Genomic DNA, 57,671 nt, shown 5'->3' with positions numbered 1-57,671 from the left:
TAAGCATAAAGTTAAGAACTTTACCTGTGTTAAAAAGCATTCTTTTTGATATAGTACTTTCGTTATAAACAATTTTATCAGATATTTTTTCTAATTTCATGATATAGCCTCCTAAAATTTATTATATTTAATACATCTAAAATATATTTTTATAGCATTTACTTATTGATTAGAAGATGAGACTCGCACCTAAGTGGGTGAGGGGGTAACTTTTATAAATTACACTTTGATGAGAGTCAATTCACTTCTACTAGTTGATGAACAAAATAGAATTGTTCATTATTTATCTGGTTTTATTAGTAAGTTTTGAACCGCTGGGGGGAGGTTCTTATCTTTAATCTTATTATGAGCTATTTTCTATATAAAATATGTGATTGAAATCAAAAAGTAATAAGTCTTTATACAAATTAGGAATATTGTGGATTAATTAAACTTATATTGTTAATAATCATAAAGAATTATGTGGACAAAATTTAATTTTAACTTAGGCATTCTAAATAAAGTAAAAACACAAATAGACTAGCATAATAACTAGTTAGTTTTCTCAAGATGCCTAAGATATGTTTTTATTTAATTTAATGATTTATGATTATTTTTTAGAAATGGTGGTGACATTAATGTCTCATATTGTTGGAAAATCAGCATATAAGAATTTAGAAGATAGAATAAATAGATTCCCCCAGGGAGCCCCTCCTTCAAAAACCCTATATAAAATATTAGGGTTATTATTTAGCGAAAAGGAAGCGGCGTTGGTAGCACAACTACCTATAAAGCCTTTCACGGTGAAGACCGCTAGTAAGATTTGGAATATGGATGAAGTTGAAACTCATAATATTTTAAATGAATTAGCAAGCAGAGCAATTCTTTTAGATATGGATCATGATGGATTACAAAAATATATACTTCCACCGCCTATGGCAGGATTTTTTGAGTTTTCTATGATGAGAACAAGGCATGATATAGATCAAAAACTTTTAGGAGAGCTTTATTATCAATACCTTAATATAGAAGAAGATTTCATAAAGGAACTGTTTTTTGGTACAGAAACAAAGCTCGGTAGAGTGTATGTACAAGAAGAAGTACTTTCTAAGGATAATGAAGTTCAGATACTGGACTTTGAAAGAGCTAGTCACATTATAAAAACTTCTTCCCACATGGGGATAAGTACCTGCTATTGTCGTCATAAAATGCATCATGTAGGTAAAGCATGCGATGCACCAATGGATATTTGTATGACCTTTGGAAATACTGCAGCTTCTTTAATTAAGCATAATTTTGCAAGAAGAGTAGAGGTATCAGAGGGGGTAGAGCTTTTACATAAAGCCTATGAACGCAACTTAGTTCAATGTGGTGAAAATGTAAGAGAAGATGTAACCTTTATATGTAATTGCTGCGGCTGCTGCTGCGAAGCTATGGTGGCGGCAAGAAAGTTCGGTAATCTACATCCTGTTCAAACTACAGCCTTTATTCCAAAAATAAATGAGGCGAGTTGTGTTCATTGTGGAAGATGCGAAAAAGCATGTCCAATAGGTGCAATTGAAACTATTACAGTGGAAGATGCTTGGAGTAACAAGGAAAAGAAGATGAGAATAAATGAAGAGGTGTGCCTTGGATGTGGGGTTTGTGTAAGATCATGTAAGAAGAACAGCATACTTTTAGAAAGACGTAAAGAAAAGATCATAACTCCTGTTAATTCAGTGCACAGATTGGTTTTGATGGCTATTGAAAAGGGTACACTACAAAATTTAATCTTTGATAATGAAGCCTTCGGCAGCCATAGAGCTATGGCTGCAGTTTTATCTGCCATACTTAAACTTTCACCACTAAAACAAGCTATGGCAAGCAAACAAATGAAATCTGTGTATCTTGATAAACTAATTACTAAGTTTAAGGTATAGGCTCAATATTTGAAAAACATAATAATCAAATATTAAATTGTGGTAAAATACAAGTAAAAAATATTATTTAAAAGAGCGTGGAAAAACACGCTCTTATTTTATAAAAAAAATTTTTTCACTTAATAAAAATGTACAAGCACATGCACAATTTTTACATGTTGCTAATATTATATTAGTAGGACAAGTAATCATAACAAAAATAATTATTTTGGATGGTGGTGAAGATATGAAGAACTTGCCCCGCCCAGATGAAGATTGCAAAGAAAGCTTAACTCCACTTAAGGAGCTAGCTGAACTTCAAGGCGTGAAAAATTTATCAGAACTAAAAGAAATTTTATCTCCGTTAAAGGATCTTAAGGAAATTAAAGGATTTGCCGAACTCCCTGAGTACAAAGATCTGTTCACACCTATTAAAGATTGTGAACTTTTTGAACCAGTAATTGGAAAGCCTCATAAAGATAAAGACGATAAAGATTGCAAAGACGACAACAAAGATAAAAAAGATAAAGATAATAAAGATTGCAAAGACGACAACAAAGATGAAAAAGATAAAGATAATAAAGATTGCAAAGACGACAACAAAGATAAAAAAGATAAAGATAATAAAGATTGCAAAGATGACAACAAGGATAAAAAAGATAAAGATTGCAAAGATGGCAATAAGGTTAAAAAAGATAGAAATTGCAAAGATGATAGAAATGATAAAGATTACGAAAAATGTGATGATGGTGAACCTTGTAAAAAGGACAAGCAGTACAACTATCCTAAATACTTTAGACGCGGTTATTAGTTTTAATTAAAATCCCAATAAATCTACAATAATAAAATTATAATAGGATTATAATAATTTGGAGGATGTTCTTATGTGTGAATTTATTAGAGATAATTACAAAGGTGCGACAATCACTTTAGCTATAACAGGACTACCTATTCTTATAACTGGTGAAGTTCTCAGTACTAGAGAGGATAGAGTAATAGGCCTTAGGCTTAAAGATGGTACAAAAATCTATATAAATGCCGAATTAATAGCATTTATATTCTAATTTTGAAAATATCGGCATGGGGAAGTCCTCATGCCGTTTTGTGAATGTATAAAAAATTTGTAAAGGTAGGTATTGAATTTGTACAATTTTAATTATAAATCAAAAGAACAAGAAAGTTATGATAATCTCTTGAATTGCGAAATTCCCCCAAAAGAATCTCCCTATGTAGGTTTGTTTCTTTTAATCAAACTTCTTATGTCTGCAGTAAAATCTAAAAAGAGGGAAGGGAAAGATAATTTTCAAAAAGATTTTAATAGAGATAGTATAAATAATGACAATATAAATTTTGTAAGTTTAATTAATAATGTAGATTTAAATGATATTTTATCATTTAATCCCAATATTAGTGAACCAGTGGAAACTAAAGAATATAATAAGGAGGAAGAAGTTATAATTCCTGTAAAAACTGAGGAGGATCCATTACCAATGTCTGATTTAGGACAAGTTGATTGTGATAGTCCTGATGGTGAGGTAGAAAATAATGATTATAATAGCACTAACACTCAGGTAGAAAATTATAATAATGATAGTACTGATACTGAAATAGAGTTTGAAAATAATTCTTGTGAAGAAGCACCACTATCAACACTTCTTAGAGAGGATTACACTGGTGTCAAGGTTTGTGCAATTCTTCCAACAGGTGTTGTAGTTTCAGGTGAAGTATTAAGCAAACACTATAATGTTATTTCATTAAAGCATGATAACACTACTATTTTTGTGAATGAAAAAGATATCTTATATTTTTACTAATTTATTAACTGTTTGAATCATAAAAAAATAAAATAGAAAATATAAAACAAAAAACCTTCGAGATATATTTTCGAAGGTTTTATTTTGATTTGAATTAATTTTACATTTAGCTTTAAAAGAGATGAGGATGTTTGTGAAACTATTTGAAATTTAAAGTTGTTATAATAAGCCATACTTAAATAAATGTTATTGCAACATACATCTTCTTCTCCAAAATTATAAAATATGCTTGTCCATTATTATGGTATTTAGTTTTACTGGAAATATAGATAAACAATTAGAAACATAGCGCTCAAAATAAGAATTACTAGCGAAAAAGGAATTGAGAATGCTAAATAGTATTTAAGATTAAAAACTCTAGAAATATTCTTATTATCGTTTTCGCTTACATTTCTTTCACTTAAAAATCTACTTACTTCACTGAGCATCATAGGTCCTCCAGTTGCTGACCAGGGAAGCATACTACTTCCAGCTAAAATTCCTAAGGCTAGTGCTGCATAAACTAATCTATCACCAACCAGTGGGGATAGTTGCAGACATATTGGAAGCAGGGTAGCAGCAGCCGGTCCCGCAGAGAGGAAGGTAGCTATGACAAAAGCACAAAGCAGAATAGCCATCTCTATTAAATATTTATCTCCATTAGTAAATGCAAGGATATAGTTTACTGCTTCAGTTAATACTCCACTGTATTCTAAAACACCTGCAATTAAAAATAAAGCTGAAATAAACATCAGTGAATCTAAGATAGAAAGTGAATTTAGGATTTCTTCTGGCTTAATTTTAGTAAAGAACAACAGCAAACCCATAAATATAAGGGATACATAAGCTATAGATATATTTAAAAAAGGAGCTATACAAATAAAGAATATTAATAGAATAAATAAAATTATTGGTATTGCAATTGGTTGACGAGTAGCTTCTTCGATAATATTTTCAGGTTTTTCTTTATTTTTTATTTTGTTTTTAAGCATAGAGGGTATTTTAGAAGTAGATTTATTTCCCCAGTAGAGAAACCTACATCCATCTAAAAAGTGATGGAAAGGTTTCTTTCCACCAACATGAGGTGGAATTTCTAAAAAGTCTTTATTTTTGTGATGATGAGGTGGTGGTGGAGGTTTTGGGAAATCATTTTGAGATAATTTTTGTAACTTTTGCGGTACAGAATCCTCAAGATAACTTTCTCTTGCTTCTTCACGTTTAAACCACCACTTGGTATATTGTACCAATAGACCAATATAAATACCACAGGGTACAAAAAGTCTGGTTAAAAAGTCAACTAAATTAAAATCAGAATACAGTGTTAAAACTACAGCAGGTGTATCTGCCCAGGGAAGTGGTGCTCCCCCTATATTAGATGCAATTATTGCCGATACCAGTAAGGGGGCAACAGGTAATTTAAGCTTTACAGCGAGTTCTAGACAAATAAAGGTACACAGCAAAATTGCACTTAAATTATTCATAAATAAAGAGATTCCATATATTATTAATGGTGCAATTATTGAAATTAATATCTTTCTACCTTTTGTTGCTTCTGAAAGCATATTACCTACATATTCAAAGAATCCCATATTTTCGAATACTTTTGTAAAAAGGCTCAGTACCACAATTAGTATAAAGATTTCAGTAGGAAATTTTTGAAAGGCCAGGGTAGCAGGAAAACTATCAGTTAGAGTACCATATAAAAGCAAAACTCCTGACCCTAATATAGCAAATGCAGTCCTATATTTAGTGAAAAATACCATACCTGCATAAACAATCAAAGCAATTATCAGTGTTATAATCAACGGCGACGCCTCCATTTTTTATTAACTTTTGATCATTCAATAAAAGATAAAGTAATAGTTATTAATAATCTTGTAGATTTTATTTTCTATATTTTTTAAGTGTTAGCAATGAGAAAATACTGAGTCTATTATATATTATGAAGTAGAAGGAAACTTGTACACATTTTAACAGTGCTTGTCCTGAAAATTTACTTACTTTAAGTAAATTTATAAGATACTTAAAGTTAAGCAAAATTAAATAATTATGAATAAATTTATCAAAGATTGTCTAAAATAATAGATTTTTGTAAAAAGTTCCTCTTGATTATTTATTCTTATGTTGCTATAATAACTTTAAATTAATAGCCATCCATATAGGTCTGACAATAGGGGTCAGGCGTTTCTACAAAGAAGCCGTAAACTTCTTAACTATGGGTGAATCCAAGTTTTATATTTGGTGTTCTTTCTTGAAGTTAGAACTACCATTGGATTTACTCATAATCCGGTGGTAGTTTTTTGTTATTTCAAAGGAGGAGATTGTATGCAAATTACAAATAAAATGCAAAATACAAACACGAAAAATAGAAATGGATTATTAGAAAGAGTTTTTAAGCTAGCTAAGTATGGAACAAATGTAAAGACTGAGGTACTTGCTGGATTAACAACTTTTGTAACTTTAGGCTATGCTCTTTTAGTTATACCTAATGTTTTAAAGGCTTCAGGAATGAACTCACAAGGGTTACTTGGTGATGCTGCAAATGGATTATCAGTTTTAAATGATCCTGTAGTAGGATCTATATTCACAGCTACTTGTGTGATATTCTTATTAGCTACACTATTTATGGGTTTATATGCAAACCTGCCTTATGCTTTAGGACCAGGAATGGGATTAGTAGCCTTCTTTACTTATGGTGTTTGCCTTACTATGGGCTTCACATGGCAAGAAGCTTCAGCCGCAGTGTTTATTTCAGGAATTGTATTTATAATATGTACAGTAACTTCCCTTAGACAATTAATAGTGGATGCACTTCCACAAAATATAAAGGTTGCAATTACTTCGGGAATTGGACTCTTCATAGCTCTTATAGGATTAAAAAGTGGTGGACTAGTTGTTTCTAATCCAGGAACCCTAGTATCGTTTGGGAATTTCACAAATCCAAGTGTTTTATTAACAATAATAGGTATTTTAATAACAGGTATTCTTATGGCAAGAAGAACAAAAGGTGCAATGCTTATAGGAATTGTTGCTACAACACTAATTGGAATTCCAATGGGAATAACAAATGTTCAAGATGTTCAGATATTTTCAATGCCACCTTCTATGATGCCAACCTTTGGTAAAATGGATTTTATGGGTCTTTTAACTCATAATGGGACAGGCATCATTGCTGCGATTACTTCTGTAATAATGGTTATATTAACTTTCTCCTTAGTAGATATGTTTGATACTATAGGAACTTTAGTGGGAACAGCTCAAAAGGCAAACTTATATGATGATGAAGGAAAACCAAGAAGCTTAAATAAAGCATTGTTAGTGGACTCTATTGCTACTACAGTAGGTGCCATGTTTGGACTTCCAACCATTTCTACTTATCTTGAATCTGCATCAGGGATTTCAGAAGGTGGAAAAACCGGTTTAACAGCAGTGGTAACAGCAATACTTTGTGGGTTAACACTATTCTTTGCAGGTCTTGTTGGTATGGTTCCATCACAAGCTACAGCACCAGCCCTTATAATTATCGGTGCATTAATGTTAGAGACTATAAAAGAAGTTGATTTCTCAAGCTTTGATGAGGCACTTCCAGCATTCTTTACTATAGCAATAATGCCTTTCAGCTACTCTATAGCAAATGGAATAGCATTTGGAATAATTACTTATCCAATAATGAAAGTTGCTGTAGGCAAAGGAAAGAAAGTTCATCCATTAATGTATATATTAGCAGCATTATTTATTCTAAGATATATATTAATACCACAATAGAGGTTTAAATAAGTATTTATATGAATGAATTATTTATAGTTAACTTAACTTAATTTGAAAATTAGTTAATCGTAAATTATATAGATAAAACACCTGTAAATTTCTAAGAAATTCACAGGTGTTTTTAGCATTTTCATAAGAAATCTAATTTCATGCTAATAATAAGTTTGCATAAAATTAGATTAATATTCCAAGATTATAGGGCTAAAGCATATAGTAAGATAAAAACTTTAGATATTAATCTTCATATATAAAGTAGTAATCATCACCCCAATATTGAACTATAAACTCGTCTCTTCCAGAGATAGAGCGATCTTTCTTATATTCCACAGGATCTTTCTTATAAAAGTCTTGATGATATTCCTCTGCATCATAAAAAGTGGAAGCAGGTAATATTCTTGTTATAACTGGTTCAGGGAATCTACCTGAATCGTTTAACTCTTTTTTAGATTTTTCTGCTACCTCTTTTTGTTCTTCATTAGTGAAAAATATTGCGCCTCTGTAGGAAGGTCCTCTATCTTGGAACTGACCTTCATCGTCCATTGGATTGATTTGTCTCCAAAAGGCTTGCAGTAATTTTTCGTAAGTTATTACCTCAGGGTCATAAGTAATCTTAACCACTTCGTAATGACCAGAAGTTTGGGATTTTACATCCTTATATGTAGGATTTTCAAGGTGTCCACCCATATAACCAGATTTAACTTCAATAATTCCATCAAGAATATCAAAAGGGGAAACCATGCACCAAAAGCAACCGCCAGCAAAGTATGCTAAGCTGTAGGATTTACTTGTATTTTCTGAACTCATTTTAAACACTCCTTTGCACTAATTAAAACTTATAAATTAAAAATTCATTGAGAATAAGTATATTTATAGGGTAAGAAATTTAATAAGTTTATTATATAATACTTTACATTTAATATACAGTTTTTGTTATTTATCCATAGGTAAAAGTATTGCATCCTTATTTTACCTATGCTATAATTATGCCGTAGAGTGAAGAAAAAGTCACTCTGATGGAGATTTAACTTGATTAACAACATTCCCATTTTTCGGAATATATGTCAATCAGTTTTTAAATCTTAATACAAAGAAAAGGGGAATGTTTAAATGGCAGATAAAACTTTAACATGTAAAGACTGTGGAAAAGAATTCATATTCACTGAGGGAGAGCAAGCTTTCTACAAAGAAAAAGGATTCGAAAATGAGCCACAAAGATGTGCTGATTGCAGAAGAGCAAGAAAGCAACAAAACAACGGATTCAGAAGATAATATTATTTGAATTAATAACTCTATGAGAAGAAATTCTTGTAGAGTTTTTTTATTTTCTTCGTCAAATCTCCGTCCAAAGCCGCTTATCAAAATAAAACTGTCCATTATTTAATGATATAAGGAAGGAAGATATTTGGTTAGCTTAAGTGAGCGGATTTTATCCCTGAAAAGTTTATCTGAAATTCTAAATTTATTGCTATGATACTTATGAAAAAGAATTTGTTAATGATTTAGAGATAAAAATCAAGACAATAATGATATAATAAGTTGGACAATAATTTTGAGGTGAAGTCAATGATTAATAAAGCATTAGAAGTATTAAATAAATATTATGGCTATGCTTCCTTTCGAAAAGGACAGGAAAAAATAATAACAGAAATTTTGAATGGAAATGATACTGTAGCAATAATGCCCACAGGTGGAGGAAAGTCTATCTGCTACCAAGTACCAGCACTACTGTTAGAGGGGATAACTATAGTAATATCACCTCTTATTTCTTTAATGAAGGATCAAGTGGATAGTATCAAAGAATTAGGAATAGAAGCAGCATACATAAATAGTTCATTGAGTAATAATGAAATATTAAACATATTAGAAAGATTAAAAAATGGTAACTTAAAGATAATATATATAGCACCAGAGAGACTGGAGTCTAATGGCTTCCTTTCACTTATGAGAGATATAAATATTTCACAGGTAGCTGTAGATGAGGCGCACTGTGTTTCCCAATGGGGCCATGATTTTAGGACTAGTTACAGGCATATTAAAGGATTTATAAAGTCTTTAAATAAGAGACCAATTGTCACTGCCTTTACAGCTACAGCTACGGAAGAAGTAAGGGAAGATATTGTTACCTTACTTAATTTATCGAAGCCTAAGGTTTTTATTCATGGCTTTGATAGGGAAAATCTAAAGATTGATGTGTTAAAAGGAGTAAATAAAAAGGATTTCTTACTTAATTATATAAAAGAAAACAGTGAAGTAGCGGGAATTATTTACACTGCTACAAGGAACGAAACAGATAATGTATGTGAGGCTTTGGCTTCTCGAGGTTATTCTGTAGGTAGATATCACGCTGGATTAGCAGAAAGTGAGAGAACTGAAAATCAGGAAGCTTTCGTTTATGACAGAGTAAATATTATGGTAGCAACAAATGCTTTTGGTATGGGAATAGATAAACCTAATATAAGATATGTAATTCATTATAATATGCCTAAAAACATAGAAAGCTATTATCAGGAAATCGGTAGAGCAGGAAGGGACGGAGAGGATAGCGAATGTATACTTTTATTCTCTCCTTCAGATGTGCATACTCAAAAATTTATTATAGACGTAGGAACAAATAATCCAGAGAGAAAACTAAATGAATATAAGAAGTTAAAGCAGATGATGGATTTTGTTCATTGTAATTCTTGTCTCAGAAATTACATATTAACTTACTTTGGAGAAGAAGCAATTAAAGATTGTGATAATTGTAGTAGCTGTAACCTTGAGGGAGACCTTATTGATAAGACTATAGACGCTCAAAAAGTTCTATCCTGCGTGTATAGAATGAATAGGCCTTATGGAGCTAACATGATAATTGATGTACTTAGAGGGTCACAGAATAAAAAACTAATGGACTTAAGACTAAATGAATTATCCACCTATGGAATAATGAAAGATTACTCCAAGGAAGCATTGAAGGAATTTATAAATACATTAATCGCCCACTCCTTTTTAGATTCTGTGGAAGGAGAATATCCAGTTATTAAACTGAATCAAATGTCTGTTGATGTACTCAAGAGTAAAGAAAAGGTTGTGTTCAAAGAACCTAAGAAAGTGGAAAAGATATTTGTAAATAATAGTTTATTCGAAAACTTAAGAATTCTAAGAAGAGAGCTTGCAACAAATGAAGGGGTTCCTCCTTATGTGATCTTTGGAGATAGTGCCCTAAAGGAAATGAGCACTAGATACCCTCAAAGTATAGAGCAGTTCTTAGATATCAGCGGAGTTGGAGAAGTAAAGGCCAAGAAATATGCAGAAGTTTTTATTACTGAAATTACAAAATATGTTGAAGAAAATAAAGTTGAAGTTTCTTGGAGTTTTAATAAGGAAGAGAAAGTAGCTAGGGGAAGTGTTGGAAAGAACTTGAAAGTTAAAGAAAATAATAATGTTGATGAGAAAAGTGAAATCCTTGTAGCTAGTTTTGATGATAACGATGCAAACACTGGAGCAGAGAAAAAAACTAGAGCAAAGGTTTCAAATATTAATAAAGAAAAATCTTTCGAAGTTACAATGAAAATGATTAAAGATAGTAAACCACTAGCTCAAGTTGCAATAGAAAGAGAAATAGCCCTAACCACAGTTTTTACTCATGTGACAGAGTTTCTAAATGAAGGAAATAGTATAGATTTTCACATGGATTTTACAGGAGTTTTTAATTATGAAATAGAAAGTTTAGTGATGAAGGTAGTAAAAGAAGTTGGAGCTGATAAGCTAAGACCAATTAAGGAAAAGTTGCCAGCACATATCACTTATGATGAAATAAAGGGTGTAATATTAAAAAACTTTCATAATATGCAATAAAACAAGTTTATTTTGCTAATATCCATTTTAATATACCATAAATAGTACCTAGATTTTTAATCCTAAGTTATTCAAATAAATATTCTGACAGAAAGTCAAAAGTAAACTAAACAAAATATAAAACTACATACATAAAGAATATACTTAGTGAACCATATTTTATGAGGCAACATATAATGTACTAGGAATATTATATTCTTAATGTATAGGAGGAATAGATATGGATATCGGTAAATTTATAATGGAACAAGCACTTATTCTAGTTCCTGTGTTATATGTTATAGGTATGTTTCTTAAAAATACGCCAGTTGTAAAGGATTGGACAATACCATATATAATATTAGGATGTGGAATTTTAGGAGCCGTAGCTATTATGGGATTAAGTGCAGCAGCTGTAATCCAAGGAATTTTAGTAGCAGGAACAACTGTATTTACTAATCAATTAATAAAACAGACAACAAGTAAAGAGTAAATCAAGGTAGCCTTAGTAAAAAGGCTACCTTTTTTCATTTCTTACTAAATTGTAAGATAGCTCTTTTACTTGTAAGATAACTGAAATGGTGTAAGAAAATTTAAGAGGATATAATAAGAATATAGTTAATGAGAATTATATAAATAAAGTATAAGAATTTCATTAAAGAATAAAAAGTTAAAATATTTAATATTGAAAATGCATTAGTATGGAATATTTAGTATAACTGTTAGAAACCTATTAAATTTTAATACTAAATATTAGAATAAAGGTTCTAAGTAAGTTAGTGTGTGAAATTAACAAAATGGAAATTAAAAACAAATAAAGGGAGGAAGGAATAAATATGGAAATTTTAAGGGTAGAAAATTTAAGTAAGATATATGGCAAGGGAAATAATAAAGTGGAGGCACTTAAAAATATTAATTTATCAATAAACAAGGGAGAATTCGTAGCTGTAGTAGGGGCTTCAGGTTCAGGGAAAAGCACACTTTTACATCTGTTAGGAGGATTGGATAATCCAACTAGTGGCAAAATTGTAATTGATGGAGAAAGTATTTATGATTACAAGGAAGAAAAGCTTGCTGTGTTTAGAAGAAGAAAAATTGGATTTGTATTTCAATTTTTCAACTTAATACCTGTATTAGATGTAGAGGAAAACATATCACTTCCAGCACTTCTTGATAATGACAAAGTAGATAAAGCCTACTTAAAGGAATTGATTCAATTATTAGGACTAGAAGATAGGAAAAGTCACCTTCCTTCAGAACTATCAGGGGGACAACAGCAAAGGGTGTCCATCGGTAGAGCACTTCTAAATAAACCTGCAATTATCTTAGCTGATGAACCCACAGGTAATCTTGATAGTAAAAACTCTAAAGAAGTTATTGAGCTGTTAAAGATAACTGCTAGAAAATATAACCAAACTTTGATATTGATTACTCATGATGTAAATATAGCAACTATGGCGGATAGGGTTATCACTATTGAAGATGGGGAAATAACTTCAGATAAATATTTGAGAAATTCAGCAGTATAGGAATTAAAACAGTTAGGAGGCAAGGATATGATTACAGAGTTTAATCAACTTTCAAATAGATATTTAAAAGCTAACAAGAAAAGAACTATTTTAACCATAATTGGGATAGTCTTATCTGTAGCATTAATATGTTCAATAGGACTTTTCCTTAAAAGTTTGCAGCATACTGAAATAGAAGAAGCGAAAGGAAAATATGGTTCCTTTCATGTAGCTTATACAAACATTAATGACGAATTATTAGTAAAGATAACAAAAAATCCTAAGGTGGGGAAAAGTGGATTATATAGTGTGGGGGAAGAAATACAAATTTCAGATAAATTAACAATTCGTGAAGTGCTGGCAAGCGATAAGGCCTTAGAGATTTCACCCTTTAAAGCAGCAGAGGGAAGGCTTCCACAGAAAGAAAATGAAATAGCGATTGAAAAATGGGCAGTTAAATATATTAATGAAAATGCCAAAGTTGGAGAAATTATAAAAATTAAGAATAAAGAATACGAGCTGGTAGGGTTATTACATAATAGCATAGAAAATCAATCAAATAACTTATCAACAGTTCTATTTAATGATAATAATATTAAACTAGAAAATGCAACTCTAATAGTTGAAATAAATTCAAAAACAAACCTTAAAAAAGCAGTATCGGAACTTGTGGCCATTGGGGAAAAGGGCAATGTAATAAAGAATGATACTCTTTTAGGATTACAAGGAGCTGGAGAAAGTGGATCAGACTTTCAAGGTCTTTACTTTACAGTTGGAATAATAGTTTTAATAGTGGTGATTTGTACTATAGCTGTTATATATAATTCCTTTCAGATAAGTGTAGTTGAGAGAGTTAAACAATTTGGACTTTTAAGGGCAGTAGGAGCAACCCCTAAACAAATTAGAAAGTTAGTGTTTAAGGAAGCAACCATTGTGGCACTTATTTCCATACCCATAGGGTTACTATTTGGTATTGTAGCAATATTAGGTATAAAGCTAATGTTTAACATTATAGGTGCAGACTCAGTTATAGATCTTAAAATTTATATTTCTTATGTTATTTTAGGTATAGGCGCAGTAGTGGGTGTAATTTTTATTTACATTTCGGCACTGCTTCCAGCAAGATTTGCAGGTAAAATTTCACCGCTGGTGGCTATTAGTAGTAGGGCAACAATAACAAAAGAGAAAATTAAAAAAAGAAAATCAGGAATTGCTGGAAATATATTTGGTTTTGAAGGTGCACTAGCATCAAAAAACATGAAAAGAAACAGAAGAAGATATAGAATTACTGTATTTTCAATAGTGATAAGCGTAGTTTTATTTATAACCTTCAAATCTTTTATGGATATGTCCATGAACGTCACAGATGATCTTAGTGAATCACAAGATATTCATTTTTCTATAATAAGGGATTATGGATCAGTTGAAGAAGCATCTATAGATGATAAATTAATTGAAGAAATAGAATCATTAAGTGTTGTAGATAAAGTTTATGAGGAGTTTGATACTAATTACTTTAATTCAGCTATTAGTAAAGAAAAAGAGATTAAAGAGATCCAAGATATAGGTGATATATATAAGCCTACAAACTTAGGAAATGAGAAAACAGGATTAGACAGTTCTATGGTTATTTACGATGATGATGCCTTAGAAGCTGCTAAAAAATACTTACAAAGTGGAACTATAGATATAGAGAATATGAATAAGGAAAATGGTGTTTTGCTAATAAAAGAAAATAGAATTTTAAATGGTAAAACTAAAAATATTTACTATGGTCCTTCAGCAGATTTAAGGGTTGGAGACGAAGTAGAAGTGCAGTATTATGACCCAGCTGAAATAGAGGATGATGCAATAAGCACTATTAACTTTGATAATAATAACTTAAAAAAAGTGAAAATTATAGGAATATTAGAAAGCGAACCTTTTAATTTTATGGGAAGGCAGGATGCCTTAAAGTTTATTTCTACTAAGGAAGTTATTGAGGGATTAGTGGGTAAAGGAGAACATAAAACTACTAGTTTAAACATTAAGATTAAAGATATAAACCAAGAACTACAAGCAAAGGTACAAATAGAAGAAAAGATAAAGGGTAACCCTGAATTAACTATAATAAATAACATAGATGAAAATAGAAAATCAAAATCAATTATCTTAATGATACAAATCTTACTCTATGGTTTTGTTGTAGTAGTATCCTTAATTGGAAGTGTAAATATCGTAAACACCTTGACTACTAATATAATCCTAAGAAAAAAAGAGTTCTCTACTTTAAAATCCATAGGATTAACACAAAGGGGTTTAAAGAAAATCATAGTGCTAGAGGGACTTCTATATGGAATAGTGGGCACAATATATGGCTCAATAATTGGAACTGTGTTATCCTTCTTAATGAGCACCGGTATTAATGAAGTAAGAGAATTTAGCTGGAATATACCTTGGGATTCTATAGGAATTGCAGGAGTTGCAGCTTTAGTTATTGGATATCTTTCAGTATTGGCACCACTTAAGAGAATTGGTAAAGAGAATTTAATCGAGAGTATAAGGGAAGATTTTTAAAAGATAAACAATATTGATTTATATTAAAGCTAATGCAAATAGAATAGAGAACTTAAAGAGCCTGAAAGGGCTCTTTTTTATTTTTAAGGAATTTTTAATAAATAAACCTCATATATTTTATAAGCAATATGGATGTTTAAGCATAGTATGAAAATGTAAGAAAAGACGAAAGGTCTTTATATAATGGGGAGATTTCTTAGTAAAGGTAAGTTTCATGTGATAATGTAGGGGGGCTAGTTATTATGGATGAACAAAAAGGCAATATGGGAGATCAAATCAATAAATTAACAGAACAAAACAGTAATCTAAAGGAAGAAATTAGCAGCATTGAAGAACAAAATATTAATGCAACGGGCGAAGAAAATAATATTGAAGATCCAAATAGTAATATGATAGAAGAAAATAACATGAAAGAAAATGTTAAAAGAAGAAAATTAATAAAATGGGGTATAATTTCTCTTAGTAGTTTGCTTATTATATATTTAAGCATTTCAGTTTATTTTATGAGCCATTTCTATTTTGGGTCTGCAATTAATTCAATTAGTGTTGCTGGTAAAACTGTAGAGGAAGTTAATGAGGAAATGGCAGCTGAGGTGGAGAACTATACTCTTGTATTAGAAGAGAGAGGCGGGCAAAAAGAAGAGATTTCAAGTGCTGATATTGGCTTAATGTATAATTCACATGATAAGGTTCAGGAATTTAAAAATAATCAGCATCCACTTGGATGGATTTCTGGGTTATTTAGCAAAACTGAATTTGAAATGTCTGAATTAGTTTTATATAATGATGAATTATTGAGAGAAAGTCTTAATAAACTTTCTTGTTTTAATAGTAATAACATAATTGAACCTAAAAATGCCAGCATAAAATATACAAATAAGGGTTATGAAATTGTAGAAGAAGTTGAAGGGAATAAAATTAATAAGGATATTTTATACGATCATGTTGTAAAAGCAGTTCTTAATGAAGAGACAACTATAAATTTAGACTCAATTAATTGCTATGAAAGACCACAATATACCTCGGATTCAAATGAAATCATTAATGCTAAAAATCTACTTAATAAATATGTGTCTGCAACAATTACCTATACCTTTAGTCAAGGTGAAGAAGTTCTAGACCGCTCAGCAATTAATACTTGGCTTAAAGTAGATGAAAAGTTCCAAGTTACATTTAATGAAGAAAAAGTAAGAAATTATATAAATTCTTTAGCGCGTAATTATGATACCTTGGGGAGTTCGATAAATTTTGTTACCTCCTTAGGAAAAACAGTAAAAGTTAGTGGAGGGGACTATGGCTTATCAATAAATAAATCAAAAGAAGTACAAGATTTAATTAGAGTTATAAAAGAAGGAAAAGCCACAACAAAAAAACCAATATATACACAAACTGCACCACCTACTGGAATTAATGACATTGGGAGTACTTATGTAGAAATTGATTTAACCAATCAATATATATGGTTTTATAAAAATGGAACTCTTATTGTAGAGGGAAATGTAGTGACAGGAAATGTAAGTAGTAATCATACAACACCTGCTGGTGCTTATAAGTTAGCTTATAAACAAAAAAACGCTATCTTAAGAGGACCTGGCTATGCTGCGCCTGTAAGTTATTGGATGCCTTTTAATGGGGATATTGGAATTCATGATGCAACTTGGAGATCAGCCTTCGGAGGAAATATATACAAAACTGATGGATCCCATGGCTGTATAAATACTCCATACAAAGTGGCAGAGGCAATCTTTAATAATATTGAAGCGGGAATGCCAGTTATTTGTTATAACTAATTAACACTAGGAAGGAAGAGTATCCTATGTTCTTTAGTTTTGAGTCCTAGCTATGGAGCAATATTTTATACAGTTAACTATTTCTCCAAAGTTATTGAATGGTCTTCCAGGATGTTAGTGTCGAATTCCAAAAGGAAGTTTCTGTTTTCATAATTAAAAGTATTTACACTCATATTGAATAATATGAGTGTAAATACTTTTAATAATACACTCTTGTTTAAAGAAATAACTAATTGTAGTTATAATTCAGCATTTGCAATTGTCAATAAAAACCATAGAGTAAGGGGACAAAATTTAATTGGAATGATATGATTATAAATGAAAGGGTAAAATATTATGAAATAGATTAGCATGCTGAAATCCTACAGACATGTAGTTGATTTTAGGGGGAAATTTATATGAGGTGAAACTATGAATAAATTATTATTAGTTGAAGATGATGAAGCTCTAGCTTTAGGTATAGAATTTACTCTTAAGGATGAGGGGTATGACGTGTTAAGGGTAGATACCTTATCTCAAGGAAGAGATTTGTTTCAGAAAGAAAAGTTTGATTTAATCTTATTAGATATCAACCTGCCTGATGGAAATGGTTATGATTTGTGCAAATATATAAGGACTAAAAGTCAAGTTCCCATAATATTTCTAACTGCTTTGGATGATGAAGTTAATGTTGTGTTAGGTCTTGAGATAGGGGGAGACGACTACATCACAAAACCTTTTAGAGTGAGAGAACTTTTATCAAGAATAAAGGCATTAATTAGAAGAAGTGTCAGCGCCACAATTAGTGGGGAGAAATTTAAAAGTGGAGATATTTCGGTAAATACCTTAAGTACTAATGTAAAGAAAGTAGAAGAGGATATAATTTTAACAGCCCAAGAATATAAACTTCTACTTATCTTTATGAATAATCCTCAAGTATTGATGAAAAGAGATGACATTTTAGGGAAGCTAATTGAAGGAGATGAGGTTTTCTTTGATGAAAATACCTTGTCTGTTTACATTAAAAGAATAAGAGAAAAGATAGAGGATAATCCTAAGGAACCACAGTACATTGTGACGCAAAGGGGACTAGGATACAAATGGAATAAAGCTGTGATTAAGGAGTAACAAAGTATTTCAAAGAATCACTGCATGATAAGGAAAATAAATTATAAAGATTATGTAAAATTGGAGTGTACCACATATGAAAAATTACTTTATTAATCCAGAGCTAAAAAGAAGCTCTATTACGCTATTGATTTTAATGAGTATATTTTTAGGTATTACATCTTTTTCATTAAAGATACATCATGATAATTTAAAAGTTTCTTATATAAAAACTTTGGGGGCAGTAGCTACAAGAGTTGTTGAAAAAGAACCGAAACTTGAGAAGGAGATTCTTCCCTTAATTGTGAAAGAAATATCAAGAGATGAGGAAATTAAAGGTGTAGAGCTTTTAAAGCAATATGGAGTTACCATGGAACTCGAAAGTAGCCTTTTTCCATACATAAGGGAGGCAACTACAAAGAATTGGTATTCCATGCTATTTATATTTTCAGGTATTACTGTAATATTCTTTATTCTTAATTATGTTCAGTATATTTTTTTCTATAGAAGAATAAGAAGAATAACTAAAGCAGCTAAAAAGGTAGTGGAAGGTGAATATGACATATCAATCAGTGAAGATAGGGAGGGAGATTTTTCTAAATTAGCAATTTCCTTTAATTCCATGAGAGAAATCATAAGAAATAACCTTGAAGAACTAAAAAGGGAAAAACAGTTTTTAGTTGATTTACTGTCAGATATATCTCATCAATTAAAAACCCCACTGTCGTCAATGATATTATACAACGATATCATGCTCAGTAAGGAATTATCCCTAGAGCAAAGAACAACCTTTTTAGTAAACAATCAAAGTCAGCTACATAGAATGGAATGGCTTATAAAAAGCATGTTAAAGCTTGCGAAAGTAGATGCAAAAGCAGTGAATTTTCATAAAGAAAATTTCAGTTTAAACGAAACTGTATATGAAGCTATGGAAGCTTTGGAAAGCATGGCGGTAGAAAAAGGAGTCAACGTTACTTTCAATGAAAGTGAGGAAGTTGTATTTAATCATGATAGATTATGGATGCAGGAGGCTTTCATTAATATTATTAAAAATGGTATAGAACATAATAAGTGTGGTGGCAAAATAAATATCTTACTTTTTGAAAATCCAATCTATATAAGGGGCGTAATTGAAGATAATGGAGAGGGAATAACACAAGAGGATCTTCCCAACATTTTTAAAAGATTTTATAGGGCCAAGACATCTCTAAAAACCACATCGGTTGGAATAGGCTTAGCTCTATCAAAATCTATAGTGGAAGCCCATAATGGAATGATTGAAGTGGAAAGTAAGTTAGAAGAATACACAAAATTTACTATTACATTTCTAAAATATTAAGAAATAGAGAATTTCAAAGTAAAAAGGTAAGTATTTACAAATAACTATATTTTTTGAAGGTATACCATTAAAAGATAGCTAATAAAACTTTTTTAAAAGTGGTATAATAAGCTGTGCCAAATATATTAGCATAATAATTCATAACATTTGTTAATTATGCTTTAAAATGGAGGGATTAAAACTGAAGAAGAAGATTTCATTATTTTTACTTTCGCTAGTAGTGGCAGTTGGTTGTATTCCAATTACAGCTTTAGCTAGTAGTGAAGGAATAGGTGAAGTACCTAAATTACAAATACCTGTGTTTAGTGATGTTCATTTATATAATGATGCAACTGAACAAAGGTTTAGAGATGTATTAAAAGATTATAAAACTTTAGCTCCTAATTATAAGGCGATGGCTATAGTAGGGGATATAACCAACTATGGATTTGAAGAACAATATGATAGCTTTAATAAAATTTTGAATGAAAATATAAACCCAGAAGCTGAAAAAATTATTACCATGGGTAATCATGAATTCTTTGAAGGAAGATTTTGGCCAAGACCTGAGCTAACAGATGAAGTACTTATAAATAGATTTATAAAAAAGACAGAGATGCCAGGGCTTTATTACGATAAGTGGGTGGAAGGATATCATTTTATTACTATTAGTAGTGAAAAATCTCCAGTTTCAGATGTTAATATTGGAGATTATGCAATAATTTCAGATGAACAATATGAATGGCTAGAAAAGAAATTAGATGATAACGCTGATCCTAAAAAACCTATCTTTGTATTTTTACACCAGCCTATTGATGACACAGTTTATGGCAGTGAGGATTGGGGTGGAGGCTTAAGAGATGGGCGATTAACCAATTTATTGAAACAGCATCCACAAGTTATATTTTTTTCAGGTCATTTACACTATATGTTAAGTCACCCAAGAACTGTTTATCAAGATGGGTTTACTATGGTTAATACAGGGGCGGTAGCTTATTCTTTATATGAAGGTGGTAATGGACCAAGAGAATATATTGAAGGGCTATTAGTTAATGTTTATGATGATAGGGTTGAAATTAAAGCAAGGGAATTTAATAGTGATACTTGGGTAAATAATTATACAATAAAATTTCCTTTTGAAGAAACAATAAATGACAATGAAAATCCATATTTTGAAGAAGATGGTAAAGCAAATATAGATAATATTAATAAAAATCAAGTAGTTATTACTTTTGATGCTGCTAAAGATAACACTCTAGTTGATAAGTATTATATTAAAAATAATGATAAAATTATTCAAACAGAGTATATAAAATTTTGGGAGAATAAACAAAATAATAAAGTAACTGTTACAATAGATAATTTATTCTCCAATACCGAATATAACCTGAAAATAGTTGGAGTGGATGCATGGAGGAATCAAACTGTTAAACCATTGGAAATAAAGTTTTCAACGCCTAAGTTTCAAGGTTGGGTAAAAGAGAGAGGTTTATGGTATTATTATGATACAAAAACTGGTGCAAAGAGAACCGGTTGGATTTATGATAGTGGGTCATGGTATTATTTAGATAATAATGGAGCTATGAAAACGGGCTGGGTAGACGTAAGTGGATCAAAATACTATATGTCAAGTAATGGAACAATGCAAGTAGGATGGATAAATTCAGATGACAACTGGTATTACATGTCTTCTAGCGGAGCGATGCAAAAGGGATGGCTTAATTATCAAGGAGCTTGGTATTATTTAAATAGTATTGGACAAATGGAAACTGGCTGGATTAAAGATGGAACTCAAAAGTACTTTCTTAAAGATACTGGGATAATGGCAAGTGGCTGGATGGTTTATGAAGGTCATTGGTACTATTTGAGAAGCAATGGAACATTGGCAACAGGATGGGTACAATCGGGAAGCACTTGGTACTATATGAAATCTGATGGAACAATGGTTACAGGTTGGATTCAGCTAGGAAATAAGTGGTATTATTTTAATGGAAATGGAACAATGGCATCTAACGTTACTATTGACGGATATAAATTAGGTAAAGATGGTGCGTGGGTACGTTAAAAATAAAATCTAATAAGATGTGAAAGGGGTAGTAGAAAATCATAAAAAGTTTTCTACTACCCTTTGATTTTTTATTTAAAAAAATGCAAAGTTTGTTTTTTATCCTTATTACAATTTAAAGCGAGTAATACTGAAAATTTAGTAGCTTTATTTCAATTATATTTATTCTTACTAAATGAATTTACAGCTTTGAAGTTCCATAAGTTATAAAATTAAATGAGGGTAAGGAATATCAAGATGTAATATTATATTTAAAAAGTAGTCTTAAGATAAAACTTATGTATAGTCTCTAAAATCTGTTAAGGGCAATTTAATCAGTTTTTGTAGCTATTAACAATAGTATATTTTGGGTAATTATACTATTAAGATTATAGGTATTAGATTATAATATAAAATGTGAAAGGAGTGATTTCATTGAAAAATATAGTTGATGTAAAATGGTTAGATGAACACATAAATGATGATAATTTAGTTATAATTGATTGTAGATTTAGTCTTCAGGATCCCACTTATGGGGAAAAGGCGTTCAAAGAAGCTCATATTCCAAAGGCAATATCAGTAAATCTCGATAAAGACTTAGCTGGAAAGTCAGGAGAGCATGGTGGGAGACATCCTCTTCCTAACATGAAGGAATTTATTAAGTTTATCGAAAGCCTAGGAATTTCAAATAATACTATGATTTTAATCTATGATGATGGCGATTTAGCAGCTCCCTCAAGACTTTGGTGGATGCTTAAATATATTGGATTAGATAACGTGTACCTATTAGAAGGTGGAATTAAGTCTTGGATTGATTATGGTGGAGTAATTACTAGCCAGGAGCGCAAAGAAAATGGAAAAGGAAAAATAGAGGCAAATTTAAGAGAATATATGCAATGTTCAATAGACCATGTGAAACAAGCTTTAGGTAATAAAGATGTGGTGATTATTGACTCTAGAGCAAGAGATAGATACCTTGGTGTTGTGGAGCCAATGGATAAAAAAGCTGGCCACATACCAGGTGCTAAAAATTATGATTGGACTGGAAATTTTAAAGAAGGCAAGGTATTATCAATAGGGGAACTTGAAAAAAGGTTTGAAGAAATAAAGAATTATGATGAAGTAATAGTTCACTGTGGATCAGGAGTAACAGGTTGTGCCAATGTGCTTATTTTAGAAGAAATAGGAATTCCCTCAAAACTTTATGTAGGTAGTTGGAGTGATTGGTGTAGTTATGAAGAAAACCCAGTAGTTACTGAGGAAGAATAAAAAGGTATGCTGAATTTTAATTTCAGCATACCTTTCATACTTTAAATCATTTTTAGATAGGGAGATAAAGCAATGTACCTTTGATTCATTATTTTTAAACTTACGAGAAATGTGCTTCTATATAATACAAAAACTTTCTACTATGTAAAAACAATTTAATGGACAATCTCCATGAAACAAAATAAAATATACTTATGCAATAAATACTGTAATTAAAATATATAATCAAAATATCATTATTATAGGAGCAAAAATATAAGAATAGTGAAAAATATGCCATATTATGAAAAAGAAGCATTATCTGAATTACTTAACAGTTAAAACATCTAGAAGGTTAAACACTGGTTATGTTTTTCTTGAATATATGTGAATAATGGCAATTTAAGAACAAAGGAGATGAAACATGGAAAAAAGAATAAATTTAGTTGAAGGAAACATAGCTACAAGTCTTATTAAACTTGCAATTCCAATTATGGGAACTTCCTTTATACAAATGGCATACAACATGACAGATATGATCTGGATTGGAAGAATTGGTAGTAAGGCGGTGGCGGCTGTAGGGACTGCTGGTTTTTTCACCTGGCTTGCTATGGCTTTTATTATGATTTCTAAAATCGGAGCAGAGGTGAAGGTTGCTCAAAGCTTAGGAAGGAAGGATTATGATAAAACTAGAAGTTATATTGTGAGTTCACTACAGATAAACATAGTATTAGCTTTAGCTTATGGAATAGTAATATTTATATTTAGAAAGCCACTGTTGGACTTTTTCAAACTAGGGGATCCGGCTATAGTTAATATGGCAGAAATATACTTAGTAGTAATGATTTTAGGCATGGTATTTTACTTTATAAATCCAGTGTTTACATCAATTTTCAATGGTGCAGGAAATAGCAGAACACCCTTTATAATTAATTCTGTAGGTTTAGTTTTTAATATAGTTTTTGATCCAATATTGATATTAGGATATGGACCTTTTCCACGTATGGAAGTATTAGGTGCGGCTATTGCTACTGTTCTTGCACAAATGGTAGTAACCCTATGCTTTATTATTGTGATATTAAGAAGTAAAGAAGAATATTTAAAGTTTAATATATTTAGTAAGCCTAATAAGGAAGATATTATAACTATTTGCAAACTAGGACTTCCAGTTGGAGGACAAAGTGGGTTGTTTACCATATTCTCTATATTAATTGCTAGGGCAATTGCAAACTTTGGACCTATACCTATTGCAGTTCAAAAGGTAGGTTCTCAGATTGAGGCAATTTCTTGGATGACAGCAGGTGGATTTTCTACGGCGTTAGGTACATTTGTAGGACAAAATTATGGAGCTAAAAAATATCATAGAGTTATAGAGGGCTATAAGGCCACTATGGCAATGGCGATAATAGTTGGAATTTTGGCTACCTTACTTTTAACTTTAGGGGGAAGAGCAGTTTTCTCATTGTTTATACCAGAAGAAGAAGCTATTAAATATGGAATAGTATATTTAAAAATATTAGGTTATTCTCAATTATTTATGTGTATTGAAATTACTACTAGTGGAGCTTTCAATGGACTCGGAAGAACTATGACACCGTCTATCATAAGTATACTGTTTACAGGACTTAGAGTTCCAGCAGCATATCTTTTGGCTTCTGAAAGTCTCCTAGGGTTAAATGGAGTGTGGTGGAGCATTAGTATGAGCAGTGTTATTAAAGGAATTTTGCTAGTTGGAATTTTCGTTATACTTTTAAAAAGAAATAAACTATTTCAAGAAGACATAAACTTAGTAGCTTAATACTAGTGAGGGAAGTATAAGTGGAAATTTAAAACTATAGTGGTGGGTGGATTATCCTTTAAAAATGTGATAAAAATTGGGGGACTTTAAATTATGGAAAATAAAAAAATATATATGTTAATGGTTTTAGCCACATTTTTCTGGGCAGGTGCATTTATAGCAGGGAAGCTTTCAGTACCTTACATTCCACCTTTTACATTAACCTTTCTAAGATTTGTTTTTGCAACTATTATTCTTTTCTTTGTATTAAAAAAGCAAGGGAATGAATTTAAACTAAAGAAAGAGCACTATCCTACCTTTCTTTTTACTGGGATAGTAGGAATGTTTGGATACCATGTACTTTTCTTCTTAGCACTAAAATACACAACAGCTATAAATTCATCTATAATTGGTGCAACAAACCCAATAATAACAACAATTTTATCTATAATTTTTCTTAAGGATAAATTAACTAAAAAGCAAATAGCGGGAATTATACTATCCTTTACAGGAGTATTTCTTACTATAACAAATGCAGACATGGCTACAATAAGAAGTTTTACCTTTAATCAGGGAGATTTAATAATGATTGTTGCAGTGATAATGTGGGCATCGTACTCAGTTTATAGCAAAAAAGTTACAGGTAAGTTTTCACCAATGATATTAACTTATTATAGCTTTCTTTTCTGCACAATTTTTATAATACCTTTTGTTATTTATGAGAGGCCTTGGACTTTCCTAGGAAATGTTCCTTATTACTCTTTTATAGCTATAATGTATATGAGTATTTTTGCCTCTGTTATGGGATATTTAATTCAACAGATGGCTATTAAACAAATAGGTCCAAGCAAGACTTCTATATTTATAAATTTAGTACCCATATTTTCAATAATACTATCTGTACTAATACTAAATGAAGTATTACAACCAATAAAATTAGTAACAGCATTGTTGATAGTTTTAGGTGTTTATATATGTCAGAGATGCTAGGAAAACAAGTAAAAAACTCATATTATTTTGAAATGTGAAGTTGCAAAGGTAATCATAGCAAGAGTATATTTAAAAAAATATAAATTTAGAAAAGAACTCTGAAACTTGTTGATTAAATAAACTACGTGTTTACACAATTATACAGGAAGATTCAATAATGAATTTACAAATAACATGGTAACAAGATGTTGAAGCCACTATGCTCAGCATCTTATTTTTTTATAAGTTGATAAATTCTCATGGAAAAGTCTCTTATGATAATATGCAAGAGTTTTGTGAGAAATAGGTTCCATTTTCTTTATTAATGAATAATATGGTACTGTATAACATAACATTGACAGGAATTTGTTTTCATCTTAGGTATAGTTTGTAGTTAGTTAAAAGGAGGAACCGTGTATGTCACAGGAAAAGAAAATTAGTATTAACAATGAAAACAACCAACGCAACACAAACTGTGACTCAAAGGAATTAAATCACAGCATGGCAATAGAAAGAAGTAATGAGGTTGAAACTATCAAAGAAAGAGCAAATTCACTGATAACTAAAATTCCTATAGTATTATCAGAAGTTGAAATAGAGATAAGTATTGAAAAAGAATTTAAGTTAAAGAAGTCAGCAACATATGTAAAAACTATAGATAAACATACTGTTATAACCCAGTGTGATCTAATTCCACATACAGATAAACTCTTCGTTGAAGGATACGTTCAAAAGAGTATATGGTTCTATCATAATGAAATTTCAGATAAATCTACAACGGAAGGCAAATTAAAACATATTACATTAAACATTCCTTTTAAAGCTATTAATAGAGTTAAATTTCAAAATGAGCCAATCTATGGAGAAAATTATAAAAAGTCAATTACGGAAGGTTGCATAGGGGATAAAAAAAACCATATTACAGAAAATTCTTGGGTTTATTACAATAAGCCAGATGAAAGAATATATTGTGAATTAGAGGATATAAAGATTATGGAAACGGATACTTTTAATACTGAAGGTGATGACACAAAAGATTTACAAAGAGAACATCAGTTTAGAAATCTAGTGATAAAAATGGTAATTCAGATAGGGTTAAAGGTTTTCCAAAAGCAGTCAATAAATATCTCACAGTCAAGTGAATTTATGAAACTAGTACAAAGTATAATTGAAAATAATATGGAACATAAAGAATCAGAAATGAAATAGTAAAATATACTGGCTAATTATTTTCAAGTGATATAAAGAAAAAAGCTAATAAAAATATAAAGGAAGCTATAATAATTGTATTAGCTTCTTTTTCATTTTGTCGAAAAGAATTTTTCTAAAGTTGTTCTAAAATTTTATGACAAGCTGTAGCAATTCCTATCTAGTTGAATAAGATATTATTAGATATGAAACTTAAAATTAGAAAAACTCATAGATTAATAAATCAAATAACAAAGATTATCTTTAAGTTTCATGTACTTGAGATTAGAAAATGGAGATGAAATCGTGTTTAAGAATCATGCAACTTTTAATAATAGGAATTTTAATTGGGACGATTGCCCACCTGGAGTAGTTGACCCAGAAACCTTAAGTGAATGCAGTAACGAATACAATCATCCACTAGGCCAACCAGGACCATTGGTAGTTAAGGTTCCAGTAGTATTATCAGATGTAAAAGTTCAAGTAGATCTTGAAACTAATATTAGATTAGAACAACCTGCATTTGATATTAAGACTATTGACAAGAAAGTATGTATTACTCAATGTCATTTAGTACCATACACAAACAAACTATTCTTAGCAGGATATGTGCAAAAAAATATACAATATTCTACTGTAGAGGACACAGAAAATGGTACTAGCGTTAGTGGTCCAATAAGACACACAACTTTAAATGTTCCTTTTAGATGTGTAACAGCTGTTAAATTTGCTAGAAAACCAATATTCGGTAAGTATAACAAGATGAAATCAAATGTTATGGATGCCAACATGGTTTGTGGAGACACAGGAGAAGATTCATGGATGCACTTTAATGACTACTATGAGCCAATTTTCTGTGAAGTAGAATGGACCAAAATATTAGAAACAGACATTTACAACAGAAATATTGAAACTGAAGGAAACTTTAGCAATGAAAATCTATTCCAAGACTTTGTTGAAAAAATGGTAGTTTATATACGTCTTAAAGTATTACAAACACAACAAGTATTTGTTCCAGAGCCTGAATGTGAAGTTTATATGAAAAAAGAAGATGAAAATGAAGACTTTTGTGAAGAAATCGAAGTTGGATATATCCCTGGAAAAGGACTAGTAGGAAAAAGAGAAAAAAAATATGACTATTAGTTAGCCCTTAAATAATTTAAGACTTTGTACAATTTGATTAAATCTAGTTAATTAAGAAAGTAAGAGTTTACTCATTGAAATATATAGATTAAATAAATTAAATTTAAAAGGAGAGTTTTTTTAAATGAAACTAAACTATAATGGACCAGAAAAATATGAAGACAAAAAATATGATTGTTACAAATGTGAAGATAGACATGAAGATAAAAAATATGAAGATAAAAAATATGAAGAGAAAAAATGTGATTATCATCAACCATGCTGCGAAGAGCACAAGTATGCAAAATGCTATCCAATGAGTCCATGTCCATATGGAATTTTATTTGAATGTGCTCAAGGTACAATGGCTAAAATACAAGGTACTCCAGGAGTAACCATTCCTTTTACGCCAAGATCACTTGGTTGTGTATCTATAGACACAAGCTGCTTAAAAATGCCAGTAATAAAATTTGACTTTAATTGCGTAATACAGTTTAGATGGATTGCTGCACCAACAGTTCCAGCATTCATAACTTTTGGGTTATTCAAAGTTTGTGAAAATACTGGTGAAGAAATTCCTTGCGGAACATGGGATTATAGAATTAACTTTGTTGCGGCAGCAGAAGTTACAAATTCCTTCTGTTTCAGTCACTGTGAATGCAACAGCTGCCCAAGTTGCTGCACTTACTATGTAAAAATAGTTAATGCCGTTAATGCAAGTACTGACAATATACTTGATGTAATGAGCCCATCACTTTCAGTTATGGCTAAATCAAGCTGCTAATCAGTTTTAAATATATTAGGAAACCTTTAGGGGTTTCCTAATTAAATAGTGAATAGATTTAGTGCATTTAATGACTTTGGAAGGAAGTTTAACTCCTACCAAAGTTTATTTTATTCCTATGTAAAATTCTTTTGGTTTTTAATTTTTTATGGGTTAGTTCTGAAAAATTGAATAAACAGTTGAAAATTTTGCTGACAAGCAGTAGCAACTTTGATTTAACTGAATAATATAATATTAGATATGAAACTTCAAGATTTGATAAGTATCAACTTAAAGTTTCATGTACTGTAGATTAGAAAATGGAGATGAAATCGTGTTTAAGAATCATTCGACTTTTAATAATAGGAATTTTAATTGGGACGATTGCCCACCTGGAGTAGTTGATCCAGAAACCTTAAGTGAATGCAGTAACGAATATAATCATCCACTAGGCCAACCAGGACCATTGGTAGTTAAGGTTCCAGTTGTATTATCAGACGTAAAAGTTCAAGTAGATCTTGAAACAAATATTAGATTGGACCAAAATGCATTTGATATTAAAACTATTGATAAGAAAGTATGTATCACTCAATGTCATTTAGTACCATACACAAACAAATTATTCTTAGCAGGATATGTTCAAAAAAATATACAATATTCTACTGTAGAAGATACTGACAATGGTACAAGTGTTAGTGGTGCTATAAGACACACAACCCTAAATGTTCCTTTTAGATGCGTAACAGCTGTTAAATTTGCTAGAAAACCAATATTCGGTAAGTATAACAAGATAAAATCAAATGTTATAGATGCTAACATGGTTTGTGGAGACACAGGAGAAGATTCATGGATGCACTTTAATGACTATTATGAGCCAATCTTCTGTGAAGTAGAATGGACTAAGATTTATGAAACAGACATTTACAATAGAAATTATGAAACTGAAGGAAACTTTAGCAATGAAAATCTATTCCAAGACTTTGTTGAAAAAATGGTAGTTTATATACGTCTTAAAGTATTACAAACTCAACAAGTATTTATTGCAGAGCCTGAATGTGAAGTTTATATGAAAAAAGAAGATGAATATGAAGACTATTGTGAAGAAATCCAAGTTGGATATATCCCTGGAAAAGGATTAGTTGGAAAAAGAGAAAAAAAATATGACTATTAACTATTAGTTTAAAACTTTAAGACTTTGAAAAATTAAAATCATAAAAATTAAAACTAGTAAATTAGGATTGAAATTCAGTTAGTTAATGAATTCAGAGTTAACGGATAGAAATATATGAATCTAAATAAATTAAATTTTAAAAGGAGAGTTTTTTAGATGAAATTAAACTACAATGGACCAGAAAGACATGAAGACAAAAAATATGACTGTTACAAATGTGAAGATAGATATGAAGATAAAAAATATGACGATAGAAAATGCGATTATCATCAACCATGCTGTGAAGAGCATAAATACGCTAAATGCTATCCAATGAGCCCATGCCCATATGGGATATTATTTGAATGTGCTCAAGGTACAATGGCTAAGATACAAGGAACATCTGGAACACCAACAATTCCATTTATTCCAAGATCACTTGGTTGTGTATCTATAGACACAAGCTGCTTAAAAAGTCCAATAATAAAATTTGACTTTAATTGTATAATTGAGTTCAGATTGATTGGAACACCACCTGCAATTCCTGCATTCATAACCTTTGGATTATTTAAAGTTTGTGATAATAATGGTGAAGAAATACCATGTGGCACATGGGACTATAGAATTAACTTTGCAACTTTAGCAGAAATTACTAATTCCTTCTGTTTTAGTCACTGTGAATGCAATAGTTGCCCAGGTTGCTGCACTTACTATGTAAAAATCCTTAATGCTTTTAATGCAACTGCTGGTAATATATTAGACGTATTAAGTCCATCATTTTCAGTTATGGCTAAATCAAGCTGTTAATAGATTTAAATATACTCAGGGAACCCTTCGGGGTTTCCTTCTTAAGCAAATAAATTACACTATGTGCTTAAATGACTTTGGAAGGGGACTTTTCTCTAACCAAAGTTTATTTTATATAGTAGAACTTTCACATTAAAACACCTTAATTGTCTGAAGAATCTAAGTTAACTTATGAGTTTTTAACTATTAAAAGAAAATCAGACATGATACAAAGAGTTTTTTCAACTATTTCACCCTTTTAATATTTATAAAAAGCAATTATAAGGAGGACATGGTATGGCTGAAAATATTAATGTTATTTTAGAAAAGATACTAGAAAAAGTAGAGCCAGAAAAGCGAAACATTGCATTTCCAATTATTCTAAACATGTTAAGAAAAAAACTACAAAGTGATAAAAATATAGAGAAGAATATTTATGAAGAAGGTGAAGCAAAGGTAGATTTACAAGGCACCATTGATAAGGATACAACAGAATTATTGGAACAGGATATAAGTAATGAAGAACTACAAGAAAGTGATGAAATAAAAAACGGTCATAGCAATATCATTAGTGAAGATCAAGGTGTTATTCAGGAGGATATTATCGAAGAAGATATTAAATATTCCTTGAGTTATAATAACATAGTGGAAAATAAGGAAGAAAGAATTCCCTCACCAGTAGCAGAAATAAATGCAATTGTGGAAAAAAGTGATAGTTTAGATAACGAGAAAATCATAAAAGCAAGTGAGACAAAAAAGAATTCAGCTACTATAAAGCCAACAGTGCTTAGTTGCAAGGTAAATGCATATAATGTGACTTCCCTTCAAAATTGTATAAGTGAAGATATTGAAGATCCAATGACTATGGAGGCTGCAAAAGAACCAGCTATGATTAATGCTCCAGTGGTGTTATCTCAAGTAAACATGGAGGTGTTTATTGAAGCTATCACTAGGTTTCCAGAACCTATTTTTAGTATAGATGATTTAGATAAGAGTATGACTTTAACTTCATGTAAATTAATTCCAAAATCTAATAGATTATTTTTAGAAGGATTTATAGAGAAAAAAATAGAGTATTCTAATGTAGTAGATATAACTAAGAAAGAAATCAATGGAGATATTAAAAATTTAACTGTAAAGATTCCATTTAAATGTGCTACAGAAGTAACTTTTGCAAGAAAACCCCATAATACAAATTATTCATTAACACAGAGGATTGAAATTTTCAATTCTCAACACAAATTTGAGGTGGGAAATAAAACTGAGGAAAAAAGTTCTATAGAAACACAAGAGCTAGAAAATCAAGTTTATTGCAAATTAGAAGATATTGCGATATCAGAAAAAAGTAAAAAACTTGGAATTATAAAATTAGACAACACATTACCTAACGCATTCACCTTTAAAAAGATTAAAGAAAAAACTGTAGTAAGTTTTACTCTTAGCTTGTTACAAAATCAAGATGTTTTTATAGCTAATAAAGACCATATTGTTAAGAAAAATTGTGAGGATGGAAATATGGCATCAGAAACCCAAGGCCATGACAATAAATAAGAGTTAATAGAATATAATAAAAAAAGCTTAAGGGGGAAATTTAATTTTCCCTTAAGCTTTTTTTTATAAATTACAGTTAATTTATAATGATATCATCATATCTATAAGCACCCGTAACACTTTGTCTTAATCCAAGCACATTCTTTTTATGAACAAACGCTTTTTGTGGGTGATATAGGAATACCCATGGAGCTTCGTCAACAACTATATTTTGAATATCCTTATAAACTTCTTTTCTCTTCTCAGGATTAATAATTTCTCTAGCCTTATCTAATAAGTCCATAACTTTTTCATTATTGTATCTTACAAAGTTTGTAACATTTTCATATTTGAAAAGAGGTTGAAGGAAGTTATCTAAATCTCCAGTGTCTGCAATCCATCTACTGAAGAAAGCATCACATGTTTTTACTGCATTAGGAGTAAGATAATCACTAGCTGGACAAACTTTTATTTCACATTTGATACCTATAGCATTCAAATCCTCTATAATCATGTTAACAATTTTACCATTAGTTACATCTTTATCTGTATCACGGAAATTAACTTTAAGAGTTCTAGTTGAGATGCCAGCTTTTTGCAATAAAGATTTTGCTGCAGTTGGATTATATTCATAACCTTTTCCAGTAGCTCCGTTTAACATAGCTGGTGGAATAGGTCCCTTTGCAACTGCTCCAAGTCTTCCAATGAGTTCCTTTACAATTTTGTCTTTATTAATGGCTAAGTTAATTGCTCTTCTACCATCTATAGTATTTACAAGAGGGGAAGAGGATTCTAGATTTAAGCCAAAATAGTAAGTTCCTAATAGTCCTGCAATGTTAGTATCAAGTCCTGTTTTAGTTTTTATATTATCGATATCACTATTATTATCCACAATAATAAAATCATAAATTCCTTCAATAAATTTTTCAACTGAATTTGGATCATTGAAAGTTATATGAATTCTATCTATATAAGGTGAGCCTCCGTAATAGTCTTTAAAGGCATCTAGTATGCATTCATCATTATCAAATTTATTGATACTAAAAGCTCCACAACCTGTAATAGTGCCCTTTAATCCATCTTCCTTTGAGATTACCGAAGTAGCTGATTGACCTAGATTTAACAAGAAACCCATATAAGGGGATTCCAATTTTAAACTAACTCTATATCTGTCTAAAGCCTTAAGGCCTACAACAGAATTAGTTTTTCTTGACATAAATTCTTTTGCTCCATCAATAAAGTCAAGGTACCATGCGTTGCCGGCATTCAAAGCTGGACTTAAAAGTCTTTCAAAAGAATACACAACATCCTCTGCTGTAACTTCTTTACCACTATGAAACTTTGCTCCTTTTCTTAAGTTAAATATCCAAGTTAAACCATCTTCTTCAACGTACCAGCTTTTAGCTAGTCCAGGAAGTATTTCAGCCTCAGGAGTGAGGTTAATTAACCCGCTATGAACATTTGTAAGGACTTGATTTCCATCCATGTCAAAGCAATTAGCAGGATCTAAATTAAGTGGTTTACCAAGACTTGTACGTATAATTATATCTTCCTTTTGAGCACCATTATCTAACTCATTTAATAGTTCAGTAGTAAGGTCATCCATATTCATGGATATATTATGTAGTGCAGTTAAAGAAGCTTTTGTATAAGTAGTATTTAGTGAGGCATATTGAGCCATTTGCTCTAAATTGTCTGCAACCTTCGTCATGTCCTCAGTGGCACCCATAATTTTTTCTAGAATATTAGTTTGAGACGATGTGGCGTTACTTATTTCTTTTACCACTTCAGTAGTACTAGTTACAGCTTCTGTAATTTCGTTGAAAACTTCAAGGGTATTATAAGCAATTTCTCTACCCTCATTAACCTTATTGGAACTTGTATTCATTGCTTCTATTGTTTTAGCAACACTTTTATTAATCTCAAGTATATTTTTAGAAATGTGATCTGCAGATTCAGCACTCATTTCAGCTAGCTTTTTTACTTCTGTTGCAACTACTGTGAAACCTCTTCCAGCTTCTCCAGCCCTTGCAGCCTCAATTGCAGCATTTAAGGCTAAAAGATTAGTTTGTTTTGATATACTTTTAATGATTTCTAGCATATCATTAATTTGTGTAGCCTTTTGACTTAAATCGTTTACTAAATCACTAACATCTCCCACAGATTCTTTAATTTCATCCATAGCGTTTATGGATTTATGTACAGCTTCTGTTCCTTTTTTAGCAGTTGAAAGTGTATCTTCCGCAATAGTTCTAGTATTATCTGTGTTAGCCATTACCTCTTCTGCAAAGGCACTATACTCTCTAACACCATCAGATACTTCTTCTATAGAAGTCATTTGAACTTCTACTTGCTTTGCAATATCATTTATCATATTAATTAGATTTTCAGTAACACTTGTAGCATCTCCAACCTTTGTGACTATTTTTTTAGAAATGCAATGCTGATTATATTTTAATATTGCTAACTTATCACTTTTTGGATTAGTGGAAGTGACAGCAATACTAGGTGTAGGTTCTAAAGAACTTAAATTTTCAAGGGAATTAGATTTTTTCTTTTTTCCAAACATATTATACCTCCATAGAGCATTTATATATTTAAACAAAACATAATTGTTATAATTCATTTATGTTATCGACAAAATTTTCAATAACTGAATAGTAATGTATAAATATTAATTCTGAAATTCGTTGCCTTTTTTAGGCTTATTAAAGGGAATGCATTAAAATAGAATTATTTAACCATATAATAATGGAAACATTAAGTAGTACTAAAGATGATCTTTCTTGTTTGTTTTTCTTGTAAAATATTTAATTAATTAAGGATTAATCATGGTATAATATAGAAAAAGAGTTTAGGTATCTAAATTTAAATAGCAAGTTAGAAAATTAGGAATATTTTAACTGGAAAAGTAAACTGTGTGGCAAGTAAACTGGTGTATAGGTAGTCCAATGACCAATAGTTTCTGGTGGTATTGTAGGTCACAAAAGAAAGTAGAATACTAACAAGTTATTTGTTGAAGATATCTTAGGGGAGGGGAGAAAATGGAAGGTTTTACGGTAGACAACATTACAATGTTAATAGTAGCTATTGGGTTACTTCTTTTGGCTATTAAATTTGTAAAGGGCATAATTAAAACCATAATATCATTGGTGCTAATTGTAACTTTAGGTGTTAGTGCTTATAACATTTTTATTGCAAAAAAGCCTATAACCTATGAAGTAGAAAGATATAAAACAGATTATGCTTATGTAAAAGAGATGAAAAGCATAACTTCAGAAGCTTCAAAGGCTATAGATGAAATTAAAGAAAATAAGAATGTTAGCGAAAATGTGAACAAGCTTATGTCTTTAAGAGAGGAAGCTAATGGAATAAAACATAGTGAGGAAGCAAACTTTATTCATGGCAGATATATGAATGGATTTGATGCTGTAATCGCTGGAACAAAGGGTTATGAAATTGCTAAGGGAGCAGAGGAACAAGTAGCAAAGCTTGAAGAATTATCAAAGGAACTTAATGTAAGTTTTATTGATGTTTTTTTTCGGAAAAAATAGGTTGAATTTTAGTGCATAAGTATCAAAGATATAGATGAAAATGCAATTGGTTGAAAGTAAAGTTATATATTATTTAATAACTAAGTAACCTTTTGCATTTACATTAATTTATTTGATTATACAGTTTAGATGAAACGTGCTAATAAAAAAATAAAACAAAATAAATAAATAAATAAATAAATAAATAAATAAATAAAACGAAGCTGAGTGAAAATAATTTTATATTTTCATTCAGCTTCATTTTTAAAAAATAACATGAGACAATTATTGTTATTTTTTATAATATCAATAATTAGCACATACTAGCTTGTACCACCCTTGAGGATAGTTGTCCACTGGGCACACAAAAGGAGCCTCTTTTCCTTCATGTAAATATCCACAATTTAAGCATTGCCAAATTTCAATAGTAGGGCGGTTATATAAGGTTCCATTTGATACATGACCAAATAAGTCTTCGAATTGTCTTCTATGAAAGTCTAATACAACTCTAGCTTCTCTATAAAAAACAGCAATTTCATCAAAACCTTCTTCTGTAGCAGTTTGTTCATATTCTAAGAATTTAGTCAATGCACTGGCCTCGGTGAGCATAGAGTATTCAAGGTTTTCTTGCAAGGACTTGATTTGGCCAAGAAATCTACCATAGACTTGCCTTGAGAGTCCAAGTTGATGATTAGCAGATTCTTCGAAAATCCTTGCAATAAACTCGTTACCTTCTCTTCTAGCTTGTTCAGCAAATAATTGGTATTGAGTAACAGTTCTTGAGTCAAGAGCAAAGGTTTTTTTCAAATTTTCTTCAGTTTTAGATCTAGAAAGTTCCATAGCATATCCTCCTAAAACGTTTTGATACAATATATTAAGTTGTACAGAGTAATATTACAAATTGATGTTACAGATTTAAATACTCTGAAGGAAATTAGTTAGGCAATTTATATGCACTATTTTTTTATTTAATTGTGAATATTAAGATGAATAATGGAACTCATAATTAAAAAATGATAGAATAGATATATAATACTGAAAATTCAGTTTATTAAAAAGATAATATGGATCAATTGCTGTGCATATACATTATTGTTGTAAAATATTTCAATAGTACAGTTAACTTAATTATCCATAAAGAAGGGGGTTTAACATGGAACTAAAATACAGTAGTTTTCTTGCGGAAACTAAAGAAAACTTAAGAACATTGATTGAGAACCTTTCCAAAGATTTTGGATCTGTATCTATATTGGCTACAGATTGTACAGGAAAGGTTTATTCTGTGAGCAAAAGAACTTCAGGCATATCAGGAAGTGGAAGTAATGAAAGAGGGTTTGTGATAAGAGTTCACAATGGGAAAAATTACTCAGAGTATTCATTTAATGATATATCTGAGGGTACGGTAGAGGAAATTGCTTCTATCATAAGGAAGGATATGTATAGTTTTACAGGTGAAGCTAAAGAAATCTTGACCTTTATTGAATATGAAAAAGTTCAAGAAGAAGAAATGAAAAAATCCTTCGATAAGCAGGTTAAGATTAATCCAAGTACAATAAGTGATGAAGAAGTGATTAAGAGACTTCAAGGTATTATGGATAGAGGGCTTAATAATTCTGAGAATGTAATAGATTTTAGAGTTAGATATGAATATTTACACGTGAATAAGCTATACCTTTCTCAAAATAAGGATTTAGAACAGAGCTATATGTGGAGTAATGGAGCAAATATTTGCATTGTATCCAAAGATAACAACACAAAATATTCTTACAAGGGTTTTTCAGGAATAAAGGGTGGAGAACTATTAGAGGAAATGGAAGCTTCTGTTGAAGTAGTTGTGGAGAATACGCTTATTTTGCTAGATTCACAACCTATGCCACCGGGAGAGTATGAAGTTATTTGTGATCCAGATGTTACTGGACTTATTGCACATGAAGCTTTTGGCCATGGGGTTGAAATGGACATGTTCCTTAAGGATAGAGCTAAGTCAAAGGAATTCCTAGGAGATTATGTAGCTTCTGAATTAGTAGTAATGCATGATGGTGCTAAGGGGATAGAAGAAACATCATCCTATGAATTTGATGATGAAGGAGTTTTAGCTCAAGATACAATAATTATTCAAAAGGGTATATTAAATCAAGGTATTTCTGATAGTATTTCAGCTTTAGGCTTAGGGGTATCACCTACTGGAAACGGTAAAAGGCAATCCTTTGAAAGAAAAGCCTATACTAGAATGACTAACACATACTTTGCTCCAGGTAAAGATAAGTTGGAAGATATGATAGCATCTATTAATTATGGTTTCTTATTAGAACAATCTGCTAGTGGAATGGAAGATCCTAAGAACTGGGGAATTCAGTGCATGGTTAATGTAGCTAAGGAAATAAAAGATGGTAAGCTTACAGGCAAAGTTTATTCTCCTGTAATATTAACTGGATACGTGCCAGATCTTTTAAAATCTATATCTATGGTATCAGGTGACTTAGAAATGGGTGGAGCAGGATTCTGTGGTAAAGGATATAAGGAATGGGTAAAAGTATCTTGCGGTGGGCCATACATTAAGGCGAGAGTGAGGTTAGGCTAATGATTGAAAGAATTATAAATCAACTAGGTAAAGCTAATATTAGTGTATATAAGGTAAACATGGAAACTGTTGAGAGTGTAGAGTTGTTTTTTATAAAAAAAGCTTTAGACATGAATAGAAAAAAGAAGGTTACTCATTATAAGGTAACTGTTTATAAAGACTTTGAAGAAAATGAAGAAACTTATAGGGGTTCTTCAGAAGTAGATATTTATCCAACAATGAAAGATGAAGAAATAGAAAAAATATTAAAAGATGGTTTATATGCAGCAGGATTTGTTAAGAACAAATTCTATCCATTAGTAAAGGGAGAAAAGGCTTTGGAAGTAACCATACCTTCAAAGTTCAGTGGTTTTTCCTTAGAAGAAGGAGCCATGGTAATACAAAAGGCATTATATAAAAATGATGTATTCCAGCAAGGTGGCATCAACTCTTCAGAAATATTCTTAAATAAAAGTACAAAGAGAATAGTTAACTCTGAAGGGGTAGATGTTTCCTTTGTGAAGTTTTCTTCAGAAATAGAGTGTATTACTCAGTGGATAGAAGACCAGGATGTGGAACTTTTCAATGTATTTAGTTATGGGGATCTCGATGAAGAACTCATAGCAGAAAGTGTTAAAGATGCTATAGAACTTACAAAGTGGAGAGTTAGAGCTAAAGGCGCCGTAAAAACAGGAAGCTATAAAGTATTGCTTAGGAAATTAGCCCTTAAGGAAATGTTCTCTTATTATACAGAGAAGGCTAGTGTAGGTGCTGTTTATAATAAACTTTCTAACTTTAAACCAGGAGAAATAGTGCAAGGTGAGAATATATCAGGTGACAAGGTAACTATCACTTTAAAAGGTTCATCTCCTTATGATAATGATGGACTTAAGCTTGAAGAAGTAGTTATTATGGAAGAGGGAATTTTAAGAACTTACCATGGTAACACTAGATTTTCTCATTATTTAGGTATAGAGCCTACAGGAAACTTAGATGAAGTTATTGTGGCATGTGGTGAAAAGTCTATGGAAAAAATGAAGCAGGAGCCTTATTTAGAACTACTTGCTTTCTCAGATTTCCAGATGGATTCTTTAACCGGTAATTTTGCAGGTGAAATCAGGTTAGGTTTTTATTATGATGGAGAAAACCTTTCTCCAGTAACAGGAGGCTCCATGTCAGGAAATATAAAAAATGTACAGAACAAAATGTTCTTATCAAAAGAAGTCTATAAGGATGGAAGATTTACAGGTCCTAAGATGTTAGAGCTATTTAATATAAATATTGCAGGGGATACTAATAACTAGAAAGAGCTTTTAGAGTACTAATTGTCTTATTTTATCTCATTTGAAGGATATTAATTAGAGAAAATTATAGTTTTGCTGAATTTTTTCTGCTCCTGTCTTTAATAAAGAAGAATTATTAGAAGTTTATAAATATGAGTAAAGTGAAAAGGAAGGTAAATAATTTGAGTTAATTTCAAATATTTACAGTCCTTTTACTTATTTATAACATTACTTAAGATTGAGCTATATAAAACTATTTATATAGCAACATTTGATTTAAAACACTTAACAGAATTTAAAAATTTGGATTCTAAATAAAACTATCTCAATGAATTGAAAGCTACAATTCAAAAGTGAAAGTTCTAAACCATAGGACTCATATAGGTTCTTCCTTTAGATTTATCTAAAAGCTTAATAATAGAATCTGTTACTACCTTCATTCCAGAGGTTATTTGCTCCATATTTGTAGATGCATAACTTATACGTATGGTATTATCAGTGTTTCTGTAGTTATTTACATAAAAAATCTTGCAGGGAACTATAAGTACATCTTTTTTAGCACACTCTAAATAAAGCTTTGTAGCTTTCACTCCTTGAGGAAGTGTTATCCAAAAGTTTAGGCCACCTTTTGGCTCCACAAAATTAACTCCGTATTTTTTAAGTTTATTTAATTCCTTAAGCATCACTTCATATTTTTCTTTGTAAATATCCTTCATATAATTTATATGGCTTTCCCAATGACCTTTTTCGAAGTATAAATGAAGCGCTCGCTGAATAAGTCCTGAGGAGGAAATATCAGTAGAATGCTTTGCTTTTAAAAGTTCACTGGATAATTTATAAGGAGAAACAAGAAAACCAATTCTAAGTCCTGGCATTAAAAGCTTAGAAAAACTTTTTATATAAATTACCTTATCCATAGTGTCTAAAGCTTTTAAAGTAAGATTCTCTTTAACGCTATGAAAGGAAAGTCCAGACAAAGAATCATCTTCTACAAGATATACTCCGTATTTTTCTGAAAGAGCAAGTAATCCCTGCAACTTTTCCATAGAATAGGAAATAGTAGTAGGATTCTGAAACTTAGTCATTACATAAATTAATTTTGGATTGTAACGTAATATTTGTCTTTCTAGAACCTCTAAATCAATACCGTCTTCATTAATAGGAACTCCAATAACCTGAGCCCCTCTAGATTTAAATACAGATACAGCACCTGTGTAAGTTGGATTTTCAGTGATAACAAAATCTCCAGGACTTAATAGGGCTTTTCCTATGATGTCTATACCTTGTTGTGCTCCAGAAACAATTTGAATATCATCTTTATCAGCACTTATAGAGTTGTGGAATCTAAGAAAGTCACATAAGGACGCTCTCAGAGGTTCAAAACCATTACTCTCTTGATAACCAAAAGCATAACCCTTATCTCTATCCAGAACCTCATTTATAGAGTTCTTAAATGCTTCTACAGGAAAAATACTAGGGTCGGGTGTGGCACTTGCAAAATTAATGGTATTAGCAGAAAGTTCAATTTGTCCGCTAGTCATTAATTTAATATCTTCTTGAGCATAAAATTCATCTTCATTTAGCTTAGTGATCACTGAGCCTTTTTCAAGAGATTCATCTGATATTTTTAGTACATAGTATCCACTACCTTTAATTGCCTTAATGTATCCATTGGATTCTAATTGCTTATAAGCATTTACCACAGTAACATTATTTACATCAAGTTGAAGTGATAGCTTTCTAATAGGGGGAAGTTTTGCATCTACCTTTAGTTCTCCACTCTTTATTAGCTCTCCAAGAAGACTTGAAAGTTGCATATACATTGGAGTGTTTATATCTTTGTTCAATTGTATCGATACGATATCCATATTTTTCTTTTTCCTCTCAAATTGTATTGACTTAACAAAAATTGTATGCAATAATCTGGTTGAATTTAGGGATGTATACAATAATTGTAACGATACGATTATTATATATTGTCATTATATATTTGTAAAGGAGTGTATATCATGAGTGAAAGAAATGAGCTGAATAAAAATCTTGCCCAAATGTTAAAGGGTGGAGTAATTATGGATGTAGTTAATGCTAAGGAGGCAGAAATTGCACAGAAGGCTGGAGCAGTGGCAGTAATGGCTCTTGAGCGTGTACCTTCAGATATAAGAAAGCAAGGCGGAGTGGCAAGAATGTCTGATCCAAAGATGATTAAAGAAATACAAAAGGCTGTTACAATACCAGTAATGGCAAAGGTTAGAATAGGACATTTTGTGGAAGCTCAAATCCTAGAAAGTCTCAATATAGATTATATAGATGAAAGTGAAGTCTTAACTCCTGCTGATGAGGTTTTCCATATTGACAAAAAAGTCTTTAGGGCACCTTTTGTATGTGGAGCTAGAAATTTAGGGGAGGCACTAAGAAGAATTGGGGAAGGTGCTTCTATGATAAGAACAAAGGGAGAAGCTGGTACTGGAAATGTGGTGGAAGCAGTAAGGCATATGAGAACTATGCTTACAGATATAAGAAGAGTTCAACTTGCATCCCAAGAAGAATTGATGAATATTGCAAAGGAAATGGGAGCACCTTATGATTTAATTTTATATATAAAAGAACAGGGGAAACTACCTGTGGTAAATTTTGCAGCGGGTGGAATCGCAACTCCTGCTGATGCGGCCCTAATGATGCAACTTGGATGTGACGGAGTTTTTGTAGGTTCAGGTATATTTAAGTCCTCAAATCCAGAAAAAAGAGCACAAGCTATAGTTAAGGCTACTACTTACTATAATAACCCAGAGATCCTTGCAGAAGTTTCAGAAGAACTTGGACAGCCAATGGATAGCTTAGACATTAGAGAAATACCAGAAGCTAACTTATATGCAAATAGAGGTTGGTAAGGAGAAAATTATGGTTACAGTAGGTGTACTGAGTATTCAAGGAGCTGTAAGAGAACACTTAGAAAAACTTCAAAGAATTTCTAAGGTGAAGGCAATAGAAGTTAAAACTAAAGAAGAATTAGATATGGTGGAAGGATTAATAATACCAGGAGGCGAAAGCACTGCCATTGGTAAGTTGTTACAAGATTTCTCTCTTATTGAGCCTCTAAGAAAAAGAATAGAGCAAGGACTTCCTGTTTGGGGCACTTGTGCAGGAATGATACTTCTTGCAAAAAAAATTAATAATGATTCAAAGACTCATTTAAATATGATGAATATAGAAGTTAAAAGAAATGCATATGGAAGTCAGTTAAATAGCTTTAAAACTATAAAGTTTATAAAAGAAGTTTCAGAGAACCCAATACCACTAGTGTTTATTCGTGCTCCTTATGTAGAAAATATTTGGGGGAACGTAGAAGTTTTATGTGAGATTGAAGGTAATATAGTGGCTTGTAAGGAATATAACATGCTTGCTACCTCTTTTCATCCAGAACTTACTGAGGATTTAAGTTTTCATAAATATTTTGTGGAGATGATTAAATTTAAAGAGTAAATAGTACAACAGCAATATGGATTTAATAACTTTTTCAAAGTATATATGTTAAATTTTCTTTCGATGGTAGTTAAATCTTTTTCTAAGTCTTAGGTAAATAAGATGAATTTATTTAAATGAAGAACTTTAAAATTTTAAGGAAAATAATCATAAGAACTTTGTAAATTAAAGTGCCTAGTAAAGAAGTAAATGCTAATTATTTGCATTTACTTCTTTTTTTATTAAGTTATTATTATCCTAAATAGAGTTAAGTTTATGAATAAATTTAGTTTTGCTGAAATATAAATTTAAATGAGCATAAATTGCTTTTTTATAGGTCATTGACTCCATTTAGTAGTTAGCAAGCAATGAATTTATTTATATGAACTTAAGAATATAACAATACAAGAATATGGGGGGAGAGAGACATTGAAAACAAAGATAGATATTTTTTCAGGGTTCTTAGGAGCGGGAAAAACCATGCTCATTAAGAAGTTATTAAGTGAAAAACTGCAAAATGAAAATATAGTAATAATTGAAAATGAATTTGGAGAAGTAGGAATTGATGGTAGCATTTTAAGAAAGTCCAATATTGAAGTTAAGGAAATAAATGCAGGCTGTATATGTTGTACAGTATCTTCAGATTTTAATGAAGCTATTAAAGAAGTAATAGAAAAGTATAAGCCTAGCAGAATTATCATTGAGCCTTCAGGGGTAGGAAAATTATCGGATGTTATAAATGTATGTAAGGGGGAACAGATAAAGAAGTTTGCAGAATTAAACATGATTATTACAGTTGTTGATGGATTAAAATATGATGCCTATATTAAAAACTTCAGTGAATTTTATAAAAACCAAATTCAAAATGCAAATACTTTAGTTATAAGTAGGAGTCAAAAACTATCCTTAGAAAAACTTGTAAATCTTGTGGAAAAGTTGCAGAAAATTAACCATAAGGCAAAAATAATAACCACACCTTGGGATAGTATAAATGGGGCAAAAATAGTGACCATAGGAGAGAGTAAGAATAAAGAAGATAATCTTGAAGGGATTAATCTTGTAAAAAAGCCAATTGGAACAGCAAGAGTTAATACTACTTTGAATCATAAGGCAAATGAAGTGTTTCAAACTGTTGGAATAGAAACTCCTAAGGTTTTCGATAGAATATCGTTACAAAATTTCTTGGAAAGAATGGAAAAGAATAAAGCTTATGGAACTGTGATTAGAGCAAAGGGAATTGTGGAAACAGAAGAAAATAAATGGATACAATTTGACTATGTGCCAGAGGAATTTCAAATAAGAGACAGTCACGCCGAATATACAGGAAGAGTTTGTATCATTGGAAGCGGATTAAATAAGGAAGCTATTAGAAACTTGTTCCTAAGTTCGAAGTAGAGGTGCAATTTATGATGAAATCAGATGTTGAAATTGTTACAGGGTTTATTGGCTCTGGAAAAACTACCTTTATCAATGCTCTTTTGGAAGATACCTTAGTAAAAGGGGAAAGAGTGGTTATTCTTCAGTTCGAAAGTGGCGAAACAGAAATAGAGAAGGACCTTCAAAATGATGAAAGAGTTACCCTATTAGATGTTAACTATGAAGAGCTTATAGAGAATAATTTTAGTGCAATTTTGCAAAGAAGTAATCCTCATAGAATAATTATTGAATTTAATGGTACAAAGGAGATTCAAAAGCTACTAGATTTAATCCATAGCAAACATTTAAAATCACATTGCAAATTAACCACCACCTATTACCTTTCAGAAGGGGCAACTTTCCATATGTACTTAAATAACATGGGTAGATTTTTACTTCCTTGTGTTGAAATTAGTAATTTAATAATTCTTAATAATACTGAAGATATCTCTAAGGATATCTTAAAATCCATAGAAAAAACCTTGAATCAACAAAATAGGTTTATTCCAATTTTAGAGGTGAAAGAACACAGTGATATGAAACAGGTGCTTAAAGATAGTAATTTATTTCATAAGGGATTCTTAAAAAAATGCGACTTGCTATTGAAGGACTTTTTAAATTCGCCGCAAACATATCAAAAGGAGAAGAACAGTGGAAAATAGAGTTAGTTATAATAGGAATCTTATAATATTTCTTTATATTGTGGTGGTAGTATTCATCGCAGTTAATATGATTAAGTTGATAGACATGCAGAGTATAAATTTTTCCGTACTAGAAAATTTTTCTGTTATATTTATTAGCATAGTTCTCGAGGCAACCCCTTTCATTTTATTGGGAGCGTTGGTTTCTGCATTAATTCAAGTATTTATATCAGAAGAAACCATAGCTAAAATAATACCTAAAAATAAGGTTTTAGGGTTTGTGGCAGCATCACTAATGGGATTTATCTTTCCAGTATGTGAGTGTGCAATTATTCCAATTGCAAAAAGACTTATAAAAAAGGGACTTCCTTTGGGCTTTGGGGTAACCTTTATGTTAGCAGTACCCATTGTGAATCCAGTGGTGCTTTTATCAACTTATTATGCCTTTTATGACAAACCCTCAGTAGTGCTAATGAGAGGTGGCTTTGGAATTTTAGCAGCCATAACTGTAGGGGTATTGATATCAATAGTAGAAGAAGGCAATTCATCACCTCTTAAAAATAAGGATTATTCCTTAAATAGCGGATGTTACTGTGGTTGTGATAGTAACAATGGTTTATACAAGTATCAATCAAAATTTAGAGTAATTCTCGACCACACTACTAAAGAATTTTTATCTATAAGTAAGTATTTAATCCTTGGAGCTTTTATATCAGGAATTTTCCAAACTTTAATTTCAAGGAGCTTAATTTCATCAGTAGGAAATAAACCTATAGCATCCATTGCTGTTATGATGATGCTAGCCTTTACTCTATCAATATGTTCGGAAGCAGATGCCTTTATTGCAAGTTCCTTTATGTCACAGTTTACCATAGGTTCAATTTTAGGTTTTCTACTTCTAGGTCCAATGCTTGATATAAAAAATGCATTTATGATTTTTGGAAACTTTAAAGGTAAGGTAGCAGCTAAGTTCATTATTTATATAGTTTTAGTAATTTTCGTCATAACTTCTTATACCAATGTAATGTCACTGTTAGGGGTGATTTAAATGAGAAAGTTTAATGTGGAAGAGTTTTTAACCTTTATTGTACTCTTAGGTTTCTCTACCTTTACTTTTTATCTACTTGCCACTGGAAAAGTTAATAGCTTTATTAGTCCTAAAATGGTTAAATATATAATTTTTTCACTTGTTGTTTTCATTGTCCTCACCTTATATCAAGGGAATAAAATATTTTCTCCTAAAACTAATAGGCCAGTAAGTAAAAGTCATATGATACTAATATTGACTTTATTTATTGGTTTTACAGCTGCTGAAGGAGGTTTAAACTTATCTATTATCACAAATAAGGGTGTAAATTTACCTAACTATGTGAAGAATGATAAGCTTAAAGTGCCTAGTTCCAATAATTCAAAAGATGAGGTTATTAAAGATGATGCTAGTATAAAAGAGCATCAGTATGGCGCTTCCATAGAAAAGGATGGTGTTGTAGTAATAGGAGATGAAAATTTCTATAAAGCAGTTAATGAGTTAGGAACAAACTTAAATAAATATAAAGGAAAAAAAATCGCCATAAGTGGGTTTGTATTAAGAAAAAAAGAGTTCAAAGAGGATGAATTTGTTATTGCAAGAATGTCCATGGATTGTTGTGCAGCTGATGCACAGGTAATAGGGATAATGGCAAAGTTGGACAGGGCTTTTGAATTTAAAAAAGATGCTTGGGTTAGTGTAGAAGGTATAATTGAAGAAATAGAATATAGAGACACTGTAACTAATACAGATTTAATACTACCAATAATTAAGGTAAGCAAAATTGAAAACATCAAAACTCCTGAAAATATATATGTTTATCCTGAATAAGGCATTTGGAATGAAATAATTATGTAAAGATAACACTGGGATTTTGTTTTCTTTAAAAAAATAGAGGTATTTAAGATTTTCTATTGATAAGGTTTATGGGAAAAATATAATACAAATACAGTAGTATATTCACAGGTTGATATATTAGATCCTTAGAATTAATGGACTGAATATAGGTGTATAAATATCTATATTCAGTCCATTTTTATAATTTAATTAATAATAGTTAGAAAATTCTTTATATTTTGCCCAGGGGCTTAATTAAAGATAGTACTTTTTTCTATTTACTTTTGAAGATTATACATGACTTAAGGTTATAATACGAATTTTAAAAAAATACCTAACAAAAAAGGATTTACAAATTAAGTAAATCCTTTTAGCTTGAATGAGATTTGTACAATATAAGAACTCTAACCCCAGAACTCAGGTTTTTCTTGATGGTCTGCACGAATTGCCTTTTGTAAAATTGTAAGAGTTATTTTATTATTGTCTTTATCAACTGAGCAGGGGAAAGTAGAATTACATTCCTTACAAATTAAATACTCTTTTTCATTAATTTGCTCTCTATTATCAAAAAGGTAAGGAACCTCTTTTGAGTCCTTCATATCGGAAGCCATATCTGGGGGATTTACTTCATAGGTATACACGTAAGTTGCTTCACGTTTCATTTCGAAATGACTAGAGTTACATTTTGGACAAACTAATGATTCATCTATATTTAAATTCATTTCTATAACTTCCTTTCATTCATTAGGCATTTGAGATAAAGTAACATGTCAAAGATGCCAAGGATATTTTGAGTTCATAAAAAACCTTATATTGGCAAGAAAATAGGGTGTATTGCTAGTTATATTATCAATAAATGCTTCTAAACCAGTATGACACAAAATAAACTAAGCATATTCAATAGTTATATTTAAAGATGCCTTATATATAAATTTATTATTTCATAAGAGCAGTAGTTATATTCTAAAGGTATAAACTATTTTCGATGAAGTACTATAATATGGCTTTTTACTATGTTTCAAATTTAGGCTATAATTAAAGAATAGTAAGAAACTCAAAGGATGGTGATTACATGAAAATATTACATACAGGAGATTGGCACCTTGGAAAATACTTAGAAGGCTCTAGTAGACTGGAAGAACAGGAACAATTTATAGAAGATTTTATAGGTATAGTAGAAGAAAATAATGTCCAACTGGTGATAATTTCTGGAGATATATATGATAATAGTAATCCTCCAGCAGGAGCAGAGAAATTATTTTATAGAGCAGCGAAAAGAATTAGCAATAATGGTGAGAGAATAGTTCTAATAATTGCAGGAAATCATGATAATCCAGATAGGTTAGTAGCATCAAGCCCACTGGCTTTTGAAGATGGAATAATTATTGTAGATAAACCAAAAAGCAAAATAGAAATTGGTAAATGTGGAAATCATGGTGTTATTGATAGCGGAGAGGGATACTTTGAAGTGGAAATTAACGGAGAAAAAGCTGTAGTAATAACCCTGCCTTATCCAAGTGAAAAAAGACTTAATGAAGTTTTATCTATCAGTATGGAGGAAGATGAGGCTTTTAAGGGATATAGTGATAGAATAAAACAGTTTTTTGATGAAAGAAAAAATAAGTTTAGAGAAGATACTATAAATATAGTTGCATCTCACCTTTTTGTAATTGGAGGAGAAGAAAGTGGGTCTGAAAGAGCTATTCAATTAGGTGGAACTTTAGCTGTAAGAGCTTCAAGTTTTCCAGATAACGCACACTATGTAGCTCTTGGGCATTTACATGGATCCCAACAAATAAAAAGCAGTGGACAAGTTTTCTACGCTGGCTCACCTCTTCAATACAGCAAAAGTGAAGCTAACCAAAGTAAGGGATGCTATATTGCGGATATAAAAGTGGGAAAAGTTTCAGAGATAAGAAAGGTGTTATTTAAAAATTATAAACCTATAGATATTTGGAAGTGTAAAAACATAGAAGAGGCTATAGAAATGTGTATGAAAAATACACAGCGGGAATCCTGGGTATATCTAGAAATAGAAACAGATAGAATTATTGAGCAAGAAGAAATAAAACTTATGAAAACTTATAAAAAAGATATTTTGGAAATTAAACCTAAGATAAAGGGTTGCAATGATGAAGAAGAGGAAGAGTTCTCCCTCCAGGATGAATCTATAGAGAGCTTGTTTTTAGAATTCTTCAAAAATAGGAATGGGGTAGAACCTCAGGAAGAACTAATGGACACCTTCATGGAAATCATATATGGAGAGGAGGAGCAGAGTAATGAAACCGAAATTACTGAAAATTAAAGGATTAAACAGTTTTTTAGATGAGCAGAAAATAGAATTCTCTAAGCTTACAGAGAAGGGCCTTTTTGGAATCTTTGGGCCAACAGGTAGTGGGAAATCAAGTATTTTAGATGCTATTACTTTAGCTCTTTATGGAGAAATAAGCAGAGCCTCTAAGAATGATCAAGGATTTATAAATACTAATACAAATTTTACTACTGTAAGTATAGAATTTGAAATTGGCGAGGGAGATAAGAGAAAAACCTATATTGCTGAAAGAAACATAACTAGAGATAAACACGGTTCCTATAAAACTAAGGCCGCAAGATTACTCTCTTTGGATGGTGAAATCAGTAATGTTATTGCTGAAAAAGGTACTGAGGTAAAAAAGCAGGTTGAAGATATCTTAGGCCTAAGTTTAGATGACTTTACCCGCTCTGTTGTGCTACCTCAAGGTAAGTTTAGTGAATTTTTAAAGCTTACGGGATTAGAAAGAAGAAATATGCTTGAGCGGATTTTCAACCTCGAAAAGTATGGAAGAGAACTTATAGATAAAGTTCGAAGAGAAAGAAATAAAAATTTAACTGAAGAAACAAAACTAGAAGGTGAATTAAAAAACTTTGAAGGCATAAGTGAAGATGCTTATGAAGCTTTAGCACAAGAAATAAATATATTAACACTTAAAGAGGAAGAGCTAAAGAATCAAAAGGCTGAAGGCGAAGAAAAGTTTAATAAATATAAAGAACTTTGGAATCTTCAAAGGGAAGTAACTAAATATAAACTGGCTTTAGATGCACTTGAAAGCAAAAGGGAAGAATATGAGATAAATAAAATAGCCTTAGATAAGGGTGAAAAAGCAAATAAGATAAAAGATAATATAGATAACTTAAATTCTACTGAGGAAAAATTAAAGATAAATAGTGATACCCTAGAAAAAACAGCAAAGGATATCTCATCTTTAGAGGACAGTGTAAAAATTTCAAAGGAAGATTTTGTTATTAAAGAAGAAGAGAGAAATAATAAAATCCCTGTGATTATTAAGAAACAAGAAGAACTTAAAGTGATTATAGACATAATAAAACAAATGGATAAGCTAAAGGAAGATAGAAAAGTCCCTGCAAAGAAATGGAATGATTTAAGAGATTTAATAAGCTTAAAGGAAAAAACTTATGCTGAGATTAAATTTTCTTTAGATCAATGCAAGGAATCCTTAGAAAAAAATGAAATAGTCTTAAATGAAAACAAAGTGGATGCAGAGTTTAGAAGTAGACTCCAAATGGCAATTGATGTAGAAAAAGAATATGAAATACTAGTGAAGGAAATAAAAGAGCTTAATTTAGACTTAGAAAAAAGAGATAAGCTTATCGAAGATAAACATCAGGAGCTTTTACATAAAGAGAAAGACTTTGAAAAAAAATCAAAAGCACTAAATCAAGAAAACTCGAAGTTAGATGCTTTAAGGTGTCCTGGTGATATAAGCATAGTCAATGATATGCAAAAGAAAATAATTGAAGAAAAAAATAAGTTTTCTAACCTCCAGGAAAAAGTGAAAGAGAAGAAGAGTCTTATTAATGAATTAGAAGAAAATTCACTACAAAAGGAAATAAAATTACAAGGAGAAAAAGCTCTATTAGATAAGATTTCTATTCTAAAAGAGAAATACGAAAGTACAAAGGTAGAAATTAATAAAATCCTTGAAAACAATCGAGCTAGTGTCCTTGCTAAAGAATTACAAGAAGGAAACCCTTGTCCAGTATGTGGTTCTACTCACCATGTCAATTTAGCAACAGAGATGGATAATGCACTTTTGCAAGATAAGGAAGAGGAATTTAAAAATCTAGAAATCGAAATAGAAAAACATAAAAATGAGTTAAATGATGAAAAAATTAATATTGCAAAAACCCTAACTAAAGAAGAAAATCTTATGCAAAGATTAATGGGTTACAAGGATATTGATGAGAACATTGATATAAATGCATTAATTGAAGAATTAGGAATTAAAGAAGAAGAGCTAAACAATCTTAGTAAAAATATAAAACTATATGAAGAAGATAAAAATAAATTGAATTTAGAAATCTTAAGTTTAACCACAACCTTAGGACAGCTAGGCATTGTAGCTTCATCTTTAAAATCATTAGTTGAAACAGAAAAGAAAAACAGATTTGAAAGAGAAGAAGTTAAGCTAAAAAAACAACAACAACTTTTACTTGTGGAAAAAGAATATATAAATTTAAAAGAAGAGTTGCAACTTAAAGATTTAAAAGAAGAAATGAAGAAAATACAATTAAGAGAAAAAATTGCACAAGAAGTGGAAAAGAAAAATAAGGAATTAAGAGAAGAAAAAGAGGAAAAAGATAAGATTTTAGAAAACCTAAACAAGGAAATTAATGATTGTAAAATTAAAAGACAAGAAGTAGAAACTCAAGGAAAGGCTATAAAAGATCAAATTGAAGAAAAGGAAAAAGAGTTAAAGGAAAGATATCAGGGAGAAAATCCTATAGCTGATTTAGAGGCTTTAAACACAAAGGTCATTGCTATTAGTAAAGCATATGAAGATGCTAAAATAAAATACGAAAAGATAAATAATGATTTAATTGAAGCTGCAAAGTATAAAGAAGCCTTGCTTAGAGAAAAACTTACCTTAGAAAATTTAAGGCACGAGCAAATGTACAAACTAAATATATCCTTAGAAGAAAATGGCTTTATAAATAAACAGGAAGCAGTTACTTTTATAATGGATATTGATGTACTTCAAAAAATGAAAACATGGATAAGAACCTTTGAAGATGAATTATCCATAACAAAAAGTAATATCAAATCTGTTCAAGAGAAGCTAAAGGGAGAGGAAATAAGTGAAGAACAATATAGAGAAGTAGAAAAAATGCTATTAGAAATAATTACTTCCCTAGAAGAAAATCACGATAACCTTATTAAAAAATCTCATAGTTATAAAGAAATGAATGTTGCCTTAGAAAAATGTAAAGAGTTATTTGAAAAGAAGAAAAAAGTCAGCAAAAAATTAGAACTAATAAATCAAATTGATAAAGCTATTCAAGGTAATAAGTTTGTGGAGTATGTAGCTAAACATCAGCTTAAATATATTGCAAAGGAAGCTTCAAAGCAATTAAGAGGTATAAGTAGAGATCGATATGCTATTGAGATTGATGAGGAAGGAAACTTCATAATAGTAGATGATTTTAATGGAGGAGAAAGAAGAAGTACCACTACTTTATCAGGGGGGGAAACCTTCTTAGCTTCCTTAGCATTAGCACTAGCTCTTTCTTCACAAATTCAACTTAAAGGAAGTGCGCCACTGGAGTTCTTTTTCTTAGATGAAGGATTTGGAACCTTAGATTCAGAGCTTTTAGATGTTGTGATGTCTTCACTTGAAAGACTTCATCATGGAAAGTTGTCCGTTGGAATTATAAGCCATGTAGAGGAGCTAAAACAAAGAATACCTATAAAGCTTATTGTGACTCCAGCGAAGCCAGGTGAAGGTGGAAGTAAGGTACAAATAGAATATTAAAGAAGTAGTTACACCTCAAATAGGATAAACCTAGTAACTCATGGATTTTACTAGGTTTATCTATAGTTTAGATAACACATTAATTGATTAATTTTTTTAATTATGGTATTAATATATATTATATAGTATAATAAAAGGATTATAAGATATGTAGTTAATATAAGTAGGTGGTTGTTTTAAGAAAGAAATATCTTTATTACTACTTATATAATTGATGTTGAGGAGGGAATTTTGATTTTATAAAGTTTATAAAGCTTTTTAAGGTCAAGGAGTAAAATGAGGAATTATAAATTTAATGCTTACGATACTTGTGATGAAATTGAATTGGATATTATCGCCAAACATTTTAATGTTAATAAGAAATTTAAGTGGGAAGATACCCTTATTTTAAAGGAAAATAATTTAAGCGGAATAGTGGCGAACACTGAAAATAAATATATATTTTTATATCACTTCGGTAGTGTAGTTTTTGTTAATTTTGAATACCATGAGGCTATGGATGCAATTAAGTACTTACATAATATAAATAGCAAGGGCTTCAAAAATATGAACAAAAACTTTTCTACAGAAGACTTTATACTTCAGGTTATTGAAGGACATGAACTAGAAATCAATTTTAATTACATGATAATAGGAGAGTTAAAAGAATCCTATATGTCTACCCTAGCTTTAGTATTAGCTAAATCCACATCACTAGATAAGATTGAAAAAGATGTAGAAATATTATCTGACGATGTAGAGTATATCATGGATTATTTAGATAAAGGTGTATTTCAGTTAAAGGATAAAAGCCTAGCAAAATTAGCATCAAGAATACTTCGTTCAAAATACGAAATTGTAGCTTATGTAATGCTACTTGATAAACCTGATATAGCTTGGAAAGATGAGTATGTAGAAGATCTTTACATGCAGCTAATTGATTTATTTGATCTGTCTGAAAGATTTGAGAAGATTAAAAATAAGACAGAAGTATTACTAGATGTTATAGAAGTATTTTCTACCCTTATGCATTCAAAAAAGGGAAACACATTAGAATGGATAGTTATATTACTCATAGGTTTTGAAATTGTGTTTGCTCTAGTAGAAAAAATGTTATAACAAAATATATTATAAAAACTATAGTAAATATAAAATGCAAATATCTAAGAGATATTTGCATTTTTTTATATACAAGAAATTTATATGGTGCATATCAAGGCTTTAAAGAATAATTAGTGAAATAACTTTATGTTTGTAAAAAAGTATTATAAAAGATTACAGTTGAGTAAAGAAACTCAGGTTTAAGCTGTTATTTCTTCAATTTTTATATAAATTATAAAAATCTCAGCAAAAAATAAATAATAGGAACAAAAATAACTAACCCAATTAAGTTATATGCTGTAAAAGTTTTTATGTATCTACTATTTTCATAGGAATATTCATTTGCATAAAGTTTATAGGAAATTACACTGGCAAGGGAAGCTATGAGAGTTCCCATACCACCTATATTTGCTCCAAGCAGTAGATCCTTATAAAAGGTTGTAAATTTAGAAAGTAGCATAGTAGCAGGCACATTACTGATTACCTGACTAAGGAGGATTCCACTAAAGTAAGTAGAAGTTTCACTTCCTAAAAAAGTTGACATAACAGACTTTACTCCGTGCAGGTTTGATATATTTCCTATAAAAATAAAGAAACCTATAAAGGTAATAAGCAAACTATAATCCACATGGAGAAATAACTTTTTATTTAATATAAATACAGTAATTATAGTTAATATAAAAGTTATTTTATAATCTATTACATGAAATACCGATAGAATAATTATAAAAAACAAAACTGAGAAAATAATAGTTTGAGTTTTATCCTTCATATTAATAGCTTCTAATTCAAAGGCATGTACACTATTTTTCTCCGTATTAATTAATACAAATAAAAATACAATCCCTAAAACCATTAAAGGGGCAGTGATTTTGAAAAACTCCCAGGGATGAATATTATAGAAGGAATAAATATAAAGATTTTGTGGATTTCCCATAGGGGTTAAACTACTACCTAAATTCGCAGCCAAGGTTTGAAATATTACTAGCTTTAATACATTAACATTGACTTTTTTACCAATAATGAGAGTTAAAGGCACAAAGGTTATAAGAGCAACATCATTAGTTACCAGCATTGAGGCAAAGAAAGTTAAACCTACTAATGCTAGGCTAAGCTTTTTATAACTTGTACTTCTTTTTAGCATTGAAATAGCAATGGTATCAAGAACCTGTAAATCATTATAAGCTGCTACTACAATCATTAAATTGAAAAGTAGTATTAATACTTTAAAGTCAATATATTCCAACTTAGGAGTTGTCCAAAAGGAAGAGAATATTCCTAGAGATAAAGCAAGAATCAAAACTATTTCTTTTTTCAAAAACTCTATAAAGGGTTTATTATTATTTAATACATCTATATTAATGTTCATAATACACGCTCCTTTTAAGGATATTTTCTGAGGATAAGGATTACATCTCATCAAAAGAGGATAGTTAGTTCCACATAAACTTTGGAATAAACTAAATCTTTTTTAGAAGTAGTAGAACAAAATGAACTTGTTCTTTATTAGAAAATCCCTTAAGTATTATAAAACAAATTAAGTTGAATTGCTATAAAATTGATTTTACGATTCTGCCAGAAGTTATTTATTAATTGGTTAGAAAACATAGATAATAGTGTTAGTATGATTTAATGAAAACAAGTACAGATAAAATGTTAATATAATGATGTTGTAGTAAAAGTGTAAGTTAGCTTCTACTAGAACTTGTTTTTATTTTCTATATACTGTAAATAACACTATTATAGGGGTATAATTTAAATATTATAGTATGGATTTTTAAGGTGAAAACATAATTTAGTTAAAATAAAAAGGGTTATAGAAACCAATATAGAGTTATGAATAAGTAAATCATAAATTTGGTTACCTTATAAATAAGGGAAAATCAGAAGAATAATTTCAAATTTTTATTAGGAGGACACACATGGGAAACATAAGTTTTAAAGAACTTCATCAAAAAATATCTCGAAAACTATTAAACTCAAGATATTTAAGAATTAATAATATTCCTAAGGCCATTATTTCAAAGCATTTAAGCACAACTTCATATAAAGACAATTTAAATAAGATCATAGAAAACGGGGATTTTAGCTGTAAAAGAACTTTTTTTATGTGTCAATGGCTTATGAATGACACCTTTGAAACAATTAAAAAGCAAAACAACCTAAATGAAAATCATGATTTTCTATTAAGAGAATTAAATGAAGATGATACGGGAAAAAAGTGGTTGGAGTATTTGTATAACTATGCGCTAAGCAAGTCTTTTCCTGAGGCAGTAACCATAGAACTTAGTCCCTATTTAAATATAGCCTGTGAGGTTTATCTTAAAGTATTAAGAATTATTTCTGACTTTCAAAAGAATTCAGAGGATAGCACATGGCAAAGTCAATATCCAATGAAGTTCCTGGCAGAAGGTGAAGTTTCAGCATTAGAAAGTGATGAGGAATATACAAAGTTTCTCAAAGCTTTTAAAAAAGATTATATATATGAAATGATGAAGCTTAATGGAGAAGTTTTTGGATACAACACCTTAGATCACATTTGTGGAGTGCATCATCTTTCTTTATATATTGGAAGACAATTAAAGCTAAAGAACCTTCCTATAGATTTAGGAAGAGTCTCAGGAGCAGCAGCAGGTCATGATATTGGAAAATATGGTTGTAAAGGTGAAGAACTTAAGAGAGTTCCACATTTACATTACTATTACACAGATCTTTGGTTTAAAAAACATAATATAAATTATATAAGAAATGTAGCCATAAACCACTCTACTTGGGATTTGGAATTGGAAAACCTATCCTTAGAAAACTTAGTTTTAATATATTCAGATTTTAGAGTGAAAAATATTCAAAGTAGTGAAGGCTTTAAAATGCACATCTTCTCCCTAGAAGATTCCTTTCAAGTAATTCTTGAAAAACTAGAAAATGTGGATGAGGCAAAGGAAAAAAGGTATAGAAGAGTTTATGCAAAGCTTAAAGACTTTGAAGATTATTTAAGAAGTCTTGGTGTTAACACTACTTTAGAAGAAAATCAAAATCTAACACTCATAGAAAAACCTATTTATTCATTAATGCAGGGAAAAACTATAGTTCGAAATTTAAAATTTCTTTCAATAAACCATAACATTAAGCTGATGTACGCCCTTCGTGATGAATACTCTATAGAGGAAATCTTTGAACAGGCAAGAAGTGAAAGTCATTGGAAAAATCTAAGACAATATATAAGAGTTTTTCAGGAATACTCTACTTACTTAACTCAAAAACAAAAACTTCAAACTATAAACTTTTTATATGATTATCTTATGCATCCAGAAGATGATATAAGACGGCATTGTGCAGAGTTAATTGGAGCCTTAATTGCTATTTATGATGAGGACTATAATAAGGAAATACCTAAAAATGTAGTTTTAGAAAAACCTATGGTAACTAGCGTGGGATTATTTAAAGAGTACTTACAGCTATTACTTTATCCAAGTCATAAAATAATACCAGGACATAAAACTTGGATAGGCTATAGCACAAGAATCATGGTGAACTCGTTGTTTGAAAATGGAAGAAAAGCTCTTATTCCTGCGTATAGGAACGTACTAATGGAGTATTATGGGGCATTAAATCTAGGCAGCAATGAGTCACAATTATTTCTGCTAGAAACTGCAAAGTATATTCCTCTAGAACCTTATTATGATAATCTCAGTATATTATCTAATTATATTCTCTCCATGGCTAAAAAAAGGAGTACAACTTTGAGATTATCAGCTTTAGAAGTTATTAGTGCAATATTAAGAAAAGCACCTGAAAATAGTGAATTTACAGAACCAATTAGAAAGTATTTTAAAGATAATCATGGAAGAAGTAAAATTCCTATAGAAAATTTGCTTAAGTTAGAAATTGCAAAAACTCTGGAACTAAATGATATTGTTGTGAATTTTGAAAAGTTTT

42 protein-coding genes, 2 pseudogenes and 1 riboswitch (1 of these 45 running past the window's edge) are annotated in these 57,671 nt (G+C 30.5%); of the genes and pseudogenes, 36 read left to right on the top strand and 8 right to left on the bottom strand.

Annotated features, from left to right (window positions below; all coding sequences use genetic code 11):
- A protein-coding gene (locus RR409_RS09305) for a cupin domain-containing protein (RefSeq protein ID WP_332557469.1) crosses the window boundary here: on the bottom strand, nt 1-100 show its start. The gene continues 245 nt to the left of window position 1, outside the view; the window shows 100 of its 345 coding nt (coding positions 1-100); the start codon lies at nt 98-100; its stop codon lies beyond the left edge, outside the window.
- Nucleotides 101-617: 517 nt separating this feature from the next.
- On the opposite strand from RR409_RS09305, the gene RR409_RS09300 reads away from it, so the two are divergent.
- The 4 genes from RR409_RS09300 (at nt 618) to RR409_RS09285 (ending at nt 3,691) form a co-directional block, all read left to right on the top strand.
- On the top strand, nt 618-1,898 hold the full coding sequence (locus RR409_RS09300; RefSeq protein ID WP_332557468.1) for a 4Fe-4S dicluster domain-containing protein: 1,281 nt from the start codon (nt 618-620) through the stop codon (nt 1,896-1,898).
- A gap of 226 nt (nt 1,899-2,124) precedes the next feature.
- On the top strand, nt 2,125-2,688 hold the full coding sequence (locus tag RR409_RS09295; protein WP_332557467.1) for a hypothetical protein: 564 nt from the start codon (nt 2,125-2,127) through the stop codon (nt 2,686-2,688).
- Nucleotides 2,689-2,761: 73 nt separating this feature from the next.
- The gene (locus RR409_RS09290; protein WP_332557466.1) at nt 2,762-2,941 is read left to right on the top strand and encodes a hypothetical protein; all 180 of its coding nucleotides are present in this window, start codon (nt 2,762-2,764) and stop codon (nt 2,939-2,941) included.
- Nucleotides 2,942-3,019: 78 nt separating this feature from the next.
- Entirely contained in the window at nt 3,020-3,691 is a 672-nt protein-coding gene (locus tag RR409_RS09285; protein WP_332557465.1) for a hypothetical protein, read from the top strand.
- A 254-nt stretch (nt 3,692-3,945) separates the two neighbouring features.
- On the opposite strand, the gene RR409_RS09280 is transcribed toward RR409_RS09285, so the two are convergent.
- On the bottom strand, nt 3,946-5,475 hold the full coding sequence (locus tag RR409_RS09280; RefSeq protein ID WP_332557464.1) for an SLC13 family permease: 1,530 nt from the start codon (nt 5,473-5,475) through the stop codon (nt 3,946-3,948).
- A 329-nt stretch (nt 5,476-5,804) separates the two neighbouring features.
- Nucleotides 5,805-5,906, top strand: a riboswitch (purine riboswitch).
- A gap of 107 nt (nt 5,907-6,013) precedes the next feature.
- Between RR409_RS09280 and RR409_RS09275 the strand changes: the two genes are divergently transcribed.
- Nucleotides 6,014-7,435, top strand: coding sequence for an NCS2 family permease (locus RR409_RS09275; protein WP_332557504.1), 1,422 nt, complete (start codon nt 6,014-6,016; stop codon nt 7,433-7,435).
- 270 nt (nt 7,436-7,705) lie between these two features.
- On the opposite strand, the pseudogene msrA reads toward RR409_RS09275, so the two are convergent.
- Nucleotides 7,706-8,242, bottom strand: a pseudogene (msrA, locus tag RR409_RS09270) (peptide-methionine (S)-S-oxide reductase MsrA); the annotation flags it as partial.
- 303 nt (nt 8,243-8,545) lie between these two features.
- Here msrA and RR409_RS09265 point away from each other — a divergent pair.
- The 18 genes from RR409_RS09265 to RR409_RS09180 all read left to right on the top strand — a co-directional run bounded on the left by RR409_RS09265 (nt 8,546) and on the right by RR409_RS09180 (nt 32,110).
- Nucleotides 8,546-8,707, top strand: coding sequence for a zinc-ribbon domain-containing protein (locus tag RR409_RS09265; protein WP_332557463.1), 162 nt, complete (start codon nt 8,546-8,548; stop codon nt 8,705-8,707).
- Between the two features lie 294 nt (nt 8,708-9,001).
- Complete coding sequence (recQ, locus tag RR409_RS09260; protein WP_332557462.1) at nt 9,002-11,275, top strand: DNA helicase RecQ; 2,274 nt, start codon at nt 9,002-9,004, stop codon at nt 11,273-11,275.
- Nucleotides 11,276-11,495: 220 nt separating this feature from the next.
- The gene (locus RR409_RS09255) at nt 11,496-11,747 is read left to right on the top strand and encodes a phage holin family protein (protein WP_332557461.1); all 252 of its coding nucleotides are present in this window, start codon (nt 11,496-11,498) and stop codon (nt 11,745-11,747) included.
- A gap of 343 nt (nt 11,748-12,090) precedes the next feature.
- Nucleotides 12,091-12,783: an ABC transporter ATP-binding protein gene (locus RR409_RS09250; RefSeq protein WP_332557460.1), complete on the top strand. Its 693-nt coding sequence runs from the start codon at nt 12,091-12,093 to the stop codon at nt 12,781-12,783.
- A gap of 27 nt (nt 12,784-12,810) precedes the next feature.
- Nucleotides 12,811-15,318 (top strand): FtsX-like permease family protein, encoded by a 2,508-nt coding sequence (locus tag RR409_RS09245; RefSeq protein ID WP_332557459.1) that lies wholly within the window; start codon nt 12,811-12,813, stop codon nt 15,316-15,318.
- A 242-nt stretch (nt 15,319-15,560) separates the two neighbouring features.
- A complete protein-coding gene (locus RR409_RS09240) occupies nt 15,561-17,108 on the top strand; it encodes a peptidoglycan binding domain-containing protein (protein WP_332557458.1) in 1,548 nt (515 codons plus the stop codon).
- A 411-nt stretch (nt 17,109-17,519) separates the two neighbouring features.
- The gene (locus tag RR409_RS09235) at nt 17,520-18,215 is read left to right on the top strand and encodes a response regulator transcription factor (RefSeq protein WP_332557457.1); all 696 of its coding nucleotides are present in this window, start codon (nt 17,520-17,522) and stop codon (nt 18,213-18,215) included.
- 76 nt (nt 18,216-18,291) lie between these two features.
- Nucleotides 18,292-19,533: a HAMP domain-containing sensor histidine kinase gene (locus RR409_RS09230; protein ID WP_332557456.1), complete on the top strand. Its 1,242-nt coding sequence runs from the start codon at nt 18,292-18,294 to the stop codon at nt 19,531-19,533.
- A gap of 166 nt (nt 19,534-19,699) precedes the next feature.
- Nucleotides 19,700-21,577: a metallophosphoesterase gene (locus RR409_RS09225; RefSeq protein ID WP_332557455.1), complete on the top strand. Its 1,878-nt coding sequence runs from the start codon at nt 19,700-19,702 to the stop codon at nt 21,575-21,577.
- A gap of 414 nt (nt 21,578-21,991) precedes the next feature.
- Nucleotides 21,992-22,825, top strand: coding sequence for a sulfurtransferase (locus tag RR409_RS09220; RefSeq protein ID WP_332557454.1), 834 nt, complete (start codon nt 21,992-21,994; stop codon nt 22,823-22,825).
- Between the two features lie 403 nt (nt 22,826-23,228).
- Entirely contained in the window at nt 23,229-24,602 is a 1,374-nt protein-coding gene (locus tag RR409_RS09215; protein ID WP_332557453.1) for an MATE family efflux transporter, read from the top strand.
- Nucleotides 24,603-24,695: 93 nt separating this feature from the next.
- Complete coding sequence (locus tag RR409_RS09210; RefSeq protein ID WP_332557452.1) at nt 24,696-25,571, top strand: DMT family transporter; 876 nt, start codon at nt 24,696-24,698, stop codon at nt 25,569-25,571.
- Between the two features lie 396 nt (nt 25,572-25,967).
- Entirely contained in the window at nt 25,968-26,759 is a 792-nt protein-coding gene (locus RR409_RS09205; RefSeq protein WP_332557451.1) for a hypothetical protein, read from the top strand.
- A gap of 285 nt (nt 26,760-27,044) precedes the next feature.
- Nucleotides 27,045-27,881 (top strand): hypothetical protein, encoded by an 837-nt coding sequence (locus tag RR409_RS09200; RefSeq protein WP_332557450.1) that lies wholly within the window; start codon nt 27,045-27,047, stop codon nt 27,879-27,881.
- Nucleotides 27,882-28,005: 124 nt separating this feature from the next.
- Entirely contained in the window at nt 28,006-28,644 is a 639-nt protein-coding gene (locus RR409_RS09195; protein ID WP_332557449.1) for a DUF4489 domain-containing protein, read from the top strand.
- A gap of 313 nt (nt 28,645-28,957) precedes the next feature.
- Complete coding sequence (locus RR409_RS09190) at nt 28,958-29,794, top strand: hypothetical protein (RefSeq protein WP_332557448.1); 837 nt, start codon at nt 28,958-28,960, stop codon at nt 29,792-29,794.
- 156 nt (nt 29,795-29,950) lie between these two features.
- The gene (locus tag RR409_RS09185; protein ID WP_332557447.1) at nt 29,951-30,580 is read left to right on the top strand and encodes a DUF4489 domain-containing protein; all 630 of its coding nucleotides are present in this window, start codon (nt 29,951-29,953) and stop codon (nt 30,578-30,580) included.
- A gap of 276 nt (nt 30,581-30,856) precedes the next feature.
- Nucleotides 30,857-32,110, top strand: a complete 1,254-nt coding sequence (locus tag RR409_RS09180; protein ID WP_332557446.1) for a hypothetical protein — start codon at nt 30,857-30,859, stop codon at nt 32,108-32,110.
- Between the two features lie 76 nt (nt 32,111-32,186).
- Here the strand turns inward: RR409_RS09180 and RR409_RS09175 are convergent, their stop codons facing one another.
- Nucleotides 32,187-34,658: an ABC transporter substrate-binding protein gene (locus tag RR409_RS09175; protein ID WP_332557445.1), complete on the bottom strand. Its 2,472-nt coding sequence runs from the start codon at nt 34,656-34,658 to the stop codon at nt 32,187-32,189.
- A gap of 475 nt (nt 34,659-35,133) precedes the next feature.
- Between RR409_RS09175 and RR409_RS09170 the strand changes: the two genes are divergently transcribed.
- On the top strand, nt 35,134-35,643 hold the full coding sequence (locus tag RR409_RS09170) for a hypothetical protein (RefSeq protein WP_332557444.1): 510 nt from the start codon (nt 35,134-35,136) through the stop codon (nt 35,641-35,643).
- A gap of 285 nt (nt 35,644-35,928) precedes the next feature.
- Here the strand turns inward: RR409_RS09170 and RR409_RS09165 are convergent, their stop codons facing one another.
- Nucleotides 35,929-36,462 carry a rubredoxin-like domain-containing protein gene (locus RR409_RS09165; protein WP_332557443.1) on the bottom strand — a complete coding sequence of 178 codons (534 nt, stop codon included), beginning with the start codon at nt 36,460-36,462 and terminating at the stop codon, nt 35,929-35,931.
- 313 nt (nt 36,463-36,775) lie between these two features.
- Here RR409_RS09165 and RR409_RS09160 point away from each other — a divergent pair, with 313 nt between their 5' ends.
- Together RR409_RS09160 and RR409_RS09155 are read left to right on the top strand one after the other, a co-directional pair.
- The gene (locus tag RR409_RS09160) at nt 36,776-38,203 is read left to right on the top strand and encodes a TldD/PmbA family protein (RefSeq protein WP_332557442.1); all 1,428 of its coding nucleotides are present in this window, start codon (nt 36,776-36,778) and stop codon (nt 38,201-38,203) included.
- Nucleotides 38,203-39,486: a metallopeptidase TldD-related protein gene (locus RR409_RS09155; protein ID WP_332557441.1), complete on the top strand. Its 1,284-nt coding sequence runs from the start codon at nt 38,203-38,205 to the stop codon at nt 39,484-39,486. Before RR409_RS09160 ends, RR409_RS09155 begins: the two co-directional genes overlap by 1 nt.
- A 341-nt stretch (nt 39,487-39,827) precedes the next feature.
- On the opposite strand, the gene RR409_RS09150 is transcribed toward RR409_RS09155, so the two are convergent.
- Nucleotides 39,828-41,333 (bottom strand): PLP-dependent aminotransferase family protein, encoded by a 1,506-nt coding sequence (locus tag RR409_RS09150; protein WP_332557440.1) that lies wholly within the window; start codon nt 41,331-41,333, stop codon nt 39,828-39,830.
- A gap of 141 nt (nt 41,334-41,474) precedes the next feature.
- Here RR409_RS09150 and pdxS point away from each other — a divergent pair, with 141 nt between their 5' ends.
- The 6 genes from pdxS to RR409_RS09120 all read left to right on the top strand — a co-directional run bounded on the left by pdxS (nt 41,475) and on the right by RR409_RS09120 (nt 46,839).
- A complete protein-coding gene (gene pdxS / locus RR409_RS09145; protein WP_332557439.1) occupies nt 41,475-42,353 on the top strand; it encodes a pyridoxal 5'-phosphate synthase lyase subunit PdxS in 879 nt (292 codons plus the stop codon).
- Nucleotides 42,354-42,363: 10 nt separating this feature from the next.
- The gene (gene pdxT, locus RR409_RS09140; protein WP_332557438.1) at nt 42,364-42,945 is read left to right on the top strand and encodes a pyridoxal 5'-phosphate synthase glutaminase subunit PdxT; all 582 of its coding nucleotides are present in this window, start codon (nt 42,364-42,366) and stop codon (nt 42,943-42,945) included.
- A 408-nt stretch (nt 42,946-43,353) separates the two neighbouring features.
- Entirely contained in the window at nt 43,354-44,319 is a 966-nt protein-coding gene (locus RR409_RS09135) for a GTP-binding protein (RefSeq protein ID WP_332557437.1), read from the top strand.
- 11 nt (nt 44,320-44,330) lie between these two features.
- Nucleotides 44,331-45,002, top strand: coding sequence for a GTP-binding protein (locus RR409_RS09130; RefSeq protein ID WP_332557436.1), 672 nt, complete (start codon nt 44,331-44,333; stop codon nt 45,000-45,002).
- Nucleotides 44,992-46,029: a permease gene (locus RR409_RS09125; RefSeq protein WP_332557435.1), complete on the top strand. Its 1,038-nt coding sequence runs from the start codon at nt 44,992-44,994 to the stop codon at nt 46,027-46,029. The genes RR409_RS09130 and RR409_RS09125 overlap by 11 nt, the downstream gene beginning before the upstream one ends.
- Nucleotides 46,030-46,839, top strand: coding sequence for a TIGR03943 family protein (locus RR409_RS09120; protein ID WP_332557434.1), 810 nt, complete (start codon nt 46,030-46,032; stop codon nt 46,837-46,839). It abuts the gene before it with no gap.
- A 410-nt stretch (nt 46,840-47,249) separates the two neighbouring features.
- Here RR409_RS09120 and RR409_RS09115 read toward each other — a convergent pair whose 3' ends face one another.
- The gene (locus RR409_RS09115) at nt 47,250-47,567 is read right to left on the bottom strand and encodes a hypothetical protein (RefSeq protein WP_332557433.1); all 318 of its coding nucleotides are present in this window, start codon (nt 47,565-47,567) and stop codon (nt 47,250-47,252) included.
- A gap of 350 nt (nt 47,568-47,917) precedes the next feature.
- Between RR409_RS09115 and RR409_RS09110 the strand changes: the two genes are divergently transcribed.
- The 3 genes from RR409_RS09110 to RR409_RS09100 all read left to right on the top strand — a co-directional run bounded on the left by RR409_RS09110 (nt 47,918) and on the right by RR409_RS09100 (nt 53,753).
- Nucleotides 47,918-49,150 (top strand): exonuclease SbcCD subunit D C-terminal domain-containing protein, encoded by a 1,233-nt coding sequence (locus RR409_RS09110; RefSeq protein ID WP_332557432.1) that lies wholly within the window; start codon nt 47,918-47,920, stop codon nt 49,148-49,150.
- Nucleotides 49,125-52,655 (top strand): AAA family ATPase, encoded by a 3,531-nt coding sequence (locus RR409_RS09105; RefSeq protein ID WP_332557431.1) that lies wholly within the window; start codon nt 49,125-49,127, stop codon nt 52,653-52,655. Before RR409_RS09110 ends, RR409_RS09105 begins: the two co-directional genes overlap by 26 nt.
- 276 nt (nt 52,656-52,931) lie before the next feature.
- Nucleotides 52,932-53,753 (top strand): RMD1 family protein, encoded by an 822-nt coding sequence (locus RR409_RS09100; protein WP_332557430.1) that lies wholly within the window; start codon nt 52,932-52,934, stop codon nt 53,751-53,753.
- 214 nt (nt 53,754-53,967) lie between these two features.
- Here the strand turns inward: RR409_RS09100 and RR409_RS09095 are convergent, their stop codons facing one another.
- Nucleotides 53,968-55,104, bottom strand: a complete 1,137-nt coding sequence (locus tag RR409_RS09095) for an SLC13 family permease (protein ID WP_332557429.1) — start codon at nt 55,102-55,104, stop codon at nt 53,968-53,970.
- Between the two features lie 553 nt (nt 55,105-55,657).
- On the opposite strand from RR409_RS09095, the pseudogene RR409_RS09090 reads away from it, so the two are divergent.
- Nucleotides 55,658-57,671: pseudogene (locus tag RR409_RS09090) on the top strand (cytidyltransferase); the annotation flags it as partial.

Origin of the sequence: Clostridium sp. (assembly GCF_036642255.1) — a bacterium.
In the GTDB taxonomy this organism is placed as follows: domain Bacteria; phylum Bacillota; class Clostridia; order Clostridiales; family Clostridiaceae; genus Clostridium_J.
The sequence above is the reverse complement of the archived record's forward strand: the minus strand, read 5'-3'. Positions and strand labels throughout refer to the sequence as shown.

Bases quoted from the DNA above. Each gene is read 5' to 3' on its own strand.
- RR409_RS09300 (WP_332557468.1), top strand. From the start codon at position 618: ATGTCTCATATTGTTGGAAAATCAGCATATAAGAATTTAGAAGATAGA.
- RR409_RS09295 (WP_332557467.1), top strand. From the start codon at position 2,125: ATGAAGAACTTGCCCCGCCCAGATGAAGATTGCAAAGAAAGCTTAACT.
- RR409_RS09290 (WP_332557466.1), top strand. From the start codon at position 2,762: ATGTGTGAATTTATTAGAGATAATTACAAAGGTGCGACAATCACTTTA.
- RR409_RS09275 (WP_332557504.1), top strand. From the start codon at position 6,014: ATGCAAAATACAAACACGAAAAATAGAAATGGATTATTAGAAAGAGTT.
- RR409_RS09265 (WP_332557463.1), top strand. From the start codon at position 8,546: ATGGCAGATAAAACTTTAACATGTAAAGACTGTGGAAAAGAATTCATA.
- recQ (WP_332557462.1), top strand. From the start codon at position 9,002: ATGATTAATAAAGCATTAGAAGTATTAAATAAATATTATGGCTATGCT.
- RR409_RS09255 (WP_332557461.1), top strand. From the start codon at position 11,496: ATGGATATCGGTAAATTTATAATGGAACAAGCACTTATTCTAGTTCCT.
- RR409_RS09250 (WP_332557460.1), top strand. From the start codon at position 12,091: ATGGAAATTTTAAGGGTAGAAAATTTAAGTAAGATATATGGCAAGGGA.
- RR409_RS09245 (WP_332557459.1), top strand. From the start codon at position 12,811: ATGATTACAGAGTTTAATCAACTTTCAAATAGATATTTAAAAGCTAAC.
- RR409_RS09240 (WP_332557458.1), top strand. From the start codon at position 15,561: ATGGATGAACAAAAAGGCAATATGGGAGATCAAATCAATAAATTAACA.
- RR409_RS09235 (WP_332557457.1), top strand. From the start codon at position 17,520: ATGAATAAATTATTATTAGTTGAAGATGATGAAGCTCTAGCTTTAGGT.
- RR409_RS09230 (WP_332557456.1), top strand. From the start codon at position 18,292: ATGAAAAATTACTTTATTAATCCAGAGCTAAAAAGAAGCTCTATTACG.
- RR409_RS09225 (WP_332557455.1), top strand. From the start codon at position 19,700: ATGGAGGGATTAAAACTGAAGAAGAAGATTTCATTATTTTTACTTTCG.
- RR409_RS09215 (WP_332557453.1), top strand. From the start codon at position 23,229: ATGGAAAAAAGAATAAATTTAGTTGAAGGAAACATAGCTACAAGTCTT.
- RR409_RS09210 (WP_332557452.1), top strand. From the start codon at position 24,696: ATGGAAAATAAAAAAATATATATGTTAATGGTTTTAGCCACATTTTTC.
- RR409_RS09205 (WP_332557451.1), top strand. From the start codon at position 25,968: ATGTCACAGGAAAAGAAAATTAGTATTAACAATGAAAACAACCAACGC.
- RR409_RS09195 (WP_332557449.1), top strand. From the start codon at position 28,006: ATGAAACTAAACTATAATGGACCAGAAAAATATGAAGACAAAAAATAT.
- RR409_RS09185 (WP_332557447.1), top strand. From the start codon at position 29,951: ATGAAATTAAACTACAATGGACCAGAAAGACATGAAGACAAAAAATAT.
- RR409_RS09180 (WP_332557446.1), top strand. From the start codon at position 30,857: ATGGCTGAAAATATTAATGTTATTTTAGAAAAGATACTAGAAAAAGTA.
- RR409_RS09175 (WP_332557445.1), bottom strand. From the start codon at position 34,658: ATGTTTGGAAAAAAGAAAAAATCTAATTCCCTTGAAAATTTAAGTTCT.
- RR409_RS09170 (WP_332557444.1), top strand. From the start codon at position 35,134: ATGGAAGGTTTTACGGTAGACAACATTACAATGTTAATAGTAGCTATT.
- RR409_RS09165 (WP_332557443.1), bottom strand. From the start codon at position 36,462: ATGGAACTTTCTAGATCTAAAACTGAAGAAAATTTGAAAAAAACCTTT.
- RR409_RS09160 (WP_332557442.1), top strand. From the start codon at position 36,776: ATGGAACTAAAATACAGTAGTTTTCTTGCGGAAACTAAAGAAAACTTA.
- RR409_RS09155 (WP_332557441.1), top strand. From the start codon at position 38,203: ATGATTGAAAGAATTATAAATCAACTAGGTAAAGCTAATATTAGTGTA.
- RR409_RS09150 (WP_332557440.1), bottom strand. From the start codon at position 41,333: ATGGATATCGTATCGATACAATTGAACAAAGATATAAACACTCCAATG.
- pdxS (WP_332557439.1), top strand. From the start codon at position 41,475: ATGAGTGAAAGAAATGAGCTGAATAAAAATCTTGCCCAAATGTTAAAG.
- pdxT (WP_332557438.1), top strand. From the start codon at position 42,364: ATGGTTACAGTAGGTGTACTGAGTATTCAAGGAGCTGTAAGAGAACAC.
- RR409_RS09130 (WP_332557436.1), top strand. From the start codon at position 44,331: ATGATGAAATCAGATGTTGAAATTGTTACAGGGTTTATTGGCTCTGGA.
- RR409_RS09120 (WP_332557434.1), top strand. From the start codon at position 46,030: ATGAGAAAGTTTAATGTGGAAGAGTTTTTAACCTTTATTGTACTCTTA.
- RR409_RS09115 (WP_332557433.1), bottom strand. From the start codon at position 47,567: ATGAATTTAAATATAGATGAATCATTAGTTTGTCCAAAATGTAACTCT.
- RR409_RS09110 (WP_332557432.1), top strand. From the start codon at position 47,918: ATGAAAATATTACATACAGGAGATTGGCACCTTGGAAAATACTTAGAA.
- RR409_RS09105 (WP_332557431.1), top strand. From the start codon at position 49,125: ATGAAACCGAAATTACTGAAAATTAAAGGATTAAACAGTTTTTTAGAT.
- RR409_RS09100 (WP_332557430.1), top strand. From the start codon at position 52,932: ATGAGGAATTATAAATTTAATGCTTACGATACTTGTGATGAAATTGAA.
- RR409_RS09095 (WP_332557429.1), bottom strand. From the start codon at position 55,104: ATGAACATTAATATAGATGTATTAAATAATAATAAACCCTTTATAGAG.